Consider the following 57,671-nt stretch of genomic DNA (forward strand, 5'->3'; position numbering starts at 1 on the left):
ACTGGCCTCCGGCCAGCGCTATGTCCGGGCCCTGTATGCCGGCGGGACCTTGTGTTATGAAGCCATGCTGGTATTAGGTGAAACCCTTGGGCCCATATATTCCAATATTCCCTTAGCTCCGCAGCTGCTGACCCAGACGGTTATGGTGCCAGGTCAGCATACGGCGATTGATCTGGGTGACGACCGCTTTACCATGGGCAAGCCCCATCCGATGATTGACGGCTCGCTGCGCGACGCATACATTATGCAGGTTGCCGGTGATCAGCAAACGGCCGTCATATTGCTTGATGTTGTTATTGGCTATGGTGCCGGTGAAGATCCGGCCGGGGAATTAGTGCCGGTTATTGAAAGCGCCAGACAAGCGGCCGCCGGCGGCGGCAATACCCTGGTGGCTGTGGCCTATGTCTGTGGCACCAGTCAGGATGAGCAAAACAAAGCGGTACAAACCGCAAAACTCCAGCAGGCCGGGGTGCTGGTGGCCCGGACCAATGCCGAAGCGGCCAGACTGGCCGGAATGATAGCTGGTGCAGAAAGGAATGGCTGAGATGTCAAATAATCTGTTTAATCAAAAACTGAAGGTTGTCAATGTTGGCCTGGAGCTTTTTGCCCAGACGCTGACCAGGCAGGAGGTGCCAACAACCCATGTCTCCTGGCGCCCGCCGGCCGGCGGCAACAAGGTGGTGGCTAAACTGCTGGATAAGCATGAAGAGCGAATTAATGCCGCCAATGATAAAGTCATACAAATGTACAACGATGCGCAGCCGGTACTTACCGGTGTTAAACCGGCCCATACGGTGCTGACGGGCCTGACCAGAGACACGATTTTACATGCCGGACCGCCCATCCGCTGGGAGGACATGTGCGGGCCGCTGCAGGGGGCCATCTTAGGGGCTGTGCGGTTTGAGGGTTTGGCTGAGGATGACGAAACCGCGGTACAGCTGATTAAACGCGGCCAGATAAAGCTGGCACCCAACCATCATTACGGCTCGGTCGGGCCGATGACAGGCATGATAACCTATCATATGCCGGTATTTGCGGTGAAAAACGAGACTTTCGGGAATATGGCCTACTGCTCCATTAACGAAGGTCTGGGCAAGGTTATGCGGTTTGGGGCCAATGACCCGGAGGTGATTGATCGGCTGATCTGGTTTAGGGACAGCCTGGGCCCGGCTCTCGATCAGGCGATTGGCTTAAGCGGCGGCATCAACCTAAAGGTCATTATGGCTCAGGCCGTAGCGATGGGGGATGAGATGCACCAGCGCAACATTGCCGCCTCATCCCTGTTTGCCAGAAAAATCTGTCCCCGGATTGCCCGCCTGGCCATGGATAATGCCGAGAAAGCTAAGGTAATCCAATTTATTTGTGACAATGATCAGTTTTTCCTCAATCTGGCTATGGCGGCCGGTAAAGCCACCACTGATCCGGCTAAGGGCGTACAGGACAGTTCGCTGGTTACCGTCATGTGCCGCAACGGTACAGAGTTTGGCGTCAAGGTCGCAGCTACCGGTGAAGAATGGTTTACGGCCCCCGCCAATATGCCGGAAGGCTTGTACTTCCCCGGCTACGGGCCGCAGGATGCCAATCCGGACATGGGCGACAGTGCAATTATTGAAGTAATCGGTCTGGGCGGTGTGGCTATGGCGGCCTCACCGGCGGTAGTCCGGTTTGTGGGCGCCGGTTCCCAAGCCGATGCCGTACGTTATACCAGGGAAATGGGTGAAATCTCTCATGCCAAGAGTACGCAGTTCCTGCTGGCGACCATGAATTTTGAAGGTGTACCGCTGGGGATTGATATCCGCAAGGTGGTGGAAAGCGGGATTGTACCGGTTATTAACACCGGCATGGCCCACCGGCAGCCGGGAATTGGCCAGATTGGGGCCGGGGTGGTCAAAGCACCGTATGGCTGCTTTGAAAAAGCGTTGGCGGCCTTTGCTGAAACTTTAACAGAGTAGGTGATGGATTATGTCAGTTAATTTGGTGCAGTGGCTGGCAGCACTAGTGCCGATTCTGGTGCTGCTGGTGCTCTTGCTGCGCTGCAAGTGGGGCGGCGATGAGGCGGCATCGGCCGGACTGCTGTTCTCGATACTGATTGCCTATCTGGTCTTTGGCGGCGGAATAGACATGATTGCCCTGGCTGTTGCCAAGGGGATGTGGTCCTCGCTGTCTATTATCTTAGTAGTATTTCCGGCTTTAATTATCTATGAATTGTCACAGGAATCAGGTGCCTTTGCGGTAATTCGCGCCGGCATGCAGCGCTTTACCCCGGATAAGGTGCTGCAAGTGCTGGCTGTTGGCTGGATTTTTGTCGGGTTTTTGCAGGGGATTACCGGCTTTGGCGTGCCGGTGGTGGTAGGAGCACCGCTGCTCATTAGTATGGGGGTGCGGCCCCTGACCGCCGTGCTGATTACTATGCTGGGGCAGGCCTGGGGCAATACCTTCGGGACGTTGGGAATCGCGTGGGATGGCTTGCTTAGCCAGGTGGATGTAAGTGACCCGCTGACCCTGAAGCGAACCGTGCTGTGGTCTACCGGCCTGCTGGGTGTTGTCAATCTTATTGCCGGGCTGCTGATTGCCTGCCTGGCTGGCGGTTACAAAGGGCTGAAGCGCAATGCGCTTACCGTCATGCTGCTGGGACTGCTGCAAGGGGCCGGCCAGATGGGCTTAGCCTTACTCAACCCCATGCTCTGCAACTTTGTTGTCGTATCCCTATCGTTAGGCTTAATCTTTATCATTGGCCGACTCGACTATTACCGCCGGCCGGCAGAGCTGTATGATCCGGCGGCAGAACAGCCTGATGCGGGGTTAACAGGCAATGCAATGCGTATTCAACAGGCCTTTCTTCCTTATTTGATTTTGATTGTTATTGCGGTTACGGTGCTGCTGAATAACAGCCTTAAAGGCTATTTCGGGCAGTGGAAGTTTGCCCTGGCCTTTGCCGGCAAAACAACCCTGCTGGGTTTTGCCACCCCCAGTTACCCGGCTTATGCGCCGCTGGCACCACTCATTCATTCCGGCGCCTTTCTGCTGTTGGCGGCAATGATCGGCTACGCCTGCTATGCCCGGTGGGGTTATATAGCGGCCGGCGGGCTGTCGCGCATTATGAAAAACTCGCTGAACAAAACCATTCCTTCCGCCATTGCGGTGATTGGTCTGATTGCGATGTCCAAAGTAATGGATGAGACCGGCCAGACGATGGTGCTGGCCCAGGGCGTGGCTGCCGTAGCCGGCGGAATTTACCCGATACTTGCTCCGTTTATCGGGCTGTTAGGCACATTTATGACCAGCAGCAATCTGTCTTCCAACATATTATTTGGCAGCTTCCAGCAACAGATAGCCCTGTTGCTGCAGATTGATAAGGCGCCGCTGCTGGCGGCCCAGACTGTGGGCGGGGCTGTGGGCAGCATTATTGCTCCCAGTAAAATTCTGTTAGGGACAACTGCAGCCGGAATTCTCGGCCGGGAAGGCGAGGTTATCGGCCGGGTTTTGGCCGGGGCGCTGCTGCTGTGTGCGGTTTTTGGCGTGATTATTTTCATAGCGTATCAGTTGGGGTGGTGAGAAAATGCAACAGCTGGTGATATATTTGCCGGTATTGATTATCCTGGCTTTTCCGTTATTGTACTTTGGCGGTCAGCTGGGTAACAGCGTTTGCGCAGCCGCAGGGATACTGATGCTGTTCCTGGGGATGTCGGGCCCGCTGATTAAACGCCTGTTATCAATTATAAAGAGATAGGGGGGAGTATATGCAACAGGGTATTTGTGTGGTAGCCATCGGCGGCAACGCCATTCTGAGCGAAACCGATCAGGGAACGATTGATGAGCAGATTGAGAATATCCGGCTGGTTTGCCGAAAAATAGTCGGCTTGATCCAGCAAGGGTATCAGGTTATCGTCACCCACGGCAATGGGCCGCAGGTGGGGCAAACGTTGCTGCGCCATAAGCTGTCGGCCGGTATTGTCTCTGAGGGGACACTCGATGCCTGCGGCGCCGAGACGCAAGGGCTGTTAGGCTATTTGATCCAGCAGGTATTGCGCAATGAACTGGATAAGGCCGGTTTAGCCCTGGAGGTGGCTGCGGTTGTTACCCAGGTGCTGGTAGATAAAGAAGATCAAGCCTTCCGGCAGCCGACTAAACCGATTGGCCCCTTCTATTCAAAGACGGAGGCGGAGGAAATTTCCCGGAAATATGACCGGAAAATGATCGAGGACAGCGGGCGCGGCTACCGGATCGTGGTACCCTCACCGCTACCGGTGGATATTGTTGAAAAAAATACAATATTAGCCTTGCTCAAGTCCGGCAATGTGGTGATTGCCGCCGGTGGCGGCGGCATACCTGTTGTCAGACAGGCTAACGGTCTGACGGGCATCGCGGCCGTGATTGACAAAGATGCGGCTTCCTCGCTCCTGGCCAGGATGGTTGGTGCCGACTATCTCCTGCTGCTGACCGGCGTGGAGAAGGTATGCATAAACTACCGTCAGCCGGATGAAAGGCAGCTCGATTATTTGCCGGTAGGGCAAGCCGAGCAATATCTGGCCGCCGGCCAGTTTCCGGAAGGCAGTATGGCTCCTAAGATCAGGGCCGCCGTTGAATTTGTCCGATTTGGCGGCAAGAAGGCAATTATTACCACCTTGAATAATATTTGTGCGGCTTTACAGGGGAAAACCGGGACGGCCATTGGCCTGAGTGACCAGCCGGCAGGGCCTGGCTTTCCTGACGGCACGGCAGAAAAACCGGCAGCAGAGCCGGGCGTGATGGAGGCATAGTCAGGCCGGGTGAAATACAAGACAAAGGGTGGGGCAATCTGGCGATATAAATAAGAAGCAGGATGGGCTGAAAAGTCACGTCCTGCTTCTGCATACCTGTACTGCCTTTTGTCCCGGCCGGCTGTTTATTGACTGGACAGGCAGCCTGTGGTAAGTTGAAATTAATAATTATGGTAAAGGGGACAGTTAGCCAAGCAGGCTCTGCCGGCTGCAATACCAATAAAAGGAGACATGATCTGATGTATAAAGACTTGAACACTTCTGTCCGCACCCTGATGACCCCGGGACCGGTTGAGGCTGAACCCCGGGTGTTAAGAGCCATGGGCACTCCGGTTCTGGGACAGTTTGATCCCGAATTTACTGAGATTATGAATGAAACGATGGCTATGCTCAGGGCCGTTTTTCAGACTGAAAACCAATGGGCTTTTCCGGTTGACGGTACTTCCCGGGCCGGCATTGAGGCTGTTCTCGGCAGTATTATTGAACCCGGGGACCGGGTGCTGGTTCCGATTTACGGCCGTTTTGGCCAGCTGCTTACGGAAATTGCCGAGCGGTACGGTGCGGAAGTCGTAAATATTGAGACCGGCTGGGGCCAGGTGTTTGATCCCCAGGTGGTGATCCAGGCCATGCAGCAGGTCAAGCCTAAAATTGTGGCCATGGTTCACGGCGAAACCTCAACCGGTTGTATGCAGCCGCTCCAGGCAATTGGTGAAGCCTGCCGGGCGCTGGATATTCTGTTTGTCGTCGATGCGGTAGCTACGCTCGGCGGCACAGCCGTCAAGGTGGATGAATGGAAAATTGATGCCGCTATCGGCGGCACCCAAAAATGTTTATCTGTTCCCGCCGGTATGGCGCCTCTTACCTTTAATTCCCGGATCGAGGCAGTGCTGTTAGCGCGTAAAAAGATTGAGCGGGGGTTAGTGGAGCCTGACAAATACAAGTTAAATCAAAACCGGATGATTCGCAGCAACTATTTTGATCTTAGCCAGTTAATGGATTACTGGAGCCCAGCCCGCCTGAATCACCATACGGAGGCCACCACCATGCTGTATGCTTTGCGGGAAGGGCTGCGGATTATACTGGAGGAAGGGCTTGAACCGAGGTTTGCCAGACATGCCTGGCATGAAAAAGCGCTGATCCAGGGAATTCAGGCCATGGGGTTAACCTTGTATGGGGATCCTGCCTGCAAGCTGCCGGTAGTAACTGCTGTTTCTATTCCGGCAGGGGTTGACGGCGAAGCCGTTCGCCGCATGCTGCTGGAGGAATTTCACATTGAAATAGCCAGCTCCTTCGGTCCCCTAAAAGGGAAAATCTGGCGAATCGGGACGATGGGCTATAGCTGCCGGCAGAAAAATATCCTCCATGTCTTAGGGGCGTTAGAGGCCGTTCTGCTATGGCATGGAGCAGCGATCCCTGCCGGCAGGGCGGTGCAGGCAGCATTGGCTGTGTACCGGCCACAACAATCAGCTTTATAAAGGTGTTTAATGATCATGACCCCATGCCCGCAGCTTTGTTGGGTATGGGGTCATTTTTTCGTGTTCCCGGGCAGCTGTTACCCGCTGGCTGTCAAGCCTGCGGTTGCCGGCAAGGGGAAGTTGGCTATTGACCTGTAAAAAATACCGATAGTATTAATAAAGAGGAGTATGTAGGGGCGCAGTTTTTGCGGAAACCCTATTGACGCGGAGTGAAATATATCATACTGTGGTAGTAAAGGAATACCTGAATTCCGCTGCTAATTCCGGGCCGGAAATATCAGTTTTCAGCGTGTGTTTTGGCGGCGGTTTACTGGCACTGCTGATTCGCCGGCAACAGGCTGATGCCAAGCCCTGGGCCGCCGGAGCGTCATTAGCAAAAGGGGAGGGAAGGAAAATGCTCGCTGTTAGCAATATTTTGGTTCCTGTCGATGGTTCGGAGAATTCCCGGCGGGCTTTGGCTTATGCCGGCTATCTGGCCGGCGTGTGCCAGGCATCTGTCGGCATCCTGCATGTGGTTAATCTGGCGGCGGTAATCTCCTCGGCCGGACAAAGCAATATGGGCGTATATATTCCGGACCGCGTTTTTGAGAACCTCCAGGAAGCCGGGCAGTTGATGATCGACGAGGCTCTGAACCAGCTGCCGCCTGCCGTACAGGCCCAGGGGTTTATGAAAATCGGGGCGCCGCCGGAAATTATTGTAACCTTTTGCGCGGCCAACGGCTATGATTTAATCGTTATGGGCCGTCGCGGCCTCGGAACAATTAAAGAGCTGGTACTCGGCAGTGTCAGCAGTTATGTTCTCCATCGCGCTTCCTGCCCGGTTATGGTTACGAAATAACAGGGTAAATGCCGGCCTGATTGCATGGGGGTTGGCCGGGGTAGCGGCAAGACAGCGCTGACCCCAAAATTGGCTTGCAATGTTCGACCCAAGGTATAGGAATTGTCTCCTATACCTTTTTCTTTTCCAGAAGCGTATTCCCTGAACGACAGGTCCGGAACAATACATAAACACAGGAAAATCAGACAATTATATATATGAATTTATCTGAAAATACCGTATTGTTTTATTGTGGAGAAGATACAAGCGGGGAAATACGACCATTACTTGCTGCAAGGAGGGTTTGGATGAAAACAGTGGCTATTGCCGGTACCTTTGACTCCAAGTATCTCGAGTTTGGCTATTTGCAGGAGATTATTCAAAGTCTGGGCTTACAGACCTTTATGATCCATACCGGCGTATTTGCAGCAGCAAACAGAGGCTTTCAAGGCGATAAAAAAATAGCGTTTTGGGTACCGGGCAGTGAGGCTTTTGAGGGAATTCATATAATTGCTAAACTTAGCAGATTCAGTAAGTGTTGGCAACTTATGTTAGACGCATTTATAGAAAAAACGCGAAAAAAAGTAGAACTCCTGCCAAATCTTGTCGGATGTGGCAGGAGTTCTGTATGTTTATGAGAAATAGAATATAATCCAGCGGAAAATCAGGGGTGATGAAAACAACCTTAGAAGGATTTGATATAGGATCAAAAAATATTAGCGAGAAAGGCGGGCTTGTACCGTGACGACATTATTGAGCCAGACGCGAGAAATTAATAAACTGCTCCAGGAATCGGAAAAGGTGGATTACAATAAGGTTACCAGGCTGCTCAGCGGCTTCATGTCGGCAAATGTTTATCTGATTGACAAAGAGGGGCTAATCCTCGGACATGCCTTGTATGAAAGCTTTGATTGCGGCACCATACTGGAAGAAGTGCTGGAGCAAGGTCAGTTTCCGGAAGAGTACATGAAAGTATTGCGCAGTGTGCGTGAGACCACCACCAATATTCGGCTGGAAGAGGGCTGCTGCGTATTCAGTGACCAGCTGCACTGCCATGTTGGCGAAAAGTATTCGCTGGTGGTACCTGTTGTTGGCATTGGTAAACGGCTGGGTTCGTTAGTGATTGCCAAGTTTCATATTGAATTTACCGAAAACGATCTTATGTTGGCTGAGTATGGGGCCACAATGCTGGGTATGGATCTGCTCCGGGGCCGGGTGGATAAACTGGAGGAGGACACACGCCGGCGAACCACCGTCCGGGTTGCCTTAAACACACTTTCTTATTCCGAGCTTGATGCCGCTGTAAATATTCTCAGTGCAGTCGAAGGTGATGAGGATTTGGTCGTAGCCAGCAAAATCGCCGATCAGGCCGGGATTACCAGGTCTGTTATTGTCAATGCTTTGAGAAAATTGGAGAGCGCCGGCGTGATTGAGTCCAAATCGCTGGGCATGAAAGGCACCAATATCCGGATTCTCAATGACTATCTGATTGAAGAATTAAAAAAGAAAAAGCACTAAAGGCTAAATGTAACCTGATAGATTAAGTTTGAAAACAACCAAACCGCGAGTAACGCCGGTTTGGTTGTTTCAGTTTAAAGGCATAGAACCACCAGCCTGAGTCTTTTTATTTCAATAGTTTAAATATTAAAAAAATAGTACATTGACAGTAGTCTTACCTCATTCTTACTATATTTTTGCAAAAATACAGTAAGAAGGTAAGGTATAGTTTAAGCAAACAAAAACGAATAAAAACCAATATAAACAAACTTAAACAATATGAAAATAACTTCTGAATTAGTTTTTATTTGCTGGAGTTGTGAAAAAAGATATTTATTTGCTAAAATGTTATTGACTATAGCCCGGTTTTGATGTATCTTATGTATAAATACTAATTCAGGTACAACGGGGTATCAATTAACCGTCTTAAGGTGCGGTTGGTTGATTTTTTTTTACCCGCAGACAGTAAAATAAAAAGTCTGCAGGATACCACGAATATCCGGCAGACGATAACTCAGCGAGAGGGAAAAAACCATTTGCCAATACCAGTGACACTAGGTTTATTTGGGTTACCTATTTTTGCATTAAAAAATTAATCAACAGCAAATAAACTCATCACCACAGTCAATTTTCCCAAGCAATGCAGCTTAAAAAAAAATTGATTGTGTTGAAAAGCTTAAACAGAGATTGACCGGTTAAGGAGGTGATCTGTATCGGGATAAGTAACAATACCGCGTTAAAAGCTTCATGGGTACCACGAATACCCATGAAGCACAGGCAAATCTTCTATTCCCAGTGACACCAGGTTTATTTAATTTACCCATTTTATTATAACAAGTTAGTTTTCATTTTTCAAGCAGAAAAATAGGGAGGAATAATCCATGGCAAAGGAGGCATTGCACACAGGCAGTAAATATACTGACGGCAGCAGATCTGCTGAACAAGGCGCTATTGCAGCCAGAATTATGCTTCCGGCCACGCCCGCTACAGACAAAGTCCAGGATAATCAATGCGATCCTGTCTGTAAAGCAGAGCTGATTTCTTTGGCCACCAGGGAAGAAATCAGGCAATCAGTAGCCTTAATTGACCATCTGCTCTCGCCTTACCGGTTAGCTAAAGTGTAGCTTAGGATAGAAGAAGGTTGCAACCCAATGTTGACAACCCCATCAAGAATTTATAAAAATTCAAAGCTATTTCTAAGGGATAAGAAAAATCTTTGGCTTCTGCCGGCGTCCTTAGAGGACTTGGCACAAGCTAGTTTTTCTAAAAAAATAAAGGGGTAGATTGCTATGATCATGGTTCGAGCCATTGTTAGACCGGAGAAAAAAGACGAACTGCTTGCCGAACTGTCGGCGGCCGGCTTCCATGCCGCCACCGTTGTCGATGTTGTGGGCCGCGGCAAGCAAAAGGGGATTACAATCGGCGGTGTCGTCTATGATGAGATTCCCAAGAGTCTGATTATGATGGCGGTCCCTGAAGCCAGCAAAGATGAATTGGTAGCATTGATCATCAAGCATGCCAAGAGCACGGGTGAAGGCGCATTTGGCGATGGTAAAATTTTTATCAGCCCGGTTGAAGAGGTATATACCGTCTCCACCGGTGCCGCCGGGTTGTAAGGGAGGCTGGAGTATGAAGGAGATCATTGCTGTCATCAGGATGAACAAAGTCAGCGCTACGAAAAAAGCGCTGGTGGAGGTCGGGGTGGCCGGTTTCACCGCCATCAAAGTGCTGGGCCGGGGCCGGCTGGTTGCTGATCCAACGGTCATTGCCGACCGGCGGAAAATGTTATTGACCCTGTCTAAGGACGATGCGGCCAGGACGGAAAAGTTCATTGTCGAGTTTCTGGATGGAACCCGGCTGTTTCCCCGCCGGCTGTTTACCATTCTCGCCCATGATGAGGATGTACCCAAAATCGTTGCCAAAATTATCGAGGTAAACCGCACCGATAATAAGGTCGGTGACGGCAAAATATTTATCCTGCCGGTTTTTGACGCCATTCGGGTCCGGACCGGTGAAACCGGCGATGCCGCTGTGTAACCGGCAGTGCAACCGTTACGTGCTGTTATTAAAAACAAGGATACTTTAAAGGAGCGTGCTAACAATGCCGAGAAAAATTGCGATATATGGTAAAGGCGGAATTGGTAAATCCACCACCCAACAAAACACAGCCGGGGCAATGGCCCATTTTTACAATCAGAAAGTATTCATCCATGGCTGTGATCCTAAGGCCGATTCAACCCGGCTAATCCTGGGCGGGATGAACCAAAAGACATTAATGGATATGCTGCGTGATGAGGGTGAAGAAAAAATTACCGTGGAAAAAGTAGTAAAAACAGGGTACCAGGGAATTCGCTGCGTTGAGTCAGGTGGTCCTGAACCGGGTGTCGGCTGCGCAGGCCGGGGCGTCATCACAGCCATTGATCTTATGGAGAAAAACGGTGCTTATACACCTGACTTAGACTTTGTGTTCTTTGATGTACTTGGTGACGTTGTTTGCGGTGGTTTCGCCATGCCGATCCGTGATGGTAAAGCGCAGGAGGTGTATATCGTTGCTTCCGGCGAGATGATGGCCATCTATGCAGCAAACAATATATGTAAAGGCCTGGTAAAATATGCCAAGCAAAGCGGCGTTCGCCTTGGTGGGATCATTTGCAACAGCCGTAAGGTTGACCGTGAAAGAGAATTCCTGGAAGAGTTTACCGCTGCCATCGGCACCCAGATGATTCACTTTGTACCTCGTGACAATATCGTGCAAAAAGCCGAATTTAACAAGAAAACGGTGGTCGAGTATGACGCTGAATGTGATCAGGCCAAAGAATATGGCGAATTGGCGAAAAAGATTATCGAAAATAAGAATTTTGTTATTCCTAAACCGCTCAGCATGGATGAACTGGAAGCGATGGTTGTTAAATACGGCATTGCTGATTAAATAATAAATAAGATTAAGGAGGAATGAATCCATGCCATATCATGAGTTTGAATGCAGCAAGTGTATCCCTGAAAGAAAAAAGCACGCTGTTATAAAAGGACCGGGCGAGGATTTAACATCGGCCCTTCCTCTCGGCTACCTTAATACCATCCCGGGGTCGATCTCAGAACGCGGCTGCGCCTACTGCGGCGCCAAGCATGTTATCGGTACACCGATGAAGGATGTTATCCATATGAGTCATGGGCCGGTTGGCTGCACCTACGACACCTGGCAAACCAAACGCTATATCAGCGATAACGACAACTTCCAGCTCAAATATACCTACGCAACCGATATGAAGGAAAAGCATATTATTTTCGGTGCCGAAAAGCTGCTTAAGCAGAACATTATTGAAGCGTTCAAGGCCTTCCCCGATAATAAACGGATGACCCTCTATCAAACCTGCGCTTCCGCCCTGATCGGGGACGATATCAATGCAGTCGCGCAGGAAGTCATGGAGGAAATGCCTGAGGTCGATATCTTCGTCTGCAATTCCCCGGGCTTCGGGGGACCGAGCCAGTCGGGCGGGCATCACAAAATCAATATCGCCTGGATCAATCAGAAGGTCGGCAATGTGGAACCCCAGATCACCAGCGACTATGTCATCAATTATGTGGGTGAGTATAACATTCAGGGTGACCAGGAGGTTATGCAGGACTATTTCAAGCGCATGGGCATTCAGGTGCTGTCCACCTTTACCGGTAACGGTTCCTACGATGACCTGAGATCCATGCACCGGGCCCACCTCAATGTCCTGGAATGCGCCCGTTCGGCTGAGTATATCTGCAATGAGCTCAGAGTTCGCTACGGGACTCCGCGGCTGGATATCGACGGGTTTGGTTTCGAGCCATTATCGGCCTCACTGCGGAAGGTCGGCTTATTCTTCGGCATCGAAGACCGGGCTCAGGCCATCATTGATGAAGAAACCGCCAGGTGGAAACCGGAGCTCGACTGGTACAAGGAACGCCTGAAAGGCAAAAAAGTGTGTCTCTGGCCGGGCGGTTCCAAGCTCTGGCACTGGGCGCATGCAATTCATGAGGAGATGGGGGTCGAGGTTGTATCGGTGTATTCGAAATTCGGCCATCAGGGAGATTTCGAAAAAGGGATTGCCCGGTGTGAAGAAGGCGCGCTCGCCATCGATGATCCCAATGAACTGGAAGGACTCGAAGCCATGGAGATGCTTAAGCCTGACATCATCTTCACCGGCAAGCGCCCGGGTGAGGTTGCCAAGAAGATCCGGGTTCCCTATCTTAATGCCCATGCCTACCACAATGGCCCCTGGAAGGGCTATGAGGGCTGGGTACGGTTTGCCCGTGACATTTACAATGCAATCTATTCGCCCTTGCATCAACTGGCCTTTGTGGATATCAGCAAGGATGAAATCCCGACTAATGCAGGCTTCGTCACCCAAAAAATGTTATCTGATGTGAATCTGAGCGAAGAAATAACCTCGTCCGACTCGCTGAGAGAGTATACGGGTAAATATGATATCATCTCACAATTGCGCGGAAAGACGTATCCGCAGTTTCCGCCAGCACCCCAACAGCTTGCTGTAGTGTAACGGAGGATGATAGCGATGGAGGATATGATGAAAGACAGGATTGAGCAACTGGTAGATTATATTATGAAAAAATGCCTGTGGCAGTTTCATTCCCGTTCCTGGGACCGGGAGAAACAAAACGAGGGAATTCTTACGAAAACCATGCAGCTATTGTGTGATGAGCCTGTCGATCTGGGAACCCCGACTGACAAGGTCTATTGGGTAGATGCCGTGTGTTTGGCTGACGCTTTCAAAAGCCGGTATTCCTGGCTGGCTACGATGGATAAAGCGGAGATTAAGCTGCTCATGCGGGGCCTCAAGGACCGTATGGATTACTTAACAATTACGGGATCGCTGAATGCAGAGCTTACTGACCCGCATTATTAAAAAATAAGGGAAGAGCTGTGTGCCATTACGGCGGACGCAGAACAAAACAAATAGAAAAAGGAGTAATTACTATGTTTTGTGAAGTAAAACCCAAAGAGCGTGCCGGCGTTATCAACCCGATATTTACCTGCCAGCCTTGTGGCGCGCAGTATGCCAGCATCGGGATCAAGGATTGTATTGGAATTGTTCATGGCGGGCAGGGCTGTGTCATGTTCGTCCGCCTGCTGTTCTCGCAGCATTTCAAGGAAAGCTTCGAGATTGCATCTTCCTCACTGCACGAAGATGGTGCGGTGTTCGGAGCCACCCATCGCGTGGAAGAAGCGGTGGATGTGCTCTTGATGCGGTATCCGCATGTTAAAGTTATACCGATTATCTCAACCTGTGCGACAGAGGTCATCGGCGACGATATTGACGGTGTTGTTTTAAAGCTTAATAACGGACTGCTCAAAGAAAAATATGCCGGCCGGGAGGTTCATCTGATTTCGTTGCATACCCCCAGTTTTAAGGGCAGTATGGTGAGCGGTTATGATGTTGCGGTCAAAGATTTTGTCAGCCATTTTGCGAAAAAAGATAAACCTAACGGAAAACTTAACCTGATTACAGGCTGGGTCAACCCCGGGGATGTAACAGAACTTAAGCATCTGCTGGCGGCCATGCAGGTGGAGGCGACCGTTCTGTTTGAAATTGAGAATTTCGATTCCCCCCTGATGCCTGACGGCAACCATGTATCCCATGGTGACACGACGATTGCGGACCTGACCGGGACAGCAGACGCGCTGGGAACGATTGCGCTGAACAGGTATGAAGGCGGCCAGGCTGCCACCTATCTGGAAAGGGAGTTCGATATTCCGACGATTATTGGTCCGACCCCTATCGGTATCCGCAACACAGATACCTTTTTACAGAACGTGAAAAAGCTTACCGGCAAGCCGATTCCTGAGTCACTCGTCTGGGAGCGGGGACTGGCCCTCGATGCCCTGACCGATCTGGCCCACATGTTTTTCGCGGATAAGAAGGTAGCGATCTATGGCAATGCCGATCTCGTCATCGGCCTGGCCGAGTTCTGCATCGATCTGGAGATGAAACCTGTGCTGTTGCTGCTCGGTGACGATAACACGTCTTATCCGAACGATCCCCGGATCAAGGCCCTGCAGGAAAACGTTGATTTCAACATGGAAATCATTATGAATGCCGATCTGTGGGAGCTGGAAAACCGGATCAAAAACGAGGGGCTGGAGCTTGATTTGATTCTTGGTCATTCCAAAGGCCGGTTTGTTGCTATTGACAATAATATCCCCATGGTCCGCGTAGGTTTCCCCACCTATGACCGGGCAGGCCTGTACCGCCATCCGGTTGTCGGTTATGCCGGCGCGACCTGGCTGGCTGAACAGATGGCCAATACCCTCTTTACTGATATGGAGTATAAGAAAAACAAGGAATGGGTTCTGAATGTCTGGTAAGGCATAACGGGAATTTATTAGATTCTGCCAGTTCCTGGCGCTGGTCAGGTTCTGGCAGAATCAATAGTAAAAGAGGATAGAACAATGGTTGATATGAATAAAATCGATCTTGAGGCGTTTGAAGCAGACTATCGCAGTGCGAAGATGTACCATTACCGGGCCGAACAGTTCGTGGAAGAAGGGCAGAGCTCCAGCGTGGTTTTTAATGTAGCTTCCGTTGCGCTCGAAAACTATCTGATTGCTTTATGTGATTTGTACGGGGAAGAGCCGGGAAATCACAATTATACCTGTCTTATGGATACGGTCGAAACCGTTATTGATGTTTCTGAGGTATTAAATAAGGAAATAAGATCGCTGGATTCAATATTCGGTATCTGTTCTCTGGAAAATTATCATCATGGAATTCCCGCAGAATCTGACTCGGATCGCGTACTGGCAATGTGTAATGAGGTGCGGCAGCTATTTGACCAGACCAGAATTGCCGCAGTACGGGCGGCTTTTAAAAACACCGCCGAATAGGGGTTTGCGCTTATCGGCAAGAGGGAGTGAGTACGATAGAACAAATAAGATATACCCAACGGATTTGTGAGGATAAAGAAAAAATTAAGCTCTTTTTGACCGCCAAAAGGGTAGGGACATTGAGCATGTGCGAGACTGCCGGGAGGCCCTATGCCCTGCCTGTCAATTATGTTTATTGGAATGATAAGATATATATCCATGGTATGGGCAGCGGTAAAAAAAATCTTGTTCTCGCCGCCAGGCCGTCGGTCTGTTTTACCGTATTTGAGGAATTCGGTACTGTGGCTGATCCTGTACCGGCCAAATGTGATACTGCCTACCTGAGTGTTGTTATTTTTGGCAAAGCGGTACTTGTCAAAGACTTAGAAGAAAAAACGCAAGTGCTGGCGTTGTTTCTGGAAAAGTTTATGCCCCGGTTTTTTAAAACCCCGCTTTCAGCGCAATTTGTCGATAAATACCGTTCCTCCTTTGATAATAATGCTGTTGCCGTTTACGCCATTGAGCCGGAGGAGCTCACTGCCAAAGAAAACCCAGTCGATCCGGAGCATATGTTTCAGGCTGTAGGAAAAGGGGATGATTAGCGATGGAAAAACAGGAATTAGCAGAAATTACGGCTAAACACCCCTGCTATTCTTTTGCTGCCCATCATAAATATGCCAGGATGCATCTGCCGGTGGCGCCGAGTTGCAACATTAGCTGCAACTACTGTAACCGCAAGTATGACTGTGTGAACGAAAGCCGTCCTGGGGTGACAAGTGAGATATTGACGCCGGCCCAGAGTCTGGCAAAGTTTATCAGGGTAAAAGCAGAGCTTCCCCATTTGAGTGTCGTTGGGATTGCCGGTCCTGGTGATGCTTTAGCCAATTGGGAGGCGGTAACAAGCAGTATTCAGTTAATCAAAGCCGAAGCGCCGGCTATGATCTTCTGCCTGTCCACCAACGGCTTGATGCTTCCCCACTACTGGCAGGATATTATCGACCTGGGGATTAACCATGTAACCGTTACTGTAAACTGTCTGGAGCCTGCCATCGGGGCCGGAATCTACCGTCATATTCATTATCAGGGTAAGTACTATGTGGGAGAAAATGCTGCTGAACTATTGATCGGCAACCAGCTGACAGGGATTAAGCTGTTGGCTGATCATGGCATCCTGGTTAAGGTTAATATTGTTATGATCAAAGGCATTAATGATGAGCACATCCCGGCTGTAGTAAAAAAAGTAAAGAGCCTGGGGGCCCTAATGACCAATATTATGCCGTTAATTCCGGCGCCGGGCAGTGTTTTTCAGGGGTTTTCCCAGACCAGCAGGAAGGAAGTAGATGCTATGCGTGATCTGTGCCAAACCGACCTTACGCAAATGCGTCACTGTCAGCAATGCCGGGCTGATGCCATTGGCCTTTTGGCAGAAGATCAGTCCCATAAATTCCGCAGCCCCAAGCCTGAATCTGTAAAAAAATGCAACCTTCCGGCCAGGGTGTATAAGATAGCTGTAACCTCCAAATATAAAAAGCTGGTTGATTTGCACTATGGTCACGCCGCCGAGTTTCATATCTATGAAACAGACGGTAGGGATACCCGGTTTATCGAAACCAGACCCACCCAGAAGTATTGTCTGGGTGTGGCAACCTGTGAGGAGACAGAAGCAAAAAAGGATGCCCTGATTGAGGGGATTGCCGATTGTGATGCCGTACTCACTATGCGGATCGGTTATGAGGCGCAAAAGCGTTTACTGGGTTATGGTATCCCGGTAGCCGAGTCGTGTGCAAGTATTGAAGAGGGTTTGCAACAGGCCTTTCAGCAATTGCGCCAGGCAGAGCAGCCGGGGGCGGTGTGTAGTGGTCTATAGCGGGTAAGTGAAAGGGGCTATCGGGGAAAAATATAAATGAAAGAGGTTGTGTGTAATGAAAACAGATGTTATATTCATTGACCAAACACTGGGGTATGGGCTAGAGCACCAAGGCTTGGGCACCTCTGAATTTATTTATATACAGCGGAAAATTGCAGCGCTGGCGCAGGTTATGTTTGATGTAAGCCTGCAATCGTTAGTGGCTGTGTTAGACTGTGGCGCGGTGGCTGTAAAAGATATTCGCGCCGGTATTGCGCCTGATGCCCGGCAGGTTGCCCTTGCTCACCAATCAGGCTGCAGCAAGGTCAAAGTAAATCTAAACGCTATGGATTTCTGCAATTTGGCGGCGCCTGTGGCCGAAGCGCTCCGGCAGGCGCGGGCCCGGGGGCTGGCGGTATCGCTTCAGCTCACCGGCAACTGCCAGTATTCTTCAGCCAGGCTTCTGCAGCTGTGCTGGCTGATCAGCAAGTATGAGATTAGCAGTGTTGCCTTTGTGGATGAATATAGTGATCATGATCCGTTGTTTACTTATGGGGCTTTATTGAATCTGCAGCAGCAATTACCCTGTCCTATCGAGTATTGCGGCAAAAATGGCAGCGGTTTAGCCACCGCCAATGCCCTGGGGGCCATAAAAAGCGGCGTAGCTTGTGTTGCTGTTGCCGTCGGCGGGGTTGCCGGCTACCCGGCGTTTGAAGAAGTACTGATGGGTGCGCGGTTTTTGCTGAAACTGCCGCTGGCTGTACCTGCCAATATTGCAACCTGTTGTGAAGAAATACTTAGCTATATCGGCCAATGCGTTCAACCGACAAAACCGATTATCGGGTCCGATATTTTCGCCCATGAATCAGGGATTCACGTTGATGGCGTTAATAAAAAAAGTGATTTGTATGAGTTTTTTACGCCTGAGACGGTAGGCTTATCACGTAAAATTGTTATCGGCAAACACTCGGGTAAAGCGGCCATTGAGCTGAAACTAAAAGAATTGAATATTTTCCTTCAGCCTACAGCGGTGTTAACCGTGCTGGAAAAAGTCCGCAGCCTGGCAATCAGGCAAAAAGCCCCTGTTTCCGATCTGCAGCTGCAAAAACTGGTGCATGAGGTTGCTTCATGAAGATCAGGATTGTCGATACAACCTTGCGCGATGGTGAGCAAGCGGCCGGGCTGGTGTTCTCCCAGGCAGAGAAGCTGGCAATTGCCAGGGCGCTTGACCGGGTCGGGGTATTTGCCATTGAAGCAGGAACCCCGGCTATGGGCGTAGAAGAACAAAGTGCATTGCAAGCCATCGTCGAAGCAGGCCTGTCGGCAAGGGTTATTGCCTGGAACCGGGCTGTCAGGCAAGATATTCTGACATCGGTACAGTGCGGTTTTTCCTTTATCCATATCTCGGTGCCGGTATCAGAGCTGCACCTTACCTATAAATTAAAAACAACCAGGGAAGCCATTTTGCAGCAACTGGCTGATTCGGTAGCCTACGCCCGCAGCTTTGGCTGCACCATATCGGTGGGAACAGAGGATGCATCAAGGGCTGATGAAGCCTTCTTCTTACAGGTGGCTGAAGCTGCCGCCCGGACAGGCGCGGAATATATCCGTTACTCCGATACCGTCGGCTGCCTGGAGCCGCTACAGACCTATGAAATTATGCAAAGGCTTGTGAAAAAATCGCCCCTGCCGCTGGAGATTCATGTTCATAATGACTTCGGGCTGGCTACTGCCAATACATTAGCGGCCATTCAGGCCGGTGTGCTGATGGCAAGTGCCACGGTGTGCGGGATTGGCGAACGGGCCGGCAATGCAGCGTTGGAACAGATTGCCGGGGTGTTGACAGAGCTCTATGGACATGAAACCGGCATCGACAGGAAGTTGTTGCCTGACCTAACCAGGCTGGTGGCGCAGGCGTGTCAAAAAAACAGTCAATAGCCATACAATGAAGTGTCAACTAGGCGGAGTTAGATTCGCATAAGGGTTGGCTTTTTAATTTATTTGTGAGAAAATGGATAGAGCAAAGTAGGACGAAAGGACAGGAGATAAGATGAGACTTCATTATTTGCAACATGTCCCCTTTGAAAACCCTGGCAGTATTCTGCAATGGGCCAGGGAAAACGGCCATGTGCTGACAAACACGCAGCTGTACCGGGAGGAGACGCTGCCGGCACCGGCCGCTTTCGACTGGCTTGTGGTCATGGGCGGGCCGATGAATATCTATGAAGAGGCGGTCTATCCGTGGCTGGCTGCTGAGAAGGAGTTCATCCGGGAGGCTATTGACGCCGGTAAAGTAGTGATTGGCCTTTGTCTGGGCGGGCAATTAATTGCCGATGTAATCGGCGGCCGGGTAACCCGGAATCCGTGTAAGGAAATTGGCTGGTTTCCGGTCAGCCTGAGTGAGCAGGTGAGACAGTCACCGTTGTTTTCTTTTTTTCCGCCTGCCCCTATCGTCTTTCAGTGGCACGGGGATACCTTCAGTGAACTGCCGGCAGCCGCCACCTGTATCGCGACAAGCGAGGCCTGCCGGCATCAGGCCTTTATCTATAAAAACCGGGTATTCGGGTTTCAGTATCATCTGGAAAATACACCGGAGATCATTGCCGGTCTTATAGAGAATTGCCGGGATGAAATGATTCCTGCCGAATATGTGCAGACGCCGGCGGAACTGCTGGCTCATCCCGAATATATCGAACAAAGCAATACCTGGATGGCAATGTTTCTGACCCAACTGGAAAAAATGTACCGGCAGGGTACCCTGTAGGGAAGAGGCAGCGTTTGTATTAAAACCGGCTGGCCCCAAGGCGAAGCCGGTTTATTGCGCTGATAAATGAATTTTCATAAAAAAACAAAATAAAACAAAACAAAACAAACAAAAACAATATAAAAGCAATATTTATATTGACCTGAGTTAGTTTTTGTATTAAGATGAATAAAAAGTAAAATTGTGGATAGATACAAAGCGGTATCAACTAAACAACGCCGGTGCTGTGTGTTTAGTTGATTTTTTACATGTCAATGTGTAATATTTTTGAAAGTTTGGGTTTGAATTGAAATATTTATTTCAGAGGTTGTGAACTGGCTATGGGAGGCCGGAATGAACGATTTCAGCAAATCACCCTATAAAAAAACAGCCGGAATCTCGCTGCTGCTTCACGGGGCCCTGATTGCCTGGCTGGCGATGCTGGGCCCGCCAGGTCCGGTCGAACAACCGGCAGTGATTGCGGCGATCGCAGTTGATATCGTTCCTGTTGCTGTGACCGCCGCCGGGGATAGGGCAGCACCGGCCCCACCGGCATCATCCCCGCCGGCGGCGGACAACCGGCCGGCTTCCCGGCTGCTGCCGGTTGCAGCCCGCCCGGAGCCTGCCGCTCAGGCTCAGGCTCCGGCGGCAGCGGCAGACAGCAGCACCACGGCGACAGCTGCTGCTTCCGCGGCAGACGCAGCGGTTGCGCCGGCTTTGGCTGTAACCGCCCGGGGCGGGCAAGCAAACGCCGGTGACGGCGGGGGCAAGCCTGCTGCCGGCGGCGGCAGAACCAAACCGGCATTTATTGCCGGTTCCAGGCCGGCCTATCCCCAGGCCGCCCGCAAAGCCCGCTGGGAAGGGGCGGTCATAGTCCGTATTTTTATTGAAGCGGATGGAACCGTCACCTCGGCAGCGGTAAAGGCGGGGAGCGGTTATGACATCCTGGATGAGGCTGCCGTACAGGCCGTTAAAAAATGGCGCTATTCCCCGGCGAAGGAAGGTGGTGTGCCGGTTGCCAGTTTGCACGATGTAAGGGTCCGCTTCAGTCTGGACGAGGCCGATTAAGCGGCAGCACGGCAATAGGCCTGCAAGCAGAAAGAGAGATGATCCCGGTGCATGAACTGTTACAAGGCGGCTGGATGATGCTGCCCCTCGCGGCCTGCTCGATTGTGGCCGTGGCTGTTATTCTTGAACGTATGTACTTCTTCCGCCATAGCGGTGCCGCCAACCTGGCCGAAACATTACTGGCAATGATCACCGGCAACCAGCGGGAGGAAGCCGCGGACCGGGCCAAGGGGTCCCCGCTGCCGTTAATCCGCATCCTGGCGGCCGGTATGGCCCATCCGTATCAGCCGGCAAAAGCCATGGAGGCGGTGGTTGTCAATGAGCTGGCTGCGATGCGGCGCGGATTGCCGATACTGGATACGATTGTTACCTTGTCGCCGCTCCTGGGGCTCCTGGGTACGATTATCGGCATGATTGACTCTTTCCAGGTGATGGCCTTGTCCGGCATGGGACAACCCCGTGCCGTTACCGGCGGGATCGCGGAGGCCTTGATTGCCACGGCGACCGGCATCACTGTGGCCGTCATCGCCCTTATTCCGTACAATTACTTTCTGGCCCGGATCGAAAGGGAAACAGAGATTATCGAACATTATGCCACCCGCCTGGAATTGGCATTAAACCCGGCGGCGGAGCAGCAGCGATGAAGATACCGCGAAAACCGCGAAAAAAAGCCCGGATTGAGATTATACCGATGATTGATACCATGTTTTTTCTGCTGGTGTTTTTCATGCTGGCGGCCTTAGCCATGACCGCCCAGAACACCCTGCCTGTTGCTCTGCCCCAGGCCGCCGGGGTTCAGGACCGGAACCGGCCGGCAATCGTGCTGACTGTAACCAAAGACGGCAAGCTCTTCTGTGACGGGGAGCAGGCCGGGACGCCGGCGGAAGCGGCCCGGTGGCTGGTGCAGCAAAGCCAGGGCGATAACCAAATCTCTGTTATTATTAATGCCGACAGCGGGGTCGAGCACGGGCGGGTGGTGGCCCTGATGGCTGCTATCCGTCAACAGGGAATAGACCGAATCGCTATTGGTGTTCAGCCTGACGGACCAGGGGCGGCAGCCAGATAAATGCATTGATGGGGGGCTAAGCGATGAAACTTATTACCGTATCAGGGGCACCCTCGGCCGGTAAAACCTCGATCATCCTCAGACTGATTGACTGCCTCCGGGAGGGCGGCCAGGCGGCCGGGGTGGTAAAGTTTGACTGCCTGACTTCTTTTGATCAGCTGCGCTATCAGGAATATGGGGTACCGGTTCAGGTGGGGTTCTCGGGTAAGTTTTGCCCTGATCATTTTTTTATCAGCAATATTGAGGATGCTGTCGAGTGGGGGCAGCGTACCGGGCTCGATATCCTGATTAGCGAAAGTGCCGGCTTATGCAACCGCTGTTCGCCGCATATTCAGGGTATTCTTGCTATTTGCGTGATTGATAATCTCGCCGGCATTAACACCCCCCGCAAAATTGGCCCCATGCTGAAGCTGGCCGATATTGTCCTGATTACCAAGGGGGATATCGTCTCCCAGGCCGAACGGGAAGTGTTTATGTTTAATGTACGGCAGGTAAATCCCGGCGCCCGCATCCTGTTTGTCAACGGCATTACCGGCCAGGGGGCATTTATGCTGAGCAAGCAGGTCAGCAAGGCGGCTGATATTACCACCCTGAGAAACCGGCGGCTGCGTTTCTCAATGCCGGCTTCGGTATGCGCCTATTGTACCGGCGAAACCCGGGTCGGTGAGAGTTACCAAATGGGGATGCTGAAAAAGATGGAATTTAGGTGAAACGATGGGGGACAACGCAAAAATTAGAGAGAGCATCACGAAGCAGACCATAGCTGAGCTCATCAGCACTTATCCGGTCGTGCAGGATTTTTTTGTCAATTATAATTTGCAGAACCTGCAGCAGGATCTTACGGTAGCCGGGGCCCTGGCCAGGATACCGCCGGAGCAGTTACAGGAGTTCGGCCTTGATGTATTCAGTTTGACTGAAGAACTGGTGAAGTTCATGGCCACATTGATCCATAACCGGGAAGAACGGGAAAGCGTCCGCACCATTACCATCATCGGCGGCCGCAATAAGCAGGGGGAAGCGGAGAATGTGACCCTTACCATTGCCGCCGGCGAGGTTGTGAGTATTGTTGGCCCCACCGGTTCCGGCAAAAGCTGCCTGCTGGGCGATATTGAGTGCCTGGCTCAGGGCGATACGCCAACCAGACGACATATCCTGATTAACGGCCGCTCTCTGACCGATGAGGAACGCTTTGATATAGGCAATAAAATGGTGGCCCAGTTATCGCAGAACATGAATTTCGTCATGGATCTAAATGTTGCCGAATTTCTGGCCATGCATGCCAAAAGCCGGCTGTGTGAGGAGGCCGGACAGGTGATCCAACAATGTTTTACCTGTGCGAATGAACTGGCCGGGGAAAAATTTACCCTGGATACGAAAGTAACCCAGCTTTCCGGCGGGCAGTCGCGGGCCCTGATGATTGCCGACACGGCCTATATGAGTTCTTCGCCGATTGTGCTGATTGATGAAATCGAAAATGCCGGTATTGACAGGAAACAGGCGATCGGCCTGCTGACGGAAAACGAAAAAATTGTTTTAATCTCCACCCATGATCCCCTGCTGGCGTTAAGTGCCGATAAGCGGATTGTGATAAAAAACGGCGGCATTCACAAAATTATGAAAACCTCGGCTGCAGAAATAAACAGCCTGCGGGACATTGAAAAACTGGATGCCATCATGCTGGCTATCCGTCAGCAGCTGCGGTATGGCGAACGGGTTTCGCCTTTGGCGGTTAACTTTAACAAGCTGGCGCCTGCTGAACAGGGACCGGGCTCTGACCAGCAGGAAAAGGAGTGTCAACAACATGTGGGAATTATATGATGCCTTAATTGATGGGATACCGGACACGTGCCTTGTTGATGAATTCATTTGCGGCACGTATGCCGCCTTAGTCCGCAGCGGCAATGGGCTGGGCTTCAGCCATGTTCTGCCGGGCGATACCCTGCCGGAGGTGATGCGGAAATCACTGGGTATGCCGCTGAAACAACTGGCCCAGTGCATCAAATCCTGGAACTTTATTGAGGCCTCTGTTGGCATGGCGGCGATAAACGCCTGGTATAATGCCCCGGCAAAGGCGGCTGCCAACGGCATTGTGCTTACCGACAGCCTGTATAGCGAGGACCGGACCAGTGATCCTTTTATTTCCTATCAGAATGCCGTCAAAAATAAAAAAGTAGCCGTACTTGGCCATTTTCCCTATATTGAACAGCTGTATCAGCCGGTCTGTGAGCTGACCATTATCGAACGGGAGCCCCGGGAAGGGGATTACCCGGAGGCGGCTGCTGAATATATCCTGCCGGCCAGTGATTTCGTCATTCTCAGCTGCAGCAGCCTGGTATATAAAACGCTGCCCCGTCTGCTCGAACTGGCGGAAAATGCCTATGTCATCCTTGTCGGCCCGTTTACGCCGCTGGCACCGGCGCTGTTTTCGTTTGGGGTCAACGACCTGTCGGGGTTTGTGGTTAAGGACAATGCCGGTGCGGCCCGGATTGTTTCAGGACTGCAACGGACATCGATCTACAAAACAGGGCAGAAGGTAACACTGAGAGCGTAAAGGTATATTCCGGAAAATATCATGGAAAGGGGATTTATCATATGTATAAAAGGTTAAGCAAAATGGTTATTCCACCGGCGGTTTGCGTCTGTTTGCTAAGCTCATTTAATCCTGTCATGGCCGAAGAGGCGGTGGCGCTGGACGAAGTGGAGGTCCGTTCGACAGCACTGTCCGATTATCTGGTTACTACTGCGGTCATTACTGCCGATAAGATTAAAGAGATGGGGGCAACCAACCTGGCTGAGGCCATTGAAGGGGTGCCGGGCCTGTATGTTGCCCGGGCCGACAAAGGCAGCCGGCTGGCACGCATCCGGGGGGCGGCCTCTGACCAGACGAAAGTCTATATTGACGGTATGCCCGTATTTCCTTTGTCGGGCATTGCCTCGAACTCAGCCTCGAATCTGGAAACCATACCTATTGACAATATTGAAAAGATTGAAATCATCAAGGGGCCCGGCCCGGTGCAATACGGGACAGACTACAAAGGCGGCATTGTTTTAATTACTACCAAGGACGGCAAGGGGGCCGGCCAGATCAATCTGCATCTGTCGGCCGGTTCACATAGCACTTATAATACCTATGCCACCTATAGCGGCAGCGAGGGCACGACCAGTTATTATCTAGCCGCCGGCAAAAAACAGACCGATGGCCACCTGAATAACTCGGACACGGACAGCGATTATTTCAACGGCAAAATCAAGTGGCAGCTTAATGAGAATTCCAATCTGACTCTGAGCGGCTACTATATGAATACCGACCGCGAAATCCCCAATGATATTGACCAGCTCACCGGCCGGGAAGTGCCTTCTACTATTACATGGTCGGGCGATACGCCGGTGGACGGCAAGACAAAGGTCACAGATTGGAAATACACTGACTTTAAACAGTCCAATATTGCCTTGCAGTTTGACCAAAAGGCCAGCGACCGGTTTGCCTACAACGTCAAGGTATATCACGTAACCGATGAAAACGACCTGTGGGTACATAACGGCAATAATGCCGACAACCCGGCATTTGTCACCCCGGCCAGCCCGGTCTGGTATCGCAGCGGCTGGTATTCCAAAGGGAACGGCATGGAGTTTGCCGGCGACCTGCAGGCCGACAGGAATAATACGGTGACCTTTGGTGTGAAATACAATAAAATCGACTGGGACACAGATGAGAACAATTCCGACCTTGACGAAGGCGGGACCGACAAACGGCTTGGCTATTACATTCAGGATAACTGGCGTATTGACAATAAAACCAATTTCACCCTGGGCGTCCGGTATGACGAGGCCAAACAGTCGTATTCGTATGCTAAAACCGATACTGAGGGCAACTTCAAAAGCGAACGCAACAGCAGCAAAGTAGATGCCACTGATCCGGTTCTGAATATTACCCATCAGCTGGATGCGCAAAACACAGTGCGTTTTTCCGCCGGCAAGTCCCATATCTTTGTGACCGCCAAGCAGGTTGCCTCGAACCTCGCCAAAGGCGTGGCTTTGCCGGAAACGGAAAAGGCAACTAATTATGAAATCGGCTGGAAGCACGATTTTGATGAAAAGGCGTCACTGGATGTCGCGGCCTTTACCAATAAGATTGACAATCGCATCGACCGGCGGACCTCTGATAAAACCTACTATAATATCGCTGAAACCGATATAAAAGGCATTGAGCTGGAGTACACCCGTCAGCTTACCGACCGGGTAAAAGGCTTCCTCAATTATACCTATCTGGATGCCAAGGATACGAACGAAGCAGGGGTTAAGACCAAAGCCGTCAATCTGCCAAGCTCCCTGTTTAATTACGGATTAACCTATACGGTGGACAAGTTCCAGGCGACTGTTCTGGGGCAGGCCTTCGGCAAGAGTGATACCGATCACAAAACGTATAAAAAGCTGGCCGGCTACCATACCCTGGATGTTGAGCTGAAATATCGTGAGAATGACAACCTGGGCTATTTTTTGCGGGTAAACAATATTCTTGATTCTGACTACTGGGAAAAAGCAACCTATCCGGCTGATGGCATCAATTTTGCTACAGGGGTTACGCTCAGAATGTAATTAAAGTAGGCTAGTTATTGCCACCGCTTAGGCGCTGGGCGTAAGACAAAAAGTACAAGTAATGGCCCGGCGGGCTATTGCCTGTACTTTTTTCTTAGGCGGCAGGTTGGATAAAATATATTGCCGGGAAATAAAAAATGGCCTCACTGGGCCATTTTTAGTCGTGCCGGTGCGGCTTTAGCCAGCTGCCATTGATCAATTAACGCCCCGTCCTGTTGCCAGGCCTTTACCGTCAGTGTATCGTCCTGTACCTGGACGGTTAGATAATTGGGCTGGTCCAGGGGGTTGTAAAATGCCTCATCCCACAGACCGGCGGCGGCCCGGTCATGAGCTTTGGTGCCGCTGCGGCCGGCGGTGATATAAACGGTCCCCCGGTCGGGGCCTGGGGCGCGGTTGCCGCCATACAGCGGATAGGTCCGGGCGTAGATATGCTCATGGCCGGAAAACACCACATCCACCTGATATTTGTCGAAGAGGGGCACAAAGGCCGCCTGTATCCTGTCATTGTGATAGGGAGGGCGGTGCAGAAATACGATCTTCCAGGGCTTGTCCGTCCGGGCTAAGTCCTGGTCCAGCCACTCCCGCTGCCTCGCCAGCATGTCAGGGTTGAACAGCTGCTCTTCTCTTTCCTGGCTGTCGAGCATCACGAAATGCACGTTGCCGTAATCAAAAGAGTAAACCTGTTCTGTCAGCCCGGCCGGTCCGTTGCGGGGCAGTTGGAACTGGGCCGTGAACAAGGCCGGCGGCTCGTTGACTTTCCAGCGGGGCGTGTACATTTCGTGATTACCGGTTAACGGCATGGCCGGAATCCGGTTAATCACGCCCTGCGAGGCGGCAAACCAGGCCTGCCATTCGTTGAAATCAGTGCCGGTGTTAACCAGATCGCCTACGTTTGTAAAAAAAGCGGCGGCCGGCTGGGCCTGATAAGCTAGCTGGAGTGTCTGCCGCCAGGTGGTATAAAGGTCGTCGCTCTGGGAGTCGCCAAACACCAGGAAGGTAAACCTGGTTACCGCGTCGGCCGCGGTCTGGAAAGAATGGAAGTCACCCCAGGCGGTGCCGTTGCCAAGCCGGTACAAATAACGGGTGTCTGGCTGTAAATCAGTTAAACATGCTGAGAATACATGGACAGCGGTCTCCTGTCCGGGCAGATATTCCTTGGTGGCTGTGGCGGTTTTAGCCGCACCCGGCAGGCCCTGGCCAGGGCCTGCGATGATATACTGCACCTGGTCTAAGGCCGGGTCCGGTGTCTGCCAGGTAATGGCCTGCGTGGTCCGGGGATCACCGGACCAGGTCAGGGCGATGCAATCAGGTCCGGTCGGGTTCGACCGGGCCAAACTGCTGCCGGACACAAGCAGGACGGCAAGCAGCAGGGTGGTAAAAACCAATTTGGGCAAGCTTTTTTTTAAGAACACTGCTTTTCCCTCCCAATATTTTTGGGGACTATCACCTGCAGGCCCCGGCTGGTGGTATCTGTTTGAATATTATCGCCGAAGGCCTGCTGCAGACTGGTGTCGCTTAAGGCCTGTTCTATCGGGCCGGCGCTAATCAGGCGCCCTTCTTTCATGAGCAGGGCAGCGTCGCAGTAATTCAGGACCAGATTGGGATCATGGAGCGTGATCAGGGCGGTGGCATTCTTGCGTTTGATTATATCGCGGACCAGGGCCATCATTTTGTGCTGGTTGCAAAAATCCAGATGGGACGTGGGTTCATCCAGCAGCAGGACCGGGGTTTCCTGAAACAGGGCCCGTGCCAGCAGGACCAGCTGCTTTTGGCCGCCGGACAGCTGCTGAAAGGGCTGGGCGGCCAGGTGGCGGATCCCGATTTCCTCACAAATGGCCTGGGCTTTGGACCTGTCCTGCCGGCTGGGGGCCGACCAGGCATTAAGGCGGGCGGCGCTGCCCATCAGCACCATTTCCAGCACGGTAAAAGCAAACACGCTGTGCGTGATTTGGGGCACAAAGCCGATCAGCCGGGCTGTCTGACTGCGGGAAAGCCGGGCCACATCCTGATTGGCGACCAGGATACGGCCGCTGAACGGGGTAAGAATAGCATTAATGCAGCGCATCAATGTGGTTTTGCCGGAACCATTAGGGCCAACGAGGGCACAAAACTGACCGCCGGGCAAAGCGGCGCTGATATCCTTAAGGATTGGTACTTTAGTATAGCCGGCCGAAATGTTGTTAATTTGCACGGTCACTGCCGAGTGCACCCCCTTTGCGGCTTTGAATCAGGTAGCCCAGAAAGGGCGCACCAAATACAGAGGTAACAATACTGATCGGGATTTCCGCCACCAGCAGCGAACGGGCCAGGGTATCCATCAGTATCAGGAAAATCCCGCCCAGCAGGCCGGCAACCGGAATCAGCCGCCGGTGTTCGGTGCCCACCAGATAGCGGGCAATATGGGGAATAATGAGACTGACCCAGAGAATCGCGCCGACCGCGGCCACCGAGGCCGCGACAATTAATGTGCTTAAAAAGATATAGAACATGCGCCACCGGAAAACGGGGATTCCCAGAGCCAGGGCCTCTTCGTCGGCTAAAGTCAGCACATTCAAACGCCAGCTGAACAGGCAGATGAGCAGGGAGGAAACGGTGATAAGCGGGAAGATGCCGGCCAGCTTAAGCCACGAAGCCGTATGGAAACTGCCCATCAGCCAGAAGGTGATTTGGGCTAATTTGTCGTAAGGGTCAGCCAGGTAAATCAGCACCGACAAGCCGGCCTGAAACAAGGCAGACACGACAATGCCAGCGATGACGAGCACTGAGGCCGACGGGTCCTGGCTGCGCTGGGCCAGCAGGTAGGCCGACAGAACCGCAGCCAGACCGAAAACAAACGCCAGGCTGTAGACACCAAAGGTAATTTGGGTAAAAAAGATAATGGCCAGCGCCGCCCCGAAGGCGGCGCCAAATTTCACGCCCAGGATGTCGGGCGAGGCCAGGGGGTTGCGGAAAATTCCCTGAAAGACAGCACCGGCAATGGAAATGCCGCCCCCAATCACAAAACTCATAATGATCCTGGGCAGGCGGATGTTCGTGAAAATGAGATAGGTCTCCGGGGCTACGGCCGGCAGCCGCCCGTTCCAGCCCACGGCCGCGCAAAAAATACTGGCAATCTCCAGCGGCTTGATGGCATACCGCCCCACACCCAGCGCCACTGTGAGGGCGCAAACAAATAGTGCTGCCAGCAGCAAAATAATCTTGTTATTCATAGGCGCCTACAGTTTTCCACCCAATGCGGTAAAAGAATGTCCGAGAAACTCGGTATAGAATTCATCGGCGAGCCTGGTCAGGTCAATATCGGCGAATTTTTCCGGATGTAAGGTTTTAGCAGCCCAGACTATGCCCAGGACATGATGTGGAGCCGGGTAGTCCCACCAGCCGATCGTGGACGGAAAGGAATAAACCCGTTTATCCCGGGCTGCCTTGACTGTGGCAAAATGTGGATTGCCGTACAGGGTTTCCGGGCTGTAGGTATCCCGGGATGAGCCGAGGAAAATAACAGCAGGATTCCAGGCTGAGACTTGCTCCGGTGACGCAGTGATCCAGTAGCCTTTCAGTTCGGTGGCAACATTCCTGCCGCCGGCTGTTTCAATAATTGAGGCCTGCAGCATATCACCGGTGGCAACGGCAAAAATATCTCTTGGCCCTGAAAACATGACGGTGGGCCGCTGATCGGCCGGGATCGGGCCTGTCCGCTCCTGGACAAGCTGGAGCAGCTTGTTGCAGGCGGCAATATAGGTTTCACCCCGGTCCTGACAGCCGAGTACTCTGGCCATCAGCCTGACCGCCTCATAGCTATCCGCCAGGGTCTCGCCTTTGAGGGCAATGACCTTCATGCCGGCACTCTCAAACTGCTGCAGTTGTGTTTTGTCAAAGGAAGAGTTGATGAAGATGAGTTCCGGATTTAATGCGGCCAGCGATTCGGTGGTAATTGTTTTTTGCATCTGCCGCAACTGGGGTTTGGCGCGGAAACCGGCATCGGCCCCGAGCATGGCCTGGCCGAGCTTATTGTAAAGGGCCTGGTGGACCAGCTTGTCCTGCTGGCCCAGGGCGAAAGCAATCTGGCCCTCAAAATGATCCAGGGCTGCTATTCGCTGGATGTGACGGGGAATCTCCACCTGCCGTCCCAACTGATCGGTTACCGTGACTGTCGGACTGTCAGCAGCCTGGTTTTGATTGCCGCCGGCAACAGGGGTTTGGCCGCAGGCACTGAGTAAGAAAAGCAGGCACAGCAAGCTGAATACCAGGGCTGTTTTTCTCATTGTCGAATCCTCCCTGTATGTAATTTAGGGGCGGGTTGCTGTCAGGACAGCAACAATATCGGTGATATTGGCAGTCTGGATGTTGCTGAAGCCATATTCAGCCAGCCAGGTTTGCCATTCAGTCAGTGTATACATGGTTCGCTGGCCGTTGAGGGTGCAGAACAGGCGGTTAATACTGCCGGCCAGGCTGGGGAATCCGTCCTTGATATGAGTCCGCACAATCAATGTGCCCCCCGGCAGTACGGCTGAGTAGACTTTGGGCAGTACCGTGGCTAACGTAGACGGGGACAGCATCAGGGAACAGAGAACAGCATCATAGCCGGAACCGATATCTGTCGCCAGAAAATCGCCGGCCCGGGTCTGGACGCGGCCGCTTAAGCCGTAGTTAGCGATGGCGGCCGCGGCCAGGGCGGCAATGTCCGGCACATCAAATAAGGTAACCGTCAGGCCGGGGTATTTCTGGGCAAAAGCAATACTGTAAAAACCATGGCCGCCGCCTAAGTCCAATAAATGTTTTTTCCGGTCCAGGCTGACTGCCTGCACCGTGGTCTGGACGAATTCGCCGGTTACCGCGCGGGCACCGATGCCGCGCAGGCGTTCTGGCTGGTTTTGTGCTTTTTTATGGCAACAGGGGGTAACGGTCTCGTTGTTAAGCGCCGCCAGCACCCTGTGGGCAAAAGAGCCGGCCGGAAACTCGGACAGCAGGGAATCGGCCAGAAACCAGGGGCTGTTTCTATGCAGATATTTGGCCATTGCTGGGACCGCTGTATAAGCACCGCCGACACAGGTCAGATAGCCCGCCTGGGCCAGGACCTGCAGCACCCGCTCGGTGATGGTTTCGTCCCAGGCCAGCTCGCGGGCCAGCCCGGCTGCAGTTTTCCTTACCGCCAAAGCGGTAAACAGACCTTCTTTAGCCGCCAGGGCTGTTAATTCGTAAACAATGCCCTGCGTGAGCAGGTTTTGGACCGGGGAAGGATCAACAGGCAGTTTTTCGTATAATTGGGGGATCGGCATGTTTGCGGGGCCTCCTATCTTTCTGATGAACCTTGCCATAAGCGCTGTCTTGTTGACGGGGAAAACTGATAATAAATTAAAATAAACATAAACTAATTAAACTGAACTTTAATAGTATAATAAACTGTTAATAGTAAAAGTGCAATAAGTTTTTGTTAGTTTTTGGCCATTCTGGAAAATACTAAATGCTGCACTCGTCAAAAGCAAGAATACAAGGATAACCGGGGGTTTAGAATTAAAACCCAAGGGTAACTTTTCTGTGAATATCTGGTATAATAAGAATAGGAAGGATGAGAATGGATTGGCCCCCAAGAAATGGAGGAGATTGCCATGAGTGAACCAGCAATCCGCAAGGCTCTGACGGCTGAGGAAATCTTTCTCAAGCAGGACAAAGAGCGATATTTATATGAAATGAGGGAGAAGGCCCTGTTAGACCATGTATCCGCTATGGAAGGCGCCGGGAAAGGCAAAGAAGCAGGCAAAACAGAAATAGCAATTGCGCCTGTTAAAGCGGGGTATGAGGGTAACTGAAGTGGCAGAGTTAACCGGGCTGGCGCCGGCAGATATAGAAAAACTACAACCCCCGCAGTCTTCCGCCTGCAATTAGCCTTGCAAGAAATGGAGGGGATTGCCGGACTCAGCGGACTCAGGTAGGCGGAGTTCCGATAGCGGCCAGGGACGGTGGTTGTGTGTATGCTGGGAGAGCAGACACGACCACCGTCCCTTTGTCTTGAGGTGATTTCTGCCTGGCCAGGCAGGAGTTTTAGGTTGATTTTGGAATGTATAAGGGTTATATTCCGTGATAAAGAATAATGCGGAATAACTTGCTGTGATACTTGCTAAACGGAGGCCTTTATGTCAATCTGGTCAAAATTCATCCAATATTATAAACCGTACCGGTGGCTATTTTTTACCGATCTGGCCTGTGCATCGGTGGTTTCCCTGGTGGACATTACCTTTCCCCAGATCCTTTATTTTCTCACCCACGGTGTTTTTACCCGGAGCGCGGCGGAGATTAAAGGGGTATTGGGCCTTGTCGCCGCAGGGATGATCGCTTTGTACGGCATCCGCTATGCCTGTCAGTATTACATTACCACCTGGGGCCATATTATGGGCGCCCGGATGGAAAGCGATATGCGCCAGGACCTGTTTGATCATTACCAGCGGCTGTCTTTTTCCTATTATGACCGCAATAATACGGGCGAAATGATGTCCAAGCTGGTGGCCGATTTGTTCGATATTTCCGAGCTGGCTCACCATGGGCCGGAAAACGTCTTTATCTGTACCCTGAAGATTGTCGGGTCATTTTTATTATTGCTGCTCCTCAATGTTAAAATGACGTTAATTCTTTTTGCCGTTGTCCTGGTGATGATTGTGTTCAGTATTTATAAAAACCGGCGGATGAAAGCCGTGTTTATGGATAACCGGCAAAAGATTGCCGGCGTTAATTCCCGGGTTCAGGATAGCCTGGCCGGTATCAGGGTTGTCAAATCTTTTGCCAACGAGGATTTGGAACGGGAAAAGTTCTGCACCAGCAACCTGCAGTTTTTGGAGTCTAAAGTAAACAGCTACCGCCTTATGGGCAGCTTTCATGCCGGCAATGGTTTTTTTCAGGGTTTACTGTATACAGCGGTGCTGGTCAGCGGCGGTTTTTTTGTTGCCGGCGGTACGCTGCAGGTTGCCGATCTGGCGGTATATGCTTTGTATATCGGCATTTTTATGGGTCCCATTGATGTGTTGATTAACTTTACCGAGCAATTTCAAAAAGGCTATTCCGGTTTCAAACGGTTTCAGGAAGTTGTTGATACGGTGCCGGAAATTTTAGAAAAACCGGCCGCCGTACCACTGACCAATGTCAAAGGCCGGATCGTTTTCCAGGATGTTTCTTTCCGGTATAATCAGGCTGCCCAAGTGCTGGCTGGTGTGAATATTACCATTGAAGCCGGGAAAACAGTAGCCCTGGTGGGGCCTTCGGGCGGCGGCAAGACGACCCTGTGTTCCCTGGTGCCCCGCTTTTATGATGTGAGCGGGGGCGCGGTCCTGATTGACGGCCACGACGTGCGGGCGGTTACGCTCAAGTCCCTCCGCAGTGCGATCGGCATTGTCCAGCAGGATGTTTACATGTTTGCCGGCTCAGTACGGGACAATATCGCCTATGGCAAGCCGGCGGCCACGGAGGCGGAGATTAGGGAGGCCGCGAAAAACGCTAATATTCATGAGTTTATTATAGGCCTTGCCGACGGGTATGACAGCTATGTGGGCGAGCGGGGCACCCGCCTGTCCGGGGGCCAAAAGCAGCGGCTGGCGATCGCCCGCGTATTCCTGAAAAATCCGCCTATCCTGATTTTGGACGAGGCTACCTCCGCCCTGGACAACGAGAGTGAGCGCTATATCCAGGCATCGCTGGAACGGCTGGCCCAAAACCGGACGACAATTGTGGTGGCCCACCGGCTTAGCACCATTCGCAATGCCGATGAGATTATTGTTATTAATCGCAGCGGCATTCAGGAACGGGGCAACCATGAAGAACTGCTGGCGAATAATGGTCTGTATGCCAAATATTATCATATGCAGTTTGAAGGGCTGGATGATTTGGAGGGTGAATAGGTTGATGAGGCCGGGCTCGCCCATGATCCGTAAAGCCCAATGGTATTGGGACCTGCTGGCCGCTGAAAACAGCATGGGTTTCCATAATTTGCCCCAGGCGCTGAATACGCTGGGGCAGGCCAGCGAACCGGCCCGCCAGGCTGTGGCCGCCGCCAACCGGGCGGCTGGCATTAACCTGTTGTACTGACATAAAAAGAAAGCCCGGCCGGGGCTTTCTTTTTTAGGTCAGTCACTGCTTCCGTCCTCCTGCTGCTGCAGGAAGGTCATAAACTCCTGGCGGACCCGGCTGCTGTCCCGCAGCCCCTGCCGGTAGGCAATTTCCGCCGTCTGCCCGGACTCCAGCGCCGCCCAAGCCTCGAAATCCATGACCAAACCGGTCATTTCCGGCTGCTCGGCCTTCAGGGCCCGGGCCAGCTCCAACAGCCGGTCCAGGGCGGCGCTGACTTCGCTGGCTGTCCGGTTGTAGCCGGCATCCTGCGTGGCGGCCAGGTTGAGGATATGGTCGACCCTGGTGAAAATATACTGATCAAAAGCCTGGTTTAACATCTCTTTCAGCCCACCCCGGCTCGTCTGGCCGGCCCGCAGGCGCCGGGGGCCCGGCGCCTGGAGCCTGGGGCCGGGCCGGCAGAGCGGCCGCCGCTGCCCGGGTCTGGTAGCGTGGCCGGTTGGCCTGAGCCGGGTTCCGTTTTCGTCAGACACATGTATACCCCCCTATATGAGGCTGGGGCAGGAGGCTGCAGGGCAGCACTGCCGCCAGCTGGTTACAGGGGGAAATTAAAGCGCATGCGAGGTTGTTGGCCTACACATGCGCTTATGCTTCAATAGTTGCTGAATCCCCAATTCCAATAAGCCAGCAAGGCGGTCAAACCGGCAGAACAATGCCCACTGCTGCTGACAACTGGCTGGTGAGGAGCGGATAATGCGTTGCTGCGTCTAAGTCGCACTCACAGCCCGATGCCTGCGGCAACAGCCCTTATACCCGCGTGCTCCCCCGGCTTGTGCTGGGGCGGAAGCCCGGTGTATAATAGAAATGTCGTCGTGGACAGCCTGCTGTTACGTGTAGGTGTTTGGTACCTTGCGCGGGCCTGGAAGTGCTGCAACACTTCCAGGTCACGGCGACTTTAATTTCCACCTATTTCTAATTATAGCCTGTTTCCGGGGAATTGCAAGCAGAGATAAGGGGACCGCCAGGGATTTTTTCTGACGGTATAGAGAACAAATGCCCGCGCAAGCGGGTTTTTTCTGTCTACAGAATTTATAATTTTTGATAGGCTGAAGGTCCCCATAAACAAGGTGCGCCAAGGCCCCGCAACCCGGTAACCCCCCGGCCCTTTGCCGGAAAAAGCGTTCCGCAGGAGAAAAGCCGGGCGGTATGCCGTTAAGAAATCCGTACTGTTTGAGCGCAGCGAGTTTCGGATTTTAGGCATACCGTCCGGCTTTTCAGCTTTTGGAGGCTCCGGGCCTAGACCTTTTGTTACTTTTGGGGCGATGCCAAAAGTAAAACCATTCCCTTGTATTCCAGGATTATCTGCTATGCGCAAAGCCAAAAGACCGCGCGAGTGGTTTTTTTTCTGCTTTTAATGCCGCAGTGTATAAACAATTGCCGGTTGGCAATCTATAAGGTAAACAGGCCTGCAAGTCTGCAGCCGTGACCGGAGGGGCGGCTTGAGTGGGGTGGAAGAAATACCTGGAAAAGAACAGCCTTGGCCAGGCGATTGATTTGGCCCACCAGGCGATTGATGCGGCCAATAAGGCGCCGGTACCAATGCCTTATAGGCGAAACAGGCCGCCGGGAGAATGTACAGTCCAATTCTGCCGGCGGCTCTCAAGCCGTACAATCGGAGCTTATGTTAACATAGCATTCTACCGGCAGTAGCTGCAGGTTCTAAGGAACCTGTTTTTTCTTTGCCCCCGCAGCATTTATAAAGATTCGAGGCCATGATCTAAGGGATAAGAAAAATCGATACCCTAAAGGGCCCAGGCAGCTTCTGCCGGCGCTGGCAAAGCCAAGTTTTTCTAACCGCAGATTTGTATAGGCAAATTTAAAGGATGATGGAAAAAAATGGCGAAATACTTAAAATAACTGGAAAAAAACAGGAAATGTGCCTTATGGGGCCCAAGTGGGGTACTCAGATAAGACAAGCAAAGGAATGTTTACATTGCAACCAAGATTAAGTTATGACAGGGGATGTGGAAAATGATTCCAAAATCTGTGGCTAAACGGACATATCTTCTGACCACAATTATGTTTACGGTACTGATGCTTTTTTTTGTATACCGGAATGCAGAAATGATGAAAGAGCAGATTTTTCAGCAAAAAGAGCATGAATTATTGCTGCTTGCGGTTTATTTAGACCAGCAGATGCCCCGCCATGCAGCCGATCTGTTACAGGACGGGGCCGTACGCAAGCTGTCCCAAGCAGAAAAGATACGGTTATTGAACTCCCAGCTCCAGGCAGCTTTGGCTAAAGTGGGTCAGGAATATAAGCAGTGCGGCCTGGGCTATGGGATAAATAATGAGCGGCTTGCCGTCTACCCGCCCAGACCGGAGATCCTGACCCGGCCCTTTGCCGCTGCCGGCGTGGCTGCCATTAAGCAAGCCTATGCAACCAGGAAGACGGTTACCTTTACCAATGACCGCAATACGCTCTGGCAGCAACCGACCCTTAGTGTTTTATATCCCCATATCGTTGACGGCGAGGTCGCCTGGTTTACCTGGACAAATGCCAGAGTGGAATATATAAACAACACCTTTATGGCCGCTCTCTGGCAATCAGGGGCTACTTTCTTTTTATTATGGGTGGGGGCAATGCTGATTTTGCGCTATACCTTCCGCCAGTTTGATACCCTGCTTAGTAATGTGGCCAGGCAGGTTGTAACAAAAACTGACAGTCCCGAACAGCTCCGGCAGTTTCCTGAGCTGGCGCCGCTGCTTACCGCCGTCACCTCCCTGCGCAAAGGGCTGGAACAGGAGTGTGCTGCCAAAACCCAACTGAACCATACGCTTACTTTGCTAAATCAGCGGCAAAGAATATTCAAAATTTTTTTCACCAGGAATCTGGCGCCGATGGCGATCGTCCGGCAGGAGGATCTTATGATCCTTGATGTTAATTATGCGGCTGAGCAGCTTATGCAGGCCGGGCGGGAGGAGATTACCGGCCGCACCGTACCTGCGCTGAATTTCGGCAATGCCGATTCACCCACTACCATCGCCCGCCTGGCAGAGCTGCAGGCTAACGGCTATACGGCCGGCCTGGCTGAGTTTAGAACGCTGGCCGGCGATAACCGTTATGGCATAATCTCGGTCATCAAGACCGAGTATTGTGCAGAAGAACAGTATTTAATTACCCTTATTGACATTACCGAGCAACGGTTAAGTGAAGAACGGTTTTTGAAGGCCTTTCATGCCAATCCGCTGATGATGTCTATTGTTTCCCTGCAGGACTGGAAAATTCTTGCTGTGAATCAGGCCTATTTAACGGCGCTGGACCGAACTTATGAAGAGGTGGCAGGGAAAACCTCTGATCAGATTACTTTGTGGAAAGACGAAACCTGCTTGCAGCAGCTGCGCCTGCATATCCTCCACCAGCAGGGTAAATGTCAGAATTATGAGATAGATATAGTAACAAATAACAATGAGGTCCGGACGGTTCTGTTTTCCAGCGAAGTAATTTCGCTGGAGGATGAACAATGCCTGCTGGGCATGTTTACCGATATTACGGAAATAAAACGCTATAAATATGAGATGGCCCGCCTGGACCGTCTGGACATAGTCGGTGAGATGGCGGCCGGCATCGGTCACGAGGTGCGGAATCCCATGACCACAGTCCGCGGTTACCTGCAGATTTTTCAGCGTAAAGCCGAACTGGCCAAATACCATTCCCAGATAGCTATCATGATTGAGGAAATTGACCGGGCCAATGCGATTATTACCGAATTTTTATCGTTGGCCAAAAATAAGAAGATTGAGATCCGCCGGGCCAATCTTAATGCCGTTATCCAGGCGCTGGCGCCTCTGCTGCAGGCCGACGCGCTGCGCCGGGGGCATGATTTGCGGTTAACCCTGGCCGACCTGCCGGAGTTCGATTTTGATGAGAATGAAATCAGGCAGCTTATTCTTAATTTGGTGCGTAATGGCCTGGAAGCCATGACTGACAGCGGGCTGGTAACAATCAGTACGGCTGTCAGGGGGGCGGAGATTGAGCTTACGATCACCGATCAGGGGTGTGGTATGCCGCCGGCCATTCTGGAAAAAATCGGGACACCCTTTGTGACGACCAAGGATGAGGGAACCGGGCTGGGGCTGCCTGTTTGTTACCGGATTGCTGCGCGGCACAATGCTGAGATCTGCGTACACTCAAGCCCGGCCGGTACTGCCTTTCGGATTGTTTTCGCCGCAGCCGGTACAGATGAACCGGTCAGGGCAGACAGCTCGGGTGATTAAAGTCTGCTGTTTCAATCTGGATCGTGGTATGGTTAATTTGAAATTGGTCCCTGATGGTGCAAATGGCTGTTTGCAGGATAGCCTGGGGATCTTTGTCGGCCTCAATGACAAGATGACAGGTAAGGGAGGCCAGACCGGAGGTGATGGTCCAAATGTGTAAATCATGGACATCCCTGACGCCGTCAATGGTGCGCAGGGACTCTTTTACCTCCTCCCAGTTGATGGTTGGGGGTGTTCCTTCGAGCAGTATGTTTACCGATTCATTGATAACAACCCAGGCACTGCGCAAAATCAGCAGGGCAACAATAACACTAATAACCGGATCGGCCCAGTACCAGGAAAAAAAGTACATCAATAACCCGGCGATAATGGCGCCGACCGAGCCCAGTGCGTCGCCGAGAATATGAAGATAGGCACTGCGGAGATTAATGCTTTGCCCCATATCTCCCTTCCAGGTCAGGACCCGCGCACTGACCAGGTTGGCAAGCAGGCCAATGCCCGCAATCCCTATCATATAGCCGCTATTTACCAGGGGCGGCGCCCACAAACGTTCATAGGCTTCCCAGACAATAAAACCGGCGATAACAAACAGCGTCACGCCATTAAAAAATGCGGCCAGAATCTCAAAGCGGTAAAAGCCATAGGTTTTTTGGGGGGACGGCGGTTTCAGCGCCAGCACGGCGGCAAACAGGCTTAACCCCAGGGCGGTTGTGTCACTGAGCATGTGACCGGCGTCGGAGAGCAGGGCCAGACTGTTGGTAAACAACCCGCCGAAAAATTCCAGGACCATAATGCCGGCGGTAATGATCAGCGATGCTGTCAGTGCGGCCAGATTGTTTTTTTCCGGTGTGTGCCCGCTCTGGCTGTGGTGATGCCCCATGTTTGTTGCCTCCATATTAATGTATTTACGTATATTCACAACAATATTGTCTTGGAGTGAGGTGCGTTTATGAAACTTGGTACAGTAAAGGCTACTGTCGCTATGGCCGATAAAATCGGCTATATCCAAGCAAAGTCTTGGCAAGCGGCTTATAAGGGGATCGTCCCGGCTGAGTATTTGGCTACATTTACTTCTGAAAAACGTGCAGATATCTTTCGTAAGGTGATGCCAGCGCGGTCAGAAGAATTCTATCTTTTCAGTACGCATGATCAACCCAGCGGGATGGCAATTCTCGGGAAAGCCCGCGATGAAGACTTACCGGATACTACGGGCGAAATCAGCGCAATATATTTCCTCCCTGACGCGTGGGGAACGGGCTGCTCGGTTCCAGCTATTTGGTTTTGCCTTACCCGTTTGCGTGAACTCGGCTACGCGCAGGTTATCCTTTGGGTGCTTAAAGATAATCCGAGAGCCCGCCGGTTTTACGAAAAGGCCGGTTTCCATTTTGACGGCGCAATAAAAGAAATTAATATTGGCAAACCTTTGATCGAGCTTCGCTATTCTTTCACTTTTCCCTCTTGACTTTTTATAGTAGTGTTATTACCTATGTTGTTATTATTCCCCGGTTTTCAGCAAATGAGCGGAAGCCGGGCGAAAGGCAGCAGGACCAAAAATCCGCCGTTCCGTAGTCGCCGGAATAACGGCGGATTTTTTGCTCCTGCGGAACCTATACAGTGCAAGGCCCGTTAACCTCCTCGGCGCCGGCGGCCGTTGTTTTGGTGGCGGCCGCTGTATTGATAATATAATCTTTCGCTAGCCGGCAGCAATTACCTGCCGCTAAATTGCTAAATTTGCCGGGGATTTAAAAGCCGGACAAGCGCCGCTTGGCAAACCGGAGCTTGGTTTTTGACTCAAGAGAACCGTCCCCTTGAGTCACCCTTGAGTCGGTAGGTGATATAGGACTTTTAGCTCATTTAATAAAGCGGAATGAACAGGTAGAATATAATAGAACGATTTTTCTTATTATTCTGTTGGTTTTGCCAGGTGCATTATATAGAGATGAAGGCAGGAGTATGAGTTTAAAGGCAAGGAGTCTGATGCGCAACCGTCTTCTAAGGGGCAAGTTAATTCAGTAACTGTTTCAAAAACGAGGAGGCAATTTATGGATATCAAGAAGAAACTAACATTAGCCCTACTGGTTGCCAGTTCACTGCCGCTTATCATTTTTACGGGTATCAGCTTAAACAATTCGATGCAAACAGCAAAAGAAACGGCTTTATCGGAGAATTTAAAGCGAACGGAAATTGTTCAGGAAAAGATAAATAATTTTATTGACAAAAATTTATACGGGGTAAAAGTCCTGTCGACCAACCCCAGTGTGCGGGCCCATGATGCAGCCGGCATCAAGCCCCTGATTGCTGAGGCCGCCAAGGTGTATACGGATCTTAATCCGATTGTCGTTACCGGGGCCAATGGGACGCAGGTTGCCAGAAGCGACGATCTCCGGCTGACTAATGTGTCGGACCGCAACTTTTTTAAACTGGCCATGCAGGGACAGGCAGAGGTTATCTCGGAAGTGCTGGTCAGCAAGGACAACGGGCATCTTATTTCGGTGCTGGCCACGCCGGTGACAGGCAGTGACGGCAAGGTAAACGGGGTTATTCAGGGCACGGTCGAGCTGTCGATATTAAATGAATTTGTTAATGGGTTGTCCCAGGATCAGGTTACCGTCTATATCCTGGACCAGGAGGGCAAGCTGCTGGCCCATCCGACTAAGGACCTGCAAAAGCCGGAGGAACGGACAGATATGTCGGGGTTTGATTTTGTACAACGCGGTTTAGCCGGCAGCAGCGGGGCCGAGGAAGTGAAGATAGACAATCAGCAGATGCTGGTAAGCTATATGAAACATGAAAAATCCGGCTGGCTGCTCTGTACGGAAATCCCCTATAGCACGGCTGTCGCCAAAAGCATTGACGAGGCGACATATACGGCTTTTATTGGTTTATTCTTAATTGTTGTTACCGGCGGGATCGCTTTTGTTCTTGCCGGCATCGCCATTAAACCCATTCTCGCCCTGGTTGCGGCGGCCAAAAGTGTTGCGGCCGGGAATTTGTCGGTCAAAAAAATGGAGATAAAATCGACCGATGAGATTGGGCTGCTGGCCGAGGCCTTTAATGCGATGATCAGCAACCTGACCGAGCTTATCCGCAAGATTCAGGACAATGCCGGGCTTGTCGCCAACTCGGCCGAACAGCTTACGGCCAACTCGGAACAATCGACGCAGGCCGCCAACCATATTGCGTCATCGATTACGGAGGTGGCTGCCGGGGCTGCGGCCCAAATGGAGGTGGCTAATGAAACCTCAGACATTATGGAGAAATTATCGGCCGGAATTCAGCAAATAGCCGCAGACGCCAATCAGGTTGTCAGCCAGTCGGCGCAGGCGGCCGATAAAGCCAAAAATGGCGACCAGGAGGTGGAAAAGGCGGTTATCCAGATGAATCAAATCAAGGATACTGTCAACGCCTCGGCCCAGGTTGTGGTTCAGCTAGGGGAGCGGTCGAAGGAAATCGGTCAGATTGTGGACACCATTTCCGGTATTGCCGGGCAGACCAACCTGCTGGCCTTAAATGCCGCCATTGAGGCCGCCCGGGCCGGCGAACAGGGCCGGGGCTTTGCGGTGGTGGCGGAAGAGGTGCGGAAGCTGGCCGAACAGTCGCAGGAAGCGGCCAAGAAGATTGCCGAGCTCATTGGCGAGATTCAGGGCGAGACCGACAAGGCGGTAGCGGCCATGAACGAAGGCACGCAGGAGGTACAGCGGGGGACGGCCGTGGTCAACGGCGCCGGCATCGCTTTTAAGGAAATTATGGCGGTGGTAACCCAGGTCTCCGATCAGGTAAAAGCGATTTCGGCTTCCATTCAGCAGATGGCGGCCAGCAGCCAACAGACGGTGGTTTCGGTGAAAAAGATTGACGATTTCAGCAAAAAATCGGCCGGCGAGTCCCAGGGGGTTTCGGCGGCGATTGAAGAACAACTGGCTTCGATGGAAGAAATCTCAGCAGCCAGTCAGGCTTTGGTCCAGCTGTCGCAGGACTTGCAGGCGGCGGTGGCTAAATTCCGGGCATAATCACCGCAATACGGTTAAGGGGCTGTCTCAATGCTGTCTGAGACAGCCCCTTTTGCTGTTCGCCGGCAGTTGTATGCAGTTAACAATTCAGGATCGGAACCGTTAAATAAGCAGGCTGCCGGTGCCGTCAGGGGGCCGGTGCAAAGCTGGCCCGCACGGCTTGCAGCAGGATGCCGTCGCCGGTGACGGCGGTGGCCGCCGACTCGGCGGCCCCGGAACCAACCGGCAGGGTACCCTGCCAGAGTGCTGTTTTGGCCCATTTAATATTGGCCTCGGCTTTATAGACATAGGGACCGGCCGGAACCGCCTCGCCGGCCTGATTACGGCAGTCCCAGATGACTGAAACCGGGCCGGACTGCGGGGTCGCCGAGCTAACGGCATCCAGTGCCTGGCGGCCGGCACCGGCCGGTTGAAAGGCCTGCTGCCAGTGAGGCACAGTCTCGGCCCGTTTCTGATAGCCGCCATTGGCTGTGAACCTGGTTACCAGCAGGGTGCGGATATGCCGCCCCTGGGTGTCCTCAATCCAGACCGCCAGTTGGTCACTGGCGATCTCGCGCTGGCGCTGGTAATCAAAGCTGACCGTGACCTGACCCGGGCTTTGTACCGCCGGCGCCGCCGCCTCTGTCCCGGCCCGGGGCGAGTATTCCTGTAATGCGCCCTTGCGCACCGGCTGATTGGTATTGCCGCAGGCCGCCAGCAAGGCGGCGCTTAGCGCCAGCAACAGCAGCAGGTTAAAGATTCGCATGGCAAAACCTCCTGTGATTAAATATTTATACATTTATTAAAAAATTTCCGGCCGGTTGCCAGGCCTGCGAAATCTTTACTGGAAAGGGTTGTCAATTTACATGATATCATCTATAATAAACAAAAACAAATGAAAATGATTATCAATGACTTGTGATATATAGTGAGTGACATTCAAAGTCAGGCGGCATAACTGCTGGTGATAATTCTTTCTTTATTTATGATCGCAAAAGGGGGAGCACAAAGTGGCAGGGAAGGCAACGCTGCAGGTTCAGGATTTAATTGCCTTGGGTGTGCTGAATGCGGTATTTTTACGGTTTTTGCCTAGGGTAAAAGAAGAATTAGGGCACATTAAGAACCCTATAAAAATGCGTAATATAGAGTTAACTGGCCGGGGATTATTGTTTCAGCCGGTCAGAACCATGGAGTCTATACTGGTGCTCCAGCTGATGGGAAGCGTTAAAGTGGCCGATGAACTGGCGGCAGCACTGACGCGGGGCATTGACGGCGAGCGCCCAAGAACATCCCGGCGGGCTGGGCGGACTCTATTTGCCGATGTGGTGCTTGCGGCTGGCTTTACTCTGTTTGCCGCAGTACTCTGGTATCTTGACAAAAACATGTTTTCCGGCCTGTCGTTAGGGGGTTGGGCGCGTGATTGAGATAAAAAATGTAAAATTCAGCTATCACGGAAAACGGGCCGAAAGCGTTTCTGCCATTGATTTGCAGATTAACAAAGGAGAATTCGTTTTGCTGTGCGGACGCAGCGGTTGCGGCAAAACCACCGTTACCCGGTTGCTGAATGGTTTGATTCCTCATTTTTATGAAGGGGCTTTGCACGGTGAGGCCTTTATTGACGGGAAAAGTATCCGCAATATGAAGCTGCATCAGCTCGCACGGCTGGTTGGCTCGGTATTCCAGGATCCCCGTTCGCAGTTTTTTACGGTTGATACCACGTCGGAAATTGTCTTCGGCTGCGAAAATATGGGCGTGCCAAGAGCGGAAATGATCCACCGGCTGAATAATACGGTGGCGGTTATGAAAATTGAGCAACTGCTAGAAAGGAGCCTATTCAAGTTATCCAGCGGCGAAAAACAAAAAATTGCCATCGCTTCCGTCCATGCGGCGGGACCCTCTGTTTATGTACTGGACGAACCTTCGGCCAATTTGGATCATCAAGCTACGGAAGAACTCAGAGTACTTCTTGGCCTGCTGAAGGAAAAGGGCCATACGGTCATTATCGCCGAGCACCGCCTGTATTACCTGAAAGACCTTGTCGACAGAGTGGTTTATATGGAGGGTGGGAAAATTGCTGCAGAGTATGACCGGGAAAACTTCCTGTCTATGCCTGATACAGAGCGGATAGATAAAGGACTAAGATGTGTTTTCCCGGCAAAGCTGGTTTTACAGCGGAGCGGCAGCGAAATGTTTGCACCGCCGGCCTATTTGCAGCTGGACGCCGTATGTTTCCGGTATGAGGGCAGTCCCCGGATTCTCGACGGATTGTGCCTTAAGGCCGGACAGGGAGAAATTATTGGCGTTACAGGCTTGAACGGCGCCGGCAAAAGCACCTTTGCGAAGATTCTCTGCGGACTGGTAAGCGAGCAGCAGGGGAAAGTAAGTATTGAGTCTGGGCCGGCAAAAGCGGGAGAGCGCCTGAAAAAATCATACTTTGTTATGCAGGATGCTGACTATCAATTATTTACTGAAAGCGTAGAGGAAGAACTGGCTCTGGGCAACGAGAACATGCCCCATTTGACGGAAACAGTGGCGGAAACGATGGAAACACTCGGTCTGGCTGCCTTTAAGAGCTGCCATCCGGCCTCCCTCTCTGGCGGACAAAAGCAACGAGTGACCATTGCCGTGGCAATCGTTAAGGGGGCGGACATATTGATTTTTGATGAACCCACCAGCGGTTTGGATGCGGAAAATATGCGGCGGGTGGCTTCCCTGCTGCAAAGGGTTGCGGCCAAGGGAAAAGCGGTGTTTGTCATCACCCATGATTATGAGTTTATCGTGCACACTTGTACAAGAATTGTCAATTTGGCGGGAGGTAGAGTCAGTGCTGATTTTTTCCTTAATGACAGCAGTCTGGAAGAATTAAAAGAACTTTTTGGTTTTATATGAATTAGAAATGCGGGCACGCCACTGCCGGCGATTATCCTCGTATATCCATTGATATACTTATCGATACCAAGGGGGGATAACATGATAAAAAATGCCGGGCCAAAATATCAAATATTTAATCCGCAGGACGAAACTTGCCCAATATGTGTTGGGCTCAATCATATTTACAGAACCAATTCGTTTCAAAATGAGATGAAAGTACCGGAAGCGGTTGGCGAGGGCTATTGCCGGCGCATTGTTGTCAAACCTTCCATGAGAATATCAATCAGCGATATGACTTTTCATGAAAGGATGACAATGGGGGAAAGACAGGGCAGCTCCCTGTACAGTCTGGCTTTTTGTCTGGGAGAGGGATTTCTATGGCGGGTGGAGGGGAATCCGAAGCGGGAATATGGGATCGCCTGTGGGGAAAGCTGTATATTCAACCGCGACCAAGGCATCAGTATCAGCAGCTATGATCCGGGTTCCCGCTTTTTGGGGATTTGTGTGGAGTTTGATTTTGACATCATTACAAGTTTTATGCAACACAGAGAAAAAGACCAGGCACACAACAGATTGTTTACCGGCAGTAATTTTTTATATAATGGAAAAATTTCCCCGGCTATCCGCCTGATTCTCAACGAAATGATGAATTGCCGTTATCGGGAACAGCTCAAAAGAATCTATCTTGAAGGAAAAATACTGGAGCTGATTGCCGTCTATTTGGACGAGACTGTCTTTGAGGATGAGGCAATGTCTTCTGCCGGCGAGGTTTCGGCCTATGACCGGGAGGCACTGTATAAAGCCCGAAGAATTCTGGACGAAAATCTTGTAGCGCCGCCGACAATAGGAAAACTGGCAAAATTGATTTACCTGAATGAATATAAACTGAAAACCGGGTTTAAAGAATTATTCGGCATGCCTGTTCATGCTTATATTATTGATAAAAGGCTGGAACTTGCGCGTTTGCTGATAGAGGATAAAAAGCTGAAAGTCACAGAAGCTGCTTTACTGGTAGGTTATAACGATTTAAGCTATTTCGCGGAAAAATTCAGAAGAAAATATGGTGTTAATCCATCCAAGTACAGTAAAAACATATAAACTGGATCAATTTAGGCACAAGGGATATTGCATTCTTTGTGCCTAAATACTTTTTACCACAAATTTTATCCTTTTTGACCTAGAAGAAAGCTGGGACAATGCGGTATGATTCTTTTATTACCGACAATGAGAACCAATATCACCGAAATGAGTTGTCCCAGTGACCAATCGCTATGTTTGGCAGGTAAGACGACAAGGGGGAAGCTATTGTGGATGGGAAAGACAAAAAAATGCAGATTAAGGACATGGTTGTTTTAGGCGTGCTCAATGCAGTATTCATTATTATTTTTTTGATTATTGTCATGGTTCTGGGAATGATTCCGGTTACATCAATTTTTGCTCCGGCTATTGCTGCTATTCCACTGGGAGCGGTGTTTTTACTCCTGATAGTAAAGGTTTCGAAAATAGGCGCATTCCTGATCAGTGGTATTTTGCAGGGGACGGTATTTTTACTTTTCGGCGTTTCCTGGCCGTTGGTCAGTGCCATTGTCATTGCCGCAGTGCTGGGAGAAATTATTGTATGGGGAAACTACAAAAATCTTAAAAGAATTGCATCAGGCTACGCCGTTCTTATTTGCGGGTATTCCTTCGGTTCTTTTGCCCCGATGGTATTTTTTGCGGATGCGTATAAAGTAATGGCTGTCAGCAGGGGCTACGACGAAAGCTATGTTAATGCAATCATTGCGCTGTTAAACGGGCCGGTATTTTTTTGGATATTAACGGCGTCGGCAGCGGGTGCTTTCCTGGGAGCTTTATTCGGCAGGAGAGTTTTAAAAAAACATTTCATTCAGGCCGGTATTGTGTAACGCGGCGGGCTTTTTTTGCTCCGGCGGTACAAATCCGGACGGTGAATCGTGGCTTATGAAGGGAGGTGCAACCGATGAAAATGGTGGTTAAACAAGAAGCTGCCGGCCAGTGTTGGGAAGATAAAACGGACAGTTTGCTTATTGGCAAAACAAGCAGAGGCTTACGGGATATGGATCCCAGAATGAAAATCCTGATGTCGCTGGCTTTCAGTACGATGCTTTTCTTTACTGCGCAAAAAATGACTATGCTGCTATCTTTAATCGTAGCTTTTGCCATCTTGCTGCTTGCCGGCAAAGGCCGAAGCAGCAAGCCGTTCCTGCTGGCGTATGCTTTTTGTCTGATTATAGATACGTTAATTGGTTTGGCGGGTGTGGAGAATATCAAGATATTGTTAAGTGTGTTCGTCTACAGTTGCATGAAGTTTATTCCGGTTATCATGCTGGGACACTGGCTGGTGACCACGGTAAAAATAAACGATTTTATTACCGCTATGGAACAAATGGGATTCACACGGGCGGTGATCATACCGCTGGCGGTACTTCTCAGGTTTTTACCCACAGTAAAAGATGAGCTGGGCTATATTCTGGATACCATGAAAATGCGCAATATAGAGCTTTCTTTTAAGGGGCTGTTAGTTCAGCCGGTCAGGATGCTGGAATATATTTTGGTGCCCCTGCTGCTGCGGAGTGTGAAGCTGGCGGATGAATTGTCGGCGGCAGCGCTGACCAGAGGAATTGACGGGACTAATCAAAGAACATCACTGCGCGAGGTGCGGATTTTATTCGCTGACATGGTGATTGCCGGTTGCTTTGTTGCGATTGTTGCCGCGCTCTGGTATCAGGACAGCAAGACCGCCGGCCTGTCCCTGGGGTGGATAGGGCTGTGAACGCGGTCAAACCAGATTGCCTTAGCTGCGGCGAAAAGGGGAATACCGGCGTTTTGCAGTCTTTTGCCTGACACTGGTGGGATGATTGGAGGATGGGAAACATGGGTGGGTTCAAAAAAGTTTTATTTTATGCCCAGGAACACAGCAATAAGATATATTGCGCATTACTGCTTATTTTAGGCAGCGTTGTTGCGGGAATCTGCCCTTATCTAATTGCGTATGATATTATCTTACGGTTCGTGGAGACGCATACCGCCACGACGGGGTACGTATTGCTTATGAGCGGCGCCGTTGTTGTCTGTTTGTTATTACAGTCATTTTTGTATTACAAGGGATTGACATTGTCGCATGAGGCGGCTTATGACACGCTGATGGGAATGCGAATAAAATTTGCCGATAAGCTGACCAAATTGTCGTTGGGGGATATCCATACGAACGGGACAGGCAGTTATAAGAAAAACTTTGTCGATGACATCGAAAGTGTGGAGCTGTTGCTTGCCCATATGCTGCCGGAAGGCATACCTTATGTCCTCGCACCGGTCGTTGCTTATCTTATTTTCTTTATTCTGGACTGGCGTCTGGCCCTGCTTTCGATTGCCGCAGTGTCCATTGGCCTGCTTGCTATTATCATAATGACGAAGAGCGGAACTAAAAAAATGGAACGCTATTATAGCGCTGCGAGAAAAATGAACGCAACCATAATTGAATATATCTCGGGCATGGAAGTCATTAAAATTTTTAACAGGACGACAAGTTCTTACGAAAACTATGTGTCGTCGGTGGAAGATTATAAAAAGTATACACTGGCGTGGTTCCGTGAATCGTGGACGTATATGGCGGTTTACGGCGCGGTTCTGCCCTGCACCATACTGTTTTTACTGCCTGTGGGCAGTATGTTTTATCTCGATGGAACGTTAACCCTGGCTACCTTTGTTTTTGCCCTGCTGTTATCAATGAGTCTTGGTCAGCCGTTTATCCGGCTGGTGGAATTTTTCCCCACCCTTCCTGTCCTTAAGCATAAAATAGGCCAACTGGAAAAAACCTTTACCGGTGAAGAACTGACGCTTGCTGATCAGGGAATTGCCCCGGACAATTATAACGTGGAATTCCAGGATGTTACTTTTGCCTATGATCACAAAGAAGTCATTGACCGGGTCTCCTTTTGTGCTAAAGAGAATAATGTTACGGCCATTGTTGGCGCATCCGGGAGCGGCAAGAGTACGTTGGCTAAGCTGCTGGTGCATTTTTGGGATGTTAAAGAGGGCCGGATTACGATCGGCGGCGTCAATATTAACGATATGTCTTTTGCAAGACTGATGAATTTAATTAGTTATGTTTCACAGGACACTTTTCTGTTTAAGGATTCTCTCATGGAGAATATTCGTGTCGGCAAGCCTGAGGCCAGTGATGACGAGGTTATGGCGGCGGCGAAAATGGCTATGTGCCATGAATTTATTAGAAAAATGGAAAAGGGGTATTACACCAATGCCGGCGAGGCGGGAAATAAGCTTTCCGGCGGGGAAAAGCAACGTCTTACCATTGCCAGGGCGATCCTGAAAAATGCTCCTGTTATCATTCTGGATGAGGCTACCGCCTTTACCGATCCGGAAAACGAGGATAAAATCCAGGCAGCGTTAAATCAGCTGATTATCGGTAAAACCGTGGTTGTTATTGCTCACCGGCTTTCTACAATTGTGGAGGCCGATACAATTCTGCTGATGGATAAAGGGCGTTTGCTTATGCAGGGCACTCATGCCGAACTGCTGGTAAAATCCAGGCAATACCAGTCGCTATGGGATTCACACCAGCAAACGCTGGACTGGGGAATTCAGGTTAAGGAGGGACAAAATGCTTAGGATTATCGGCAGGATTTTACGACTTTCCGGCCAATATGCCGGGAGAATAAAACTGGCTTTTGTTGCCAGCATTTTTGAAGCCATCTTTACGCAGGTCCCTATTCTCGCGGTTTTATTTATCCTTATTAAACTGGTGTCCGGCGGTCTTGCGAGCCGCGATGCCTGGATTGCAGGCGCTGTTGTTGCCGCCAGCGTGGTATTACGGGCATTGTCCAAACGCCTGGTTGACGGCTTGCAGAGCAGCGCCGGGTACGAGATTTTTGCCGAAGAAAGAATCAAGCTGGGCGATCATTTAAAAAGACTGCCGATGGGATATTTTTCTGAGGGGAATATTGGCAATATTACGGCGGTAATTACTTCGGATCTGGTTTTTATCGAAGAACATTCCATGTCGGTGCTGGCCCGCGTTATTTCCATTTATTTAAGCGCGCCGATCGGCTGTATTATAATGACTGTTTTGGATTACAGAATCGGCATGATTGCAATCATTACCTTACTGTCGGCTTTTATTGCCCTGGAGAGGGTTCACAGGGTGGCCAAAAGGCAGACCGTGCTCAAACAAGAAAGCCAGTCCCGTCTGATTGGCGCCGTTCTTGAATATGTAAAAGGAATTTCCGTAATAAAAGCCTTCAATATGACCGGTCAACGGGGGGAGAAAATAAACCGGGAGTTTCAAAAGCACCGGGATATGTCTATCCGTTTTGAAGAAGAGTTTATTCCGCCCAGTCTGCGGTTTGACAGTTGCTTCGCCTGGGGAATAGGTCTTACCGTGCTGGCGGCCTGCTATTTTACCCTTAAGCAGACCATGGAATTGTCTTTTTTGTTGATGATGTTAATTTTTGTGTTTCAATTTTATCTTCCTTTTAAAATACTGGGGGTACTGGGCGTTATCATGCGAATTATGGAGGTTGCCCTTAACCGGTATGATGCCATCAAGCAAATAGCTATTATTGATGCCGACGGCAAGGATGTAAAACTGGCGCATTTCGCTATTGAGTTTAACAATGTTTCTTTTGCGTATGAGCGGGAAAAAGTGCTGCAGCAGGTTAGTTTCCGTATTCCGGAGCGCAGTATGACGGCGCTTGTCGGCAAGTCCGGGAGCGGGAAAACAACCATTGCCAATTTGATCGCCCGGTTTTGGGATGTTCAGGAAGGCGAAGTCAAAATTGGCGGTGTGAATATAAAGGAAATGACCTGCGACAGTTTGCTCAAAAATATCAGTATGGTATTTCAACAAGTATACCTGTTTCACGATACGATATTGAATAACATCAAATTCGGCAAACCCGACGCTACCCAGGAAGAAGTAACAGCAGCCTGCCGGAAAGCCGGTTGTCATGATTTTATCATGGAGCTGGAACAAGGCTATGATACCCTGGTGGGCGAAGGGGGCTCCTCCCTGTCCGGCGGGGAGAAGCAGCGCATTTCCATTGCCAGGGCCATTCTCAAGGATGCGCCGATTGTCCTGCTGGATGAGGCCACGGCCAGTGTGGATCCCGATAATGAAAAGCATATCCAGGCGGCCATCAATGCGCTGGTTAAGGACAAGACGCTGGTGGTCATTGCCCACCGGTTGTCCACCATCAGGGAGGCTGACCAGATATTGGTCATTGATGACGGGAAAATTATCCAAAAAGGCGTTCATCAGGAACTAATTGCGGAAGAAGGCCAATATTACGATTTTTGGCAGCGCCGCCTGCATGCGGGAAGCTGGAAAATCAGCAAGGCTTTACATTCATAGAGGGGGAGTAGGGAAGTATGGGTAAGAGGAAAAGGCAAAAACAGATATTGCTCATGGTGCTGAGCGGGGTACTGCTGTTGGGCGTGCCGGCGCAGGCGACCGCGGAGGAAGTGGAAGAGGCGGAATTCAGCCTGGAAGAATATGTGGTGACGGCCAGCCGTATGCCGACCAAGGTATCGGAAACCGCCGCCAATGTAACGGTGGTCAGCCGGGAGGAGATTGAAAAAAAGAACATTACCAGCGTCGCCGAGGCCTTGAATCAGGCCGGCGTTAATGTGACTGTAGAGGGCGGCAGTGTGGGAGACAGTTCTTCCATAATCCTCAACGGTGACAGCCGGGTGGTTATTCTGGTGGACGGCCGCCGGATCAGCTCGGAGCAGCGGACGGATAACCTGGCCGCCGGTTACAGTCTGGGGATGGTGCCCGATCTGAGCAATGTGGAAAGAATTGAAGTAGTGCGGGGCGCGGCCTCCTCGCTTTACGGCAGTTCCGGGGTTGGCGGTGTTATTAATATTATTACCCGTAAAGGAGCGGAAAATCGTACGTTGGCTTCGACCGAATTCGGCAGCTGGGGTTCCAGGCGCTACAATCTGCAAACCGGCGGCACGAGCGGCGATATCAGCTATATGGTAACGGCCGGGCGGTGGACGCAGGATCATTATGAATACAAAGACCCGCTTACCGGCCGGGTTGTTACTATGCCCAACAGTGATTTCAGCAGAGAGAACGCCTCGGTCCGCCTCGACAAGGATTTCGGCGGCAACCGGACCCTGACTTTTTACTTTGATCACTTGCGGGAGGATGCCGGCTCGCCGATATCCAAGCCGGGACTAGGTATGGCGGGTTACGAATTTTTCCGCCCTGACTCCAACCGTCAGATCACCCAGAATAATGTGTCGCTGGCCTACCGCTGGCAGCAGGGAGAAAAAGTGACCAACAACCTGCAGCTTTACCGCAATCATTACAAGCTGCGCTGGGCCAACATTCTTCCGGGTTCTCTGTCTATTTACATCAGTGAGGACGACGGCCTGGAATGGAATCAGACCCGAAAATTGAGCGACCGCCATACCCTGCTGGGCGGGGTTGAGTACCGCAATTCCTATGTCGACAATCGGGAAATCGACTACGTTAACACTAAAATGCGCAATTTGGGACTGTTCCTGGAAGACCGCTGGAGCTGGGATTCCCGTTGGACTTTCACCGGCGGCGTGCGTTACGATGACGCCAGTGAATATGACAGTGAATCGACGATGCGGATGAGCCTTAACCGGAAAATCAATGAAGACACCAATGTCTATCTGTCCTGGGGCGAGGTGTTCAGGGGGCCTAATGCGGTTGACTTATTCAGACCGGATGATCCAAGTTACCGGCGCAACCCCAATCTTAAACCGGAGAGCGGACATACCACCACCCTGGGCGCCAACACCAGACTGCCCGGCGGAACCAAAATCCAGGCCAGCCTGTTCAGCAGCTATTTAAAGAATGCTTTCGCCTGGGATATTATTTTTGTCGATCCAACTACCTATTACAGTCAAACAGTTAACAAAGCAAAACAGAAAAAGCGGGGGCTTGACCTGATGGTGACACAGCCGCTGGCTGAGCACTGGGATCTGACCGCCGGCTATTCATACCTGCAGGTCAGGGAGAATAACCAGGACGGACAGGGGTATCTGGCGGATGCTACCAACAGCAATCCCAATATGTATCGTCTTGGACTTGGCTATCACAACGATGCCTGGAATGTCAATGTTTCCCTTCGCGGCGCCACCGGCCGCAGCCTGGAGACCTTTACCTCCAAACAGTACTGGGTAACCGATATTGCGGCCAGCTATCAGGTCAATCCCGATGTCAAGGTGTATACCAAGGTCTATAATCTGGCCAACCGGGCCTATGAAACCTTATATCTGTTTGAAACGGTCGGAACCCAGCCTATGGCTTCCCGGCAAGTGGTTTTCGGCGTGGAAGGCCGGCTGTAGCAAACTTGCAAGCGGCAGGGGGGGCGATTTGTAGTGGATACATGGTTTTCGCGTCTGATGGCGGCGCCACTGCCGCCGCCCCGGCCGGGGGCGGCGGCAGTGGCGCTTGCCGGGGTGCACAAGGTATTTGTGACCGGTGCCGGAGAGTTCACGGCTTTACAAGAAGTAAACCTGCAGGTGGCGCCAGGCGAGTTTGTGGCTGTGGTCGGGAAATCAGGCAGCGGCAAATCTACATTGATTAACATGATTACCGGCATTGACCGGCCCAGCGGCGGGGAAGTATGGGTGGCAGGAACGCCGGTGCATACTCTGACCGAGAACCAAACCGCCGTATGGCGGGGCCGGACCCTGGGCGTGGTGTTTCAATTTTTTCAATTATTGCCGACACTGACGGCGCTGGAAAATGTCATGCTGCCTATGGATTTTTGTCATGTCTATGAAAAATCGGCACGGCCGGAGCGGGCGCTTGCATTATTGGAGCTGGTCGGTGTTAGTGCTCAGGCCGGCAAGCTGCCGGCCACTCTGTCGGGCGGGCAGCAGCAGCGGGTGGCTATAGCCCGGTCATTGGCCAATGACCCGCCGCTGTTGGTGGCAGATGAACCGACAGGTAATCTGGACAGCCGGACAGCAGCGGCCGTGCTTGCCCTTTTCCAGGGACTGGCCCGGGCCGGCAAAACCATTGTTATGGTTACCCATGACCAGGATATTGCCCGCCAAAGCAGCCGGATTATTACGGTAGCCGAGGGCCGAGTCGTGCCGGTTGGCGAAGGCGGGGGTCCAGCGTGAGCAGATCTCTGTTGCTATCGCCGCGCTGGCGCAAAGTCTGGGCTGATCTGGCAGGGAACAAGCTGCGGACCTTGCTGGTGGTGTTATCCATTACAGTCGGCGTGTTTGCCGTCGGGATGGTGTACAGCTCCTACCTGATGTTTCAGCGGGATCTGGCGGGCAGCTGGGGAGCGGCTTCACCGGCCGATGTCAGCTTGTATGCCGATCCTTTTGACGAGGAACTCATTGACAGCATTCGCAGTTTGCGAGGCGTCAGGGAGGCCGACGGCCGGTTCAATGCGGACGTAAGGGTGCGCACCGCCGGCGGCGAGTGGCGGCAAATGTGGCTGACCGCCATTCCGGACTATATTAAACAAAAGGTGAATGTGGTACGTCCCGAGTCAGGCTCCTGGCCGCCGGGGGACGGCGATGTCCTTCTGGAGCGGTCGTCCGTAACCCAACTGGGTATGGTCGAGGGGAGCCGCATTCTGGTGGAAACCGCCGCCGGCAATAAACGGTTGCTCAAGATAACCGGGATCGTATATGATTCCAGTCAGCTTCCCAGCCTGTTCAGCGGCCGTGCTTACGGCTACATCGATATGGATACCCTGGAAAAACTGGACGAAGAGCGGCGCCTCAACCAGGTGAACCTGGTGGTTGAACCCTGGGTGCTGCAGGGTAAAGAGAAGGCCCCTATTGAGGCGGTAGGACGGCGGGCTTTCAGCAAACTGGAGCAGGGAAATACGACGGTAACCTGGTTTCTGGTTAACAAACCCGGCGAACATCTTATGCACGGACCAATCAGTGCCATCCTTCTGCTGCTGGCAGTAATGGGAGTTTTATCACTGCTGTTGAGCACTTTTTTGCTGGTCAATACCGTCGCGGCCATTTTGACACAGCAGGTGCGGCAACTGGGAATTATGAAGGCCATTGGGGCGCAGCGGAACCAACTGCTCCGGATGTATCTGACGCTTGTGGGAGCGTACGGTATCCTGGCCCTGGTGGTGGCCGCCCCGCTGGGCGCCCTGGCGGCCAGCGCCCTGACCGGCTTTATGGCCGGGATGTTTAATTTTGATTCCGGCGGCCTGGAATTTCCGGGCCGAGTGCTCCTGCTGGAAACAGCGGTAGCGCTCGGGGGGCCGCTTGCCGCCGCCCTGTGGCCGGTTTGGCAGGGAACGGGCCGCACTGTGCGGGAGGCTATCAGCGACTACGGGATTGGCGGCGTGGTGCCCGGCGGGCGCTTTGACCGCTGCCTGGACGCTGGACTGGCCAAACTGAAAGAATTGCCCCGGCCGGTAGTGCTGTCTTTACGGAACACCTTCCGGCAGCGGGGCCGTCTGGTGCTTACGCTGCTTACGCTGACTATGGCCGGTACGGCGTTTATGGCGGTATTTTCCCTGCGGGCCGCCTTATATGCGGGTCTGGAACAGACCCTGGATTATTACCGTTACGATGTTATGGTGCAATTTACCGAAAGTTACCGGACGAACCGCATTGACCAGGCGGTAATGCGGGTACCTGGGGTAAAGGCCGCCGAGGTCTGGGGTTATACTCCCGGCAGAATATTGCGGGATGAACGGAAGGAATCGGAGAATGCGGCCAGCAGCGAAGTAACCGTTTTAGCGCCACCGGTCGATACAGAGATTATCCGGCCGGTAATTCGCTCTGGGCGCTGGCTTGTCCCGGGCGATGAGAATGCGCTGGTGGTGGATACCACAACGGTGAACGACAATCCGCAACTGACGGTCGGTGCGCCGGCGGTTGTAAAAATAGGCGATCATAAACTGCGGCTTACGGTGGTGGGCATTGCGCAGGGCGTGTTGGAAGGGACCTACGTGTATGCCCCGTACGGTTGGCTGAGCGGGGCGATACAGGAGGCCGGCCGGGCTCGTTCGGTACAAATTGTGGCTACAGACAGCGCGCCGCAGGCGCAGAAAACTCTGGGGCGCGCTGTGGATGAACATCTGAAACGTCAGGGGCTGAAGGTTAAACGGGTAACTCCTGTTTTTGAAACCAAGCAGCGTATTCAACAACGGAATGGTATATTGATTGCCTTTCTTCTGATTATGGTCGTACTGTTGGCTGTTGTGGGCGCATTGGGACTGGCAGGCTCCCTTGGTCTCAATGTGCTGGAACGGACGCGGGAAATTGGTGTGATGCGAGCCATCGGTGCCTCCAGTCTGGATATCGCCCGGGTGTTTGTGCTGGAAGCCCTGTGCATTGGCCTGATTAGCTGGCTGGCGGGAGCGCTGCTGGCCGTGCCTATGGCCGCGCTGCTTGCGCACCAGGTTGGCCTGCTGTTTTTCCATTATCCATTAGATTTTTATTTCAGTTTTACGGGAGTAGGCATCTGGTTGGGGGTGTCGGTCACGCTGTCGCTGCTGGCCAGCCTGTTGCCGGCCTGGAACGCGGCCAGAATGAGCGTACGGGAGGTGCTTAACTATGAATAATAGCGGGCCAACAGGAAAAAAAACCGGCTTCAGCAAGCTGGTTTTAGCAGCAGCAAGCAGCTTGATCAAAGGCCGCCGGCTGCCGGTGGTTCTGCTTTTGACGGTGATTATAGCCGGTATATGGTGGCTGAGCCAGGAGCGGCAGGCTGCAAAACAGGAACTGCCGCCGGTTAAGGCGGATGAGAGG

Annotated in this window: 55 protein-coding genes (2 of these 55 cut by a window edge); 47 read left to right on the top strand and 8 right to left on the bottom strand. The window is 51.7% G+C overall.

Annotation, left to right across the window (positions count from 1 at the left end):
* From fdrA to SPTER_RS05810, 29 genes are all read left to right on the top strand, one after another.
* Positions 1–544, top strand: the 3' portion of a protein-coding gene (fdrA, locus tag SPTER_RS05675; protein WP_144349433.1) for an acyl-CoA synthetase FdrA. The gene continues 1,007 nt to the left of window position 1, outside the view; 544 of the gene's 1,551 nt are visible here — the last part of the coding sequence; the start codon falls outside the window, past its left edge; the stop codon is at positions 542–544.
* Positions 537–1,952 (top strand): YlbE family protein, encoded by a 1,416-nt coding sequence (locus SPTER_RS05680; protein WP_246105498.1) that lies wholly within the window; start codon positions 537–539, stop codon positions 1,950–1,952. The genes fdrA and SPTER_RS05680 overlap by 8 nt, the downstream gene beginning before the upstream one ends.
* A gap of 10 nt (positions 1,953–1,962) precedes the next feature.
* On the top strand, positions 1,963–3,555 hold the full coding sequence (locus SPTER_RS05685; protein ID WP_144349434.1) for an L-lactate permease: 1,593 nt from the start codon (positions 1,963–1,965) through the stop codon (positions 3,553–3,555).
* A 4-nt stretch (positions 3,556–3,559) separates the two neighbouring features.
* Complete coding sequence (locus SPTER_RS24585) at positions 3,560–3,730, top strand: hypothetical protein (RefSeq protein WP_170233165.1); 171 nt, start codon at positions 3,560–3,562, stop codon at positions 3,728–3,730.
* A 10-nt stretch (positions 3,731–3,740) separates the two neighbouring features.
* Entirely contained in the window at positions 3,741–4,760 is a 1,020-nt protein-coding gene (arcC, locus tag SPTER_RS05690) for a carbamate kinase (RefSeq protein WP_144349435.1), read from the top strand.
* 239 nt (positions 4,761–4,999) lie between these two features.
* The gene (locus tag SPTER_RS05695) at positions 5,000–6,235 is read left to right on the top strand and encodes a pyridoxal-phosphate-dependent aminotransferase family protein (RefSeq protein WP_144349436.1); all 1,236 of its coding nucleotides are present in this window, start codon (positions 5,000–5,002) and stop codon (positions 6,233–6,235) included.
* Between the two features lie 199 nt (positions 6,236–6,434).
* On the top strand, positions 6,435–7,073 hold the full coding sequence (locus tag SPTER_RS05700; protein ID WP_170233166.1) for a universal stress protein: 639 nt from the start codon (positions 6,435–6,437) through the stop codon (positions 7,071–7,073).
* Between the two features lie 287 nt (positions 7,074–7,360).
* The gene (locus SPTER_RS05705) at positions 7,361–7,690 is read left to right on the top strand and encodes a Tm-1-like ATP-binding domain-containing protein (RefSeq protein ID WP_144349438.1); all 330 of its coding nucleotides are present in this window, start codon (positions 7,361–7,363) and stop codon (positions 7,688–7,690) included.
* Between the two features lie 103 nt (positions 7,691–7,793).
* Positions 7,794–8,570: a GTP-sensing pleiotropic transcriptional regulator CodY gene (gene codY, locus SPTER_RS05710; protein ID WP_144349439.1), complete on the top strand. Its 777-nt coding sequence runs from the start codon at positions 7,794–7,796 to the stop codon at positions 8,568–8,570.
* A gap of 860 nt (positions 8,571–9,430) precedes the next feature.
* Entirely contained in the window at positions 9,431–9,673 is a 243-nt protein-coding gene (locus SPTER_RS05715; protein WP_144349440.1) for a hypothetical protein, read from the top strand.
* 165 nt (positions 9,674–9,838) lie between these two features.
* Positions 9,839–10,165 carry a P-II family nitrogen regulator gene (locus SPTER_RS05720; RefSeq protein ID WP_144349441.1) on the top strand — a complete coding sequence of 109 codons (327 nt, stop codon included), beginning with the start codon at positions 9,839–9,841 and terminating at the stop codon, positions 10,163–10,165.
* Between the two features lie 13 nt (positions 10,166–10,178).
* Positions 10,179–10,586 carry a P-II family nitrogen regulator gene (locus tag SPTER_RS05725; RefSeq protein WP_144349442.1) on the top strand — a complete coding sequence of 136 codons (408 nt, stop codon included), beginning with the start codon at positions 10,179–10,181 and terminating at the stop codon, positions 10,584–10,586.
* Between the two features lie 64 nt (positions 10,587–10,650).
* Entirely contained in the window at positions 10,651–11,478 is an 828-nt protein-coding gene (gene nifH, locus SPTER_RS05730) for a nitrogenase iron protein (protein WP_144349443.1), read from the top strand.
* 31 nt (positions 11,479–11,509) lie between these two features.
* Positions 11,510–13,078 (top strand): nitrogenase iron-iron protein, alpha chain, encoded by a 1,569-nt coding sequence (gene anfD / locus SPTER_RS05735; RefSeq protein WP_144349444.1) that lies wholly within the window; start codon positions 11,510–11,512, stop codon positions 13,076–13,078.
* 15 nt (positions 13,079–13,093) lie between these two features.
* Positions 13,094–13,444 (top strand): Fe-only nitrogenase subunit delta, encoded by a 351-nt coding sequence (anfG, locus tag SPTER_RS05740; RefSeq protein WP_144349445.1) that lies wholly within the window; start codon positions 13,094–13,096, stop codon positions 13,442–13,444.
* A 71-nt stretch (positions 13,445–13,515) separates the two neighbouring features.
* On the top strand, positions 13,516–14,904 hold the full coding sequence (gene anfK, locus SPTER_RS05745; RefSeq protein ID WP_144349446.1) for a Fe-only nitrogenase subunit beta: 1,389 nt from the start codon (positions 13,516–13,518) through the stop codon (positions 14,902–14,904).
* 84 nt (positions 14,905–14,988) lie between these two features.
* Positions 14,989–15,423 carry a hypothetical protein gene (locus tag SPTER_RS05750; protein WP_144349447.1) on the top strand — a complete coding sequence of 145 codons (435 nt, stop codon included), beginning with the start codon at positions 14,989–14,991 and terminating at the stop codon, positions 15,421–15,423.
* A gap of 26 nt (positions 15,424–15,449) precedes the next feature.
* Positions 15,450–16,004: a pyridoxamine 5'-phosphate oxidase family protein gene (locus tag SPTER_RS05755; protein WP_246105499.1), complete on the top strand. Its 555-nt coding sequence runs from the start codon at positions 15,450–15,452 to the stop codon at positions 16,002–16,004.
* Between the two features lie 2 nt (positions 16,005–16,006).
* On the top strand, positions 16,007–17,269 hold the full coding sequence (gene nifB / locus SPTER_RS05760; protein ID WP_144349448.1) for a nitrogenase cofactor biosynthesis protein NifB: 1,263 nt from the start codon (positions 16,007–16,009) through the stop codon (positions 17,267–17,269).
* A gap of 55 nt (positions 17,270–17,324) precedes the next feature.
* Positions 17,325–18,380, top strand: coding sequence for a homocitrate synthase/isopropylmalate synthase family protein (locus SPTER_RS05765; protein WP_144349449.1), 1,056 nt, complete (start codon positions 17,325–17,327; stop codon positions 18,378–18,380).
* Positions 18,377–19,186, top strand: coding sequence for a beta/alpha barrel domain-containing protein (locus SPTER_RS05770; RefSeq protein WP_144349450.1), 810 nt, complete (start codon positions 18,377–18,379; stop codon positions 19,184–19,186). Before SPTER_RS05765 ends, SPTER_RS05770 begins: the two co-directional genes overlap by 4 nt.
* Before the next feature lie 112 nt (positions 19,187–19,298).
* A complete protein-coding gene (locus SPTER_RS05775; protein ID WP_144349451.1) occupies positions 19,299–20,012 on the top strand; it encodes a type 1 glutamine amidotransferase in 714 nt (237 codons plus the stop codon).
* 333 nt (positions 20,013–20,345) lie between these two features.
* Positions 20,346–21,059: an energy transducer TonB gene (locus tag SPTER_RS05780; protein ID WP_144349452.1), complete on the top strand. Its 714-nt coding sequence runs from the start codon at positions 20,346–20,348 to the stop codon at positions 21,057–21,059.
* Positions 21,060–21,106: 47 nt separating this feature from the next.
* Complete coding sequence (locus tag SPTER_RS05785) at positions 21,107–21,703, top strand: MotA/TolQ/ExbB proton channel family protein (protein WP_170233167.1); 597 nt, start codon at positions 21,107–21,109, stop codon at positions 21,701–21,703.
* Complete coding sequence (locus SPTER_RS05790; RefSeq protein ID WP_144349454.1) at positions 21,700–22,125, top strand: ExbD/TolR family protein; 426 nt, start codon at positions 21,700–21,702, stop codon at positions 22,123–22,125. Before SPTER_RS05785 ends, SPTER_RS05790 begins: the two co-directional genes overlap by 4 nt.
* A gap of 23 nt (positions 22,126–22,148) precedes the next feature.
* Entirely contained in the window at positions 22,149–22,835 is a 687-nt protein-coding gene (locus SPTER_RS05795; RefSeq protein WP_144349455.1) for a GTP-binding protein, read from the top strand.
* Between the two features lie 4 nt (positions 22,836–22,839).
* Entirely contained in the window at positions 22,840–23,943 is a 1,104-nt protein-coding gene (locus SPTER_RS05800) for an ATP-binding cassette domain-containing protein (protein ID WP_144349456.1), read from the top strand.
* Positions 23,927–24,676, top strand: coding sequence for a Rossmann-like domain-containing protein (locus tag SPTER_RS05805; protein WP_144349457.1), 750 nt, complete (start codon positions 23,927–23,929; stop codon positions 24,674–24,676). The genes SPTER_RS05800 and SPTER_RS05805 overlap by 17 nt, the downstream gene beginning before the upstream one ends.
* Before the next feature lie 41 nt (positions 24,677–24,717).
* The gene (locus SPTER_RS05810; protein WP_144349458.1) at positions 24,718–26,721 is read left to right on the top strand and encodes a TonB-dependent receptor; all 2,004 of its coding nucleotides are present in this window, start codon (positions 24,718–24,720) and stop codon (positions 26,719–26,721) included.
* A gap of 143 nt (positions 26,722–26,864) precedes the next feature.
* On the opposite strand, the gene SPTER_RS05815 is transcribed toward SPTER_RS05810, so the two are convergent.
* Genes SPTER_RS05815 through SPTER_RS05835 form a run of 5 tightly spaced genes read right to left on the bottom strand, consistent with a single transcriptional unit; the run spans position 26,865 to position 31,997 of the window.
* A complete protein-coding gene (locus SPTER_RS05815; RefSeq protein WP_144349459.1) occupies positions 26,865–28,133 on the bottom strand; it encodes a purple acid phosphatase family protein in 1,269 nt (422 codons plus the stop codon).
* A complete protein-coding gene (locus tag SPTER_RS05820) occupies positions 28,124–28,912 on the bottom strand; it encodes an ABC transporter ATP-binding protein (RefSeq protein ID WP_170233168.1) in 789 nt (262 codons plus the stop codon). Before SPTER_RS05820 ends, SPTER_RS05815 begins: the two co-directional genes overlap by 10 nt.
* Entirely contained in the window at positions 28,902–29,930 is a 1,029-nt protein-coding gene (locus tag SPTER_RS05825; protein WP_144349461.1) for a FecCD family ABC transporter permease, read from the bottom strand. The genes SPTER_RS05820 and SPTER_RS05825 overlap by 11 nt, the downstream gene beginning before the upstream one ends.
* Before the next feature lie 6 nt (positions 29,931–29,936).
* Complete coding sequence (locus SPTER_RS05830) at positions 29,937–30,983, bottom strand: ABC transporter substrate-binding protein (protein WP_144349462.1); 1,047 nt, start codon at positions 30,981–30,983, stop codon at positions 29,937–29,939.
* Between the two features lie 24 nt (positions 30,984–31,007).
* On the bottom strand, positions 31,008–31,997 hold the full coding sequence (locus tag SPTER_RS05835; protein ID WP_170233169.1) for a methyltransferase: 990 nt from the start codon (positions 31,995–31,997) through the stop codon (positions 31,008–31,010).
* 330 nt (positions 31,998–32,327) lie between these two features.
* Between SPTER_RS05835 and SPTER_RS05840 the strand changes: the two genes are divergently transcribed.
* The 3 genes from SPTER_RS05840 to SPTER_RS05850 all read left to right on the top strand — a co-directional run bounded on the left by SPTER_RS05840 (position 32,328) and on the right by SPTER_RS05850 (position 34,791).
* Positions 32,328–32,528, top strand: coding sequence for a PD-(D/E)XK nuclease family transposase (locus tag SPTER_RS05840; protein ID WP_211367490.1), 201 nt, complete (start codon positions 32,328–32,330; stop codon positions 32,526–32,528).
* 324 nt (positions 32,529–32,852) lie between these two features.
* Positions 32,853–34,604 (top strand): ABC transporter ATP-binding protein, encoded by a 1,752-nt coding sequence (locus SPTER_RS05845; RefSeq protein ID WP_144349464.1) that lies wholly within the window; start codon positions 32,853–32,855, stop codon positions 34,602–34,604.
* Between the two features lie 4 nt (positions 34,605–34,608).
* Positions 34,609–34,791: an ammonia-forming cytochrome c nitrite reductase subunit c552 gene (locus tag SPTER_RS05850; RefSeq protein ID WP_246105603.1), complete on the top strand. Its 183-nt coding sequence runs from the start codon at positions 34,609–34,611 to the stop codon at positions 34,789–34,791.
* A 38-nt stretch (positions 34,792–34,829) separates the two neighbouring features.
* Here SPTER_RS05850 and SPTER_RS05855 read toward each other — a convergent pair whose 3' ends face one another.
* A complete protein-coding gene (locus SPTER_RS05855) occupies positions 34,830–35,303 on the bottom strand; it encodes a hypothetical protein (RefSeq protein WP_144349466.1) in 474 nt (157 codons plus the stop codon).
* Positions 35,304–36,273: 970 nt separating this feature from the next.
* Between SPTER_RS05855 and SPTER_RS05860 the strand changes: the two genes are divergently transcribed.
* Positions 36,274–36,480 carry a hypothetical protein gene (locus SPTER_RS05860; RefSeq protein ID WP_144349467.1) on the top strand — a complete coding sequence of 69 codons (207 nt, stop codon included), beginning with the start codon at positions 36,274–36,276 and terminating at the stop codon, positions 36,478–36,480.
* A gap of 321 nt (positions 36,481–36,801) precedes the next feature.
* Complete coding sequence (locus SPTER_RS05865; protein ID WP_170233170.1) at positions 36,802–39,048, top strand: ATP-binding protein; 2,247 nt, start codon at positions 36,802–36,804, stop codon at positions 39,046–39,048.
* Here SPTER_RS05865 and SPTER_RS05870 read toward each other — a convergent pair.
* Positions 39,023–39,928, bottom strand: a complete 906-nt coding sequence (locus SPTER_RS05870; protein ID WP_144352771.1) for a cation diffusion facilitator family transporter — start codon at positions 39,926–39,928, stop codon at positions 39,023–39,025. The genes SPTER_RS05865 and SPTER_RS05870 overlap by 26 nt on opposite strands.
* 69 nt (positions 39,929–39,997) lie before the next feature.
* On the opposite strand from SPTER_RS05870, the gene SPTER_RS05875 reads away from it, so the two are divergent.
* Together SPTER_RS05875 and SPTER_RS25265 are read left to right on the top strand one after the other, a co-directional pair.
* Positions 39,998–40,510: a GNAT family N-acetyltransferase gene (locus SPTER_RS05875; protein ID WP_144349469.1), complete on the top strand. Its 513-nt coding sequence runs from the start codon at positions 39,998–40,000 to the stop codon at positions 40,508–40,510.
* 580 nt (positions 40,511–41,090) lie between these two features.
* The gene (locus tag SPTER_RS25265) at positions 41,091–43,055 is read left to right on the top strand and encodes a methyl-accepting chemotaxis protein (RefSeq protein WP_144349470.1); all 1,965 of its coding nucleotides are present in this window, start codon (positions 41,091–41,093) and stop codon (positions 43,053–43,055) included.
* A 127-nt stretch (positions 43,056–43,182) separates the two neighbouring features.
* Here the strand turns inward: SPTER_RS25265 and SPTER_RS05885 are convergent, their stop codons facing one another.
* Positions 43,183–43,800 (bottom strand): DUF2271 domain-containing protein, encoded by a 618-nt coding sequence (locus SPTER_RS05885; RefSeq protein WP_170233171.1) that lies wholly within the window; start codon positions 43,798–43,800, stop codon positions 43,183–43,185.
* 244 nt (positions 43,801–44,044) lie between these two features.
* Between SPTER_RS05885 and SPTER_RS05890 the strand changes: the two genes are divergently transcribed.
* The 11 genes from SPTER_RS05890 to SPTER_RS05940 form a co-directional block, all read left to right on the top strand.
* On the top strand, positions 44,045–44,458 hold the full coding sequence (locus SPTER_RS05890; RefSeq protein WP_144349472.1) for an energy-coupling factor transporter transmembrane component T: 414 nt from the start codon (positions 44,045–44,047) through the stop codon (positions 44,456–44,458).
* Positions 44,451–45,923 carry an ABC transporter ATP-binding protein gene (locus SPTER_RS05895; RefSeq protein WP_144349473.1) on the top strand — a complete coding sequence of 491 codons (1,473 nt, stop codon included), beginning with the start codon at positions 44,451–44,453 and terminating at the stop codon, positions 45,921–45,923. Before SPTER_RS05890 ends, SPTER_RS05895 begins: the two co-directional genes overlap by 8 nt.
* Before the next feature lie 81 nt (positions 45,924–46,004).
* Entirely contained in the window at positions 46,005–47,003 is a 999-nt protein-coding gene (locus SPTER_RS05900) for a helix-turn-helix transcriptional regulator (protein WP_144349474.1), read from the top strand.
* A 209-nt stretch (positions 47,004–47,212) separates the two neighbouring features.
* Positions 47,213–47,809, top strand: coding sequence for an MptD family putative ECF transporter S component (locus SPTER_RS05905; protein WP_144349475.1), 597 nt, complete (start codon positions 47,213–47,215; stop codon positions 47,807–47,809).
* A gap of 74 nt (positions 47,810–47,883) precedes the next feature.
* Positions 47,884–48,696 carry an energy-coupling factor transporter transmembrane component T gene (locus SPTER_RS05910; RefSeq protein ID WP_144349476.1) on the top strand — a complete coding sequence of 271 codons (813 nt, stop codon included), beginning with the start codon at positions 47,884–47,886 and terminating at the stop codon, positions 48,694–48,696.
* A gap of 101 nt (positions 48,697–48,797) precedes the next feature.
* Positions 48,798–50,552, top strand: a complete 1,755-nt coding sequence (locus tag SPTER_RS05915; RefSeq protein WP_144349477.1) for an ABC transporter ATP-binding protein — start codon at positions 48,798–48,800, stop codon at positions 50,550–50,552.
* Entirely contained in the window at positions 50,545–52,293 is a 1,749-nt protein-coding gene (locus SPTER_RS05920; RefSeq protein ID WP_144349478.1) for an ABC transporter ATP-binding protein, read from the top strand. Before SPTER_RS05915 ends, SPTER_RS05920 begins: the two co-directional genes overlap by 8 nt.
* 17 nt (positions 52,294–52,310) lie before the next feature.
* The gene (locus SPTER_RS05925; RefSeq protein WP_144349479.1) at positions 52,311–54,269 is read left to right on the top strand and encodes a TonB-dependent receptor plug domain-containing protein; all 1,959 of its coding nucleotides are present in this window, start codon (positions 52,311–52,313) and stop codon (positions 54,267–54,269) included.
* Between the two features lie 33 nt (positions 54,270–54,302).
* Positions 54,303–55,055 carry an ABC transporter ATP-binding protein gene (locus SPTER_RS05930; protein WP_246105500.1) on the top strand — a complete coding sequence of 251 codons (753 nt, stop codon included), beginning with the start codon at positions 54,303–54,305 and terminating at the stop codon, positions 55,053–55,055.
* Positions 55,052–57,484, top strand: a complete 2,433-nt coding sequence (locus SPTER_RS05935; protein ID WP_144349480.1) for an ABC transporter permease — start codon at positions 55,052–55,054, stop codon at positions 57,482–57,484. The genes SPTER_RS05930 and SPTER_RS05935 overlap by 4 nt, the downstream gene beginning before the upstream one ends.
* A protein-coding gene (locus SPTER_RS05940) for an efflux RND transporter periplasmic adaptor subunit (protein WP_144349481.1) crosses the window boundary here: on the top strand, positions 57,477–57,671 show its 5' portion. 753 nt of this gene lie beyond the right edge of the window; the window shows 195 of its 948 coding nt (coding positions 1–195); its start codon is at positions 57,477–57,479; its stop codon lies off the right edge, out of view. Before SPTER_RS05935 ends, SPTER_RS05940 begins: the two co-directional genes overlap by 8 nt.

It is taken from the genome of Sporomusa termitida (assembly GCF_007641255.1).
GTDB classification, from domain to species: domain Bacteria; phylum Bacillota; class Negativicutes; order Sporomusales; family Sporomusaceae; genus Sporomusa; species Sporomusa termitida.

Coding starts and splice junctions, on each gene's coding strand:
- SPTER_RS05875 (WP_144349469.1), top strand. CDS start 39,998: ATGAAACTTGGTACAGTAAAGGCTACTGTCGCTATGGCCGATAAAATC.
- SPTER_RS05775 (WP_144349451.1), top strand. CDS start 19,299: ATGAGACTTCATTATTTGCAACATGTCCCCTTTGAAAACCCTGGCAGT.
- SPTER_RS24585 (WP_170233165.1), top strand. CDS start 3,560: ATGCAACAGCTGGTGATATATTTGCCGGTATTGATTATCCTGGCTTTT.
- SPTER_RS05845 (WP_144349464.1), top strand. CDS start 32,853: ATGTCAATCTGGTCAAAATTCATCCAATATTATAAACCGTACCGGTGG.
- arcC (WP_144349435.1), top strand. CDS start 3,741: ATGCAACAGGGTATTTGTGTGGTAGCCATCGGCGGCAACGCCATTCTG.
- SPTER_RS05900 (WP_144349474.1), top strand. CDS start 46,005: ATGATAAAAAATGCCGGGCCAAAATATCAAATATTTAATCCGCAGGAC.
- SPTER_RS05805 (WP_144349457.1), top strand. CDS start 23,927: ATGTGGGAATTATATGATGCCTTAATTGATGGGATACCGGACACGTGC.
- SPTER_RS05770 (WP_144349450.1), top strand. CDS start 18,377: ATGAAGATCAGGATTGTCGATACAACCTTGCGCGATGGTGAGCAAGCG.
- SPTER_RS05810 (WP_144349458.1), top strand. CDS start 24,718: ATGTATAAAAGGTTAAGCAAAATGGTTATTCCACCGGCGGTTTGCGTC.
- SPTER_RS05750 (WP_144349447.1), top strand. CDS start 14,989: ATGGTTGATATGAATAAAATCGATCTTGAGGCGTTTGAAGCAGACTAT.
- anfD (WP_144349444.1), top strand. CDS start 11,510: ATGCCATATCATGAGTTTGAATGCAGCAAGTGTATCCCTGAAAGAAAA.
- anfG (WP_144349445.1), top strand. CDS start 13,094: ATGGAGGATATGATGAAAGACAGGATTGAGCAACTGGTAGATTATATT.
- SPTER_RS05915 (WP_144349477.1), top strand. CDS start 48,798: ATGGGTGGGTTCAAAAAAGTTTTATTTTATGCCCAGGAACACAGCAAT.
- SPTER_RS05920 (WP_144349478.1), top strand. CDS start 50,545: ATGCTTAGGATTATCGGCAGGATTTTACGACTTTCCGGCCAATATGCC.
- nifH (WP_144349443.1), top strand. CDS start 10,651: ATGCCGAGAAAAATTGCGATATATGGTAAAGGCGGAATTGGTAAATCC.
- SPTER_RS05680 (WP_246105498.1), top strand. CDS start 537: ATGGCTGAGATGTCAAATAATCTGTTTAATCAAAAACTGAAGGTTGTC.
- SPTER_RS05830 (WP_144349462.1), bottom strand. CDS start 30,983: ATGAGAAAAACAGCCCTGGTATTCAGCTTGCTGTGCCTGCTTTTCTTA.
- SPTER_RS05865 (WP_170233170.1), top strand. CDS start 36,802: ATGATTCCAAAATCTGTGGCTAAACGGACATATCTTCTGACCACAATT.
- SPTER_RS05725 (WP_144349442.1), top strand. CDS start 10,179: ATGAAGGAGATCATTGCTGTCATCAGGATGAACAAAGTCAGCGCTACG.
- SPTER_RS05800 (WP_144349456.1), top strand. CDS start 22,840: ATGGGGGACAACGCAAAAATTAGAGAGAGCATCACGAAGCAGACCATA.
- SPTER_RS05910 (WP_144349476.1), top strand. CDS start 47,884: ATGAAAATGGTGGTTAAACAAGAAGCTGCCGGCCAGTGTTGGGAAGAT.
- SPTER_RS05720 (WP_144349441.1), top strand. CDS start 9,839: ATGATCATGGTTCGAGCCATTGTTAGACCGGAGAAAAAAGACGAACTG.
- SPTER_RS05840 (WP_211367490.1), top strand. CDS start 32,328: ATGAGTGAACCAGCAATCCGCAAGGCTCTGACGGCTGAGGAAATCTTT.
- SPTER_RS05715 (WP_144349440.1), top strand. CDS start 9,431: ATGGCAAAGGAGGCATTGCACACAGGCAGTAAATATACTGACGGCAGC.
- SPTER_RS25265 (WP_144349470.1), top strand. CDS start 41,091: ATGGATATCAAGAAGAAACTAACATTAGCCCTACTGGTTGCCAGTTCA.
- SPTER_RS05885 (WP_170233171.1), bottom strand. CDS start 43,800: ATGCGAATCTTTAACCTGCTGCTGTTGCTGGCGCTAAGCGCCGCCTTG.
- SPTER_RS05835 (WP_170233169.1), bottom strand. CDS start 31,997: ATGCCGATCCCCCAATTATACGAAAAACTGCCTGTTGATCCTTCCCCG.
- SPTER_RS05685 (WP_144349434.1), top strand. CDS start 1,963: ATGTCAGTTAATTTGGTGCAGTGGCTGGCAGCACTAGTGCCGATTCTG.
- nifB (WP_144349448.1), top strand. CDS start 16,007: ATGGAAAAACAGGAATTAGCAGAAATTACGGCTAAACACCCCTGCTAT.
- anfK (WP_144349446.1), top strand. CDS start 13,516: ATGTTTTGTGAAGTAAAACCCAAAGAGCGTGCCGGCGTTATCAACCCG.
- SPTER_RS05705 (WP_144349438.1), top strand. CDS start 7,361: ATGAAAACAGTGGCTATTGCCGGTACCTTTGACTCCAAGTATCTCGAG.
- SPTER_RS05780 (WP_144349452.1), top strand. CDS start 20,346: ATGAACGATTTCAGCAAATCACCCTATAAAAAAACAGCCGGAATCTCG.
- SPTER_RS05790 (WP_144349454.1), top strand. CDS start 21,700: ATGAAGATACCGCGAAAACCGCGAAAAAAAGCCCGGATTGAGATTATA.
- SPTER_RS05765 (WP_144349449.1), top strand. CDS start 17,325: ATGAAAACAGATGTTATATTCATTGACCAAACACTGGGGTATGGGCTA.
- SPTER_RS05695 (WP_144349436.1), top strand. CDS start 5,000: ATGTATAAAGACTTGAACACTTCTGTCCGCACCCTGATGACCCCGGGA.
- SPTER_RS05795 (WP_144349455.1), top strand. CDS start 22,149: ATGAAACTTATTACCGTATCAGGGGCACCCTCGGCCGGTAAAACCTCG.
- SPTER_RS05825 (WP_144349461.1), bottom strand. CDS start 29,930: ATGAATAACAAGATTATTTTGCTGCTGGCAGCACTATTTGTTTGCGCC.
- SPTER_RS05925 (WP_144349479.1), top strand. CDS start 52,311: ATGGGTAAGAGGAAAAGGCAAAAACAGATATTGCTCATGGTGCTGAGC.
- SPTER_RS05870 (WP_144352771.1), bottom strand. CDS start 39,928: ATGGGGCATCACCACAGCCAGAGCGGGCACACACCGGAAAAAAACAAT.
- SPTER_RS05850 (WP_246105603.1), top strand. CDS start 34,609: ATGAGGCCGGGCTCGCCCATGATCCGTAAAGCCCAATGGTATTGGGAC.